Below are 42,609 nucleotides of genomic sequence, written 5' to 3'. Positions count from 1 at the left end.
GGCTGCACCGCGGGCCGCTGATCAGCAGGCTCGCCGGACTCGCCCTGGTCGGGCTCGTGGTCGGCGCGATGTCGGCGAGCCTTGGGACGCTGATGGACAACGGTGGCGCCGCGGCCCGAGAGGCGCTGGCCCGGCTCGGCGGTCCCGGCACGCTCGTCGACCAGTTCCTCGCCCCCATGATGACCATGCTCGGCCTGGTCAGCGCCGGCTTCGCCATCCAGGCCGCGCTGCTGCTCAGGAACGAGGAGCGCGACGGGCGGGCCGAGCCCCTGCTGGCCACCCCGGTGCGCCGGCTGCGCTGGGCGGGCAGCCACTTCGCGTTCATACTGCTCGGCCCGGCGCTCGGGTTGATCGCCTTCGGGACGGCCGCCGGTCTGACGCACGGCCTCAACACCGATGACGTCGCCCGTGAGCTGTCCCGCCTCCTGGCCGCCGCTCTCGTGCAGCTCCCTGTGGTGTGGGTGTTCACCGGGGTCGCGTTCGCCCTGTTCGGTCTGCTGCCCCGGTTGGTCGCCGGCACGTTCGCGGTGGCCATGGTGAGCATGTTGTTCGGCTGGGTCGGCCTGGAGTTGCAGCTCGACCAGTGGGTCATCAACCTGTCGGTCTTCGAGCACGTACCGAAACTCCCCGGCGGGGTCATGACGGCCACGCCACTGATCGTCATGACCGTCGTCGCGGCGGCCCTCGTCGCGGCCGGCCTGGCCGGATTCACCCGACGCGACATGCCCACCACCTGAGCCTGGAGGACATCATGGGAGTGACCCTTCCCACCCTGACCCCGCTGCAGGAAACCCTGTGGGTGACGCTGTGCGGCCGGGCGCTCGACAGCCGCCTGCCACGCCCCATACTCGGCGACCGCATGGCCTACGAGATCATCCACAAGACCGGCTACGACCACCGCAAACTCCGCTGGAGCGCGGCCTCGGCCATCGACGTCGCCCAGCGCGCCAAGAAGCTGGACGAGGTGGCCCAGCAGTTCATGGCCCGCCACCCCGACGCGATCGGCATCGATCTGGGAGCCGGCCTCGACACCCGGGCCCTCCGCATCGACCCTCCACCCACAGCGGACTGGTACGACCTCGACTTCCCCGAAGTCGTGGACGCCCGGCACCGGGTCATCCCCGATCGGCCGCACACGCACACGATCGGCGCGGACCTGACCGAGCCCGGCTGGCTGGAGGCGCTCCCCGCCGACCGCCCCGCCGTGATCGTCGCCGACGGCGTGCTGCCCTTCCTCTCCCAGGAAGAGATGATCACGCTGCTGGACCGTCTCACCAGCCACTTTCCCAGCGGGGAGATCGCGTTCAACGTCTACACCAGATTCACCGTCTGGGCAGCGAAACACTACTCCGGCAGCCGGTTCCTGGTCCCGCTCTTCAAGTCCCCCGGCTTCGACCGCCTCGACCCCGTACGGTGGAACCCGCGACTGACCCTGATCCGGCACATCCTGCTCACTCGGGAGCCCGAGGTCGACCAGTTCCCTCCGGCCCTGCGCCTGTGGACCCGACTGTCGGCGCTCAGCGCGGCCTTCTCCAGGCTGGGCACCACGGTCGCGCACTACCGTTTCTGACGATTCCGGTCGGCGACTCACGCCGGGTCGGGTCCGGGCAGATGAGGAGCCGCAGCCGGCGCAGGAGCTCGCGCGGCAGCGACGTCAGGAGCGCGGCAAGGAAGGCTCGGTCCTCGGGCGCCGTCCGCAAGGGCGAGCGACTGTTCGACGAGGGGGACACCACCCTCCCGCTGGAGCTGATCAAGTCCGAGGGGCGTGCTGTGCCTGATCTGCCGGCCTGCCAAGGCCGGCGCACGACCTCCACTTGTGCTCCCTCCGGTAAGGCAAGTCCAAGCGCCGCTGAGGCGACGATGGGTATGGTGGGCCGGTAGGGGCCGTCGTGCTCGGTGCGTGCTCGTACGCCCCGTCACGCGCCGTCAGGACCCGGCACTGCCGGACACACAAAACGCGCTGAGGTGGCACGAACCATCACCCAGCGGCACTGCGCGACACTTAAAGATCTTGCTTCTAATCCGATGGCCGCAGTGCTCGCAACTCCGATGTCTCCGCTTTCGAGACGAGTCGAGACGAAGCTTGATCTAGTCTTTACGTTCGATCGTTTTGGCGGCCAACACTTGGTTTATCGAAAGCAGTGCGTTGCCAATCATTTGCTGAACATGTACAGAATGCCTTGTCCCCAACCTCGGTAGGGCTGGCGCACGAGTTCTGTGGACTTCGACTGCCTAATCCGATGGCTGCCGCGTTCGAATTCTGCACGTCATGCCCTTAAATCATGATGCTGACCTGCGGTAATGCGTTGATGGGCCATCTGTGTGGGACGGATTACCAGGTCACCGTGCTCGGAGTGTGCTCGCGTGCACCAGCCCTGCACAGCGTGATCGACACCGCGCTGTGGGAGGTGGGGTTGTCCTGCTCGCTGCCGGCGGCCGTCCGCCCCGGCGGTCCAGATCACGAGATGCGGTCGTCGGAGGTGAGGCAGTTCGGCTCCGTTGGCGGGGTTGACCGGTTCAGCCGGGTGCGCGGTGCTGCGTTCAGTGCGGTCCGCACGGGGGCGTGGATTCGCACCGCGGCGGCGACAACCGATGGTCGGTCGGCGGGGGATGGGCCGCCACTGCCGCGAAGAGTCCATTGACGGAGAGAGGTGACCTGGTATAGCCGACTTCGTCCGTCCCAGGCAGGGACGAGGACCAGAGTCTCCACCGATCCCGGAGCGGTTCAGATGGCGCAGGACAAGGACCTCCACGTCCTTCGACCTCTGTGAGCGGCCCAGTAGCACCAGTCAATCCGTAAGGCGGACGAAGATCAGGTAGAGCAACCGTAACGCCATGAACAGCGATCATGCCCAATCGGAACACACGCAGCAAACCGCAGGTCAACCTCATCGCCGAGTTTCTGGCACACAGGGATCTCTGCTCCTCGGTGGCTCAACCGAGGCCCGCTGCTACGGGCCCAAACCGCCTCAGCCCGCCAGTTGGTCCGCGGCGGCCTGACGACGACGTCTGCGCATCGCTCAGCACTGGCCCCTGAGTGTCAACGATCACCAATCACCTGTGCTCGAGGCATGTACGCGCCGTGTAGACGCTCTGATCAGGCACGTTCACTTACCAATGTGATCTTAGTCACTGTAACGCCTGTATGCCTGTTCTGCGAGCTGCATTGATATCGCATCACGTTCGTCCGGTTTCGAGTCGCATGGAAGGACGCCTGGGCGAGATCTAGGCCCCAATGGGCAGTTCGGCTATACAAGGAGAGATCGTCTTTATGTCGATCTTACGGCGGGCATCAGGGCACCCTCGCCTCACGATTCGCGAGCGCCCTTTCATGGCAGGAGTGGTGACGCATGACGCTTCGGCGTGCGCGAATTCGACCGACTGGCGTGATGGGGCGCAGTAGGTTCGGGTTGAAGGGCAAGGGCCGTCTGAGAGCTCGCATCACCTTAGTCGTTGCAGCTGCCTTGATCCCGAGCCTCGTTCAGATGCAGATAGAGCCGGCGGCAGCTGATCCGGTGCGCACGCGATTAGAGGTGCCGCAGTCGCCGTCGAGAGGTGCCACAAGCAGTATCCCTGTCCAGCAAACCGGCACCGCTAAGAACCTTCCGCACCTGGTCGGGCCCGAAGACACGCAGGCCAAGGTCGACACCCGCCCTGTGAAGGTCGGCAAGCGTCCCAAGGACGCGCTACCACTGGACGAGCCTCACGAGTTGGTCGATTCGTCCATCGTCGGCTTGAAATCCCCACCTTCGTTGCCCAAGAAATCAACGTCCGAGCCGGAACCTGTCGTCCGTCCCGCGGGGAGGGTGCCCGCAGTAGCTCCGGTGCTCCATCGAGCGGAAGCCCGTAATACCGTTCAGGCGGCCGCTGGAGAGCCCGTCGTGTCTTTGCTGGCCGCGGGCCCAGGTACGCCTGCCTCGGGAAGCATGATCCTTTCATCGCCGAAGCCGTGGTTCGAAGCCAAGGTGACCGATCCCAACGGGCGCACCGTGGGATTGAACGTCGAGGTCGAGCATGACCCGTCCGTTCCTGCTCAGGGCACCGGCCAGATCTGGTCGTACACCGGAGGTGCGGGCGACCCGAACGGCTCCACGGTGCGCTTCACCGCCCCATATGGCGTCCTGCATGACGGCTGGCTGATCCGCTGGCGGGCACGTGGCCACACCCCGGCAGGCACGCAGAGCCTGTACGGTCCGTGGTCGGACTGGCAGTTGGCCAAGCTGGACATCAGCAAGCCGGCCGCGTCGGAGTTGGCGGCCGGACCCGGTGGTTCCGCGGACGGCCAGTGGATCCTGTCGTCATTGACCCCGTGGTTCGAGGCCAGGGTCACTGACCCCGATGGGCGCAAGGTCGGGATCAGTGTAGAGGTCGAGCATGACCCGTCGGCCGCAGGCCAGGGCACCGGTCAGATCTGGTCGTACACCGGCGGCTCCGCCGATCCGTCGGGGTCCTACGTCTCCTCCAGCATGCCCTCTGGTCTGCTGAAGGACGGCTGGCTGATCCGCTGGCGCATCCGAGGCCTCACTCCGACAGAGACGAGCGACATTCTGTATGGCCCGTGGTCGGGCTGGCAGGCTGGCCGGGTGGACCTCAGCAAGCCCGTAGCCTCCAACCTTGCCGCCAGTCCGGGTACGACGGGTTCGGGACTGACGACGCTGAGTTCGTTGACGCCGTCGTTGGAGGCGAAGGTCTCTGATCCTGATGGGCGTACTGTCGGGATGAGTGTGGAGATTGAGCATGATCCGTCGGTTCCGTCGCAGGGGAGTGGTCGGATCTGGTCGTACACGGGGGGTGCGGGTGACCCGAATGGGTCGACGGTGCGTTTGACGGTGGGTTCGGGTGTGTTGAGGGATGGTTGGCTGGTCCGTTGGCGGGCGCGTGGCATCACCCCGTCCGGTACGCAGAACCTGTACGGCCGTTGGTCGGGCTGGCAGACGGCGCGTATCGACCTCAGCAAGCCCACAGCGTCCAACCTTGCCGCCAGTCCGGGTACGACGGGTTCGGGACTGACGACGCTGAGTTCGTTGACGCCGTCGTTGGAGGCGAAGGTCTCTGATCCTGATGGGCGTACTGTCGGGATGAGTGTGGAGATTGAGCATGATCCGTCGGTTCCGTCGCAGGGGAGTGGTCGGATCTGGTCGTACACGGGGGGTGCGGGTGACCCGAATGGGTCGACGGTGCGTTTGACGGTGGGTTCGGGTGTGTTGAGGGATGGTTGGCTGGTCCGTTGGCGGGCGCGTGGCATCACCCCGTCCGGTACGCAGAATCTGTACGGTCCGTGGTCGACGTGGCAGAGCGCTAGAGTGGACATCACCAAGCCCGCCGTGTCCGCGTTGTCGGCCGCGCCCGGCGTGTCCGGAACCACCCTTTCCACCCTGACCTCGCTGACTCCGTCCTTCGGCGCCACGGTGAGCGATGCCGAGGGACGCAACGTCGGCCTGGAAGTGGATGTCGAGCACGACCCGTCTGCTCCATCGCAGGGCAGCGGCAAGATCTGGGGCTACACCGGCGGCGCCGGCAACCCGTCAGGATCGGCCCTCCGATTCGCCATCGACTCGGGCAAATTACGTGACGGCTGGCTGATCCGCTGGCGGGCGCGCGGTCACACCCCGACCCAGAGCTCTCAGACCTTGTACGGTCCATGGTCGGTCTGGCAGACCGCTAGGGTCGAGGTCGGCAACCCGGTCGGCACGGGGCTCGGCGCCGTTCCCGCCACGCAGGGAAGTGGCCTTTGGACACTGTCCTCGCTCACCCCCTGGCTCTACTCGAAGATCACCAGCCCGAACGGCACCGCCGCGTTTCTGGGCGCTGAGATCGAGCACGACCCCTCTGAGCCCGGGCAGGGGACGGGCCTGATCTGGTCCGGTCAGGGCACCACTTCGTACGCGTCGGGCTCGAATGCCTGGGTGCAGGTGCCGTCGGGCAAGCTGACCGACGGTTGGCGGATCCGATGGCGAGTCCGAGGTGTCCCCGTGTCCGGCACAGCCGGCGCCTGGTCGGACTGGCAGTCGGCCGTGGTGACACTCACCCAGCCCGGCGTGGCCGGGGTCGGCATGACACCAGGCACGTCGGGCACCGACGGCTGGACGCTTCCGTCGCTCACTCCCTGGGTGTTCGGCAAGGTCACCTCGTCCGAGGGTCGTGCTTCCTACCTCGGGGTGGAGATCGAGCACGACCCATCCGTACCCGCACAGGGCGCGGGTCTGATCTGGTCCGGTCAGGGCACCACTTCGTACGCGTCGGGCTCGAATGCCTGGGCGCAGGTACCTGTGGCCAAGCTGACCGACGGCTGGATGATCCGCTGGCGTGCCCGAGGCGTGACCACCAACGGGATCAAGGGCCCCTGGTCGGACTGGCAGCCGGCACGGGTGAACCTGAGTGTCCCGGCCGTGGAAGCACTTGGCATGGCCCCCGCCCGGCGCAGCACAGCGTCCTGGTCCGCAACCACGCTGACACCGTCCCTATACGCCAAGGTGACCGACCCTGACAACCGCGCTTCACAGCTCAGCATTGAGGTGGAGCACGACCCGGCCGTCCCTACACAGGGCACCGGCCTGATCTACGCAGGCAAGTCCACGACTTCCTACCCCTCCGGTACGAACGCCTGGATGGCCGTCCCTACCGGCAAACTGCAGGACGGCTGGCTCTTCCGCTGGCGCGTGCGCGCCGTCACCACGACCGGTGTGAGCGGTCCCTGGTCGGAGTGGCAGTCGGGCGTCGTCACAGCTCTGCCGTTCCTCAGCTTCTCACCCGGCGCCAACAGCCAAGTGGGGACGCTGGAGCCGACGCTGTCAGCGTTCGCGCAATCGGCGAACGAGGACCCCGTCACCTACTGGTTCCAACTGTGCGCGGGTACCTCGCCGAACTGGACCTGGTGCGACAGCAGCCTCACATGGGAGAAGTCGGGCACCTGGAAGGTCTCCAACACCCGCAGCGGTGGAGCACACAAGCTGGCCTGGGGACAGACGTACTGGTGGCAGGCCAAAGCGACCTCCGGCACCACGACGGTGACCTCCTCGTGGCGGGCCTTCACCCCCACACCCGAGCAGGGCACCATCAACGCGTCCCTGGCCGCGGGCACCGACGGGCGCGCGTTCAACCACTCCTCCGGCAACTTTACGAACGCCGAGACCGACGCGTCGGTCGCCGTCGTGGGGCCGCCGTTGAACGTCACGCGCACGTACAACAGCCTCGACCCGCGCACCGGCGGGGTGTTCGGCTCGGGCTGGTCGACCCGCTGGGACATGCGCATCGAGCCGGAACCACAGACGTCGACACTGCTGGTGACCTATCCGGGAGGCGAACAGTCGCGCTTCGCCGCCAAGGGCGAGGGCACGTACGCGCCACCGTCAGGCACATTCGCCACCTTGAGCACGCTGCCCGAGGGTGGCTGGCGGCTGATGGACAAGTCCGCCACTTCGTACTGGTTCGACGCCAACGGCCGCCTCATCAAGGTGACCGACCACCGCAACCGCACCCAGGAACTGACCTACGGCAGCGATGGCAAGCTGGCCAAGGCCACCTCCCCAGGTGGCAGATCGCTCACCTTCACCTGGACGGGCAACCACGTGACCAGCGTGTCCACCGACCCGGTCGACGGAAACGCGATCACCTGGACGTACCACTATGACGGTGACAACCTCGTCAAGATCTGCCCGCCCACCTCGACCACCGCCTGTACCGTCTACACCTACGCCGGCGCCTCCCGCTACCGCAGCGCGGTCCTCGACTCCGGGCCGACTGGATATTGGCGGCTGAACGAGACCTCCACCGCCCTCGGCACGAAGATCGACAACTCGGCGCCATGGATCCCCGAACCCGGAGACGAGGCCAAGATCAGCGGCACCGCAGCAGACGCCACCCCCGCGGTCCCTGGCGCGCTGAGTGGCTCGGCGGACACCGCGATGCGCTTCAAAGGCACATCGGACTCCGCGTACATCACCCTGCCCCAGGCCGCCATCAGCGGACAGGGCGGCAACGTCGCAGTAGAAGCATGGTTCAAGACCACCAGCGCCGGCACCATCCTCGGCTACCAGAACTCCGCCTCCCGATCCCCATCGGCCTTTACCCCTGTGCTGTATGTCGGCACGGACGGCAAACTGCGCGGCCAGTTCTACACCGGCGCCCCGGCCCCGATCACCACAGCCGCCCCGGTGAACGACGGCGGCTGGCACCACGTAGTCCTGTCAGCCGCCGAGAACACTCAGACCCTTTTCCTGGATGGCCAGGTCGTGGGCACCCTGGGCGGGGAGATCACGCACGTGGGCCAGTGGGAGACACGGATCGGCTCCGGCTTCGGCTCATCCGCCTGGCCCGCGACGACCACCTCGACGGGGACCTTCTCGTTCGCGGGCGACATCGACGAGGTCGCCGTGTACGGCAAGCCGATCGGGCTCCAGCTCGTGAAGACCCACTACGCTGCCCGGTCACCGCAGTCTCAGCTGATCAAGGCCGTCGCACCATCGGGCCGCACCGAGGCGGAGAACGTCTACGCGGCCGACGGTGGACGCCTGGCCCAGCACACCGACGGCAACGGCGGCGTGTGGAAGCTGTCCGCCCCGGTGTACACGAAGGAGACCACTGTCTACATCGCCGCCACGACGACGGTGGCAGACCCGCACGGCGGGATGCTCACGTATGTGGACGACGCTCTGCACGGCAACCGGCAGGTCTCCAAGAGTGACCAACTCGGCAAGACCACCCGCTACACCTACGACACCGGCGGTTACCCCGCGAAAGTCTACGACCCCAACGGCAATGTCGTGGAGCTGGCGTACAACACTCGCGGCAACCTGCTGTCCAGGAAGACGTGTCGGACGGTGGATAGCTGCTCCAGCGAGTTCTTCAGCTATTACCTGAACATCGACAATCTGTTTGACCCGCGTAACGATCTGAGGACCGGGCATCGGGACGCCCGCTCTACGTCGGTAACCGATGAGACCTACCTGACCTCGTGGTCCTTCAACGTCTTCGGCGAGGAGACCAAGCAGACGACGCCGGCCACTCCGGACTTCCCGCAGGGCCGCTCGAAGACGGCGACGCACACCGACGGCACCGAGCCCGCCGTCGGTGGTGGGCTCACCCCAGCCGGCCTGGTGAAGTCCAGCAAGGACTTCAAAGGCAACGAGACCACTTACGCCTACACCGCCGCGGGCGACCTGGCCACGCAGACTAGCCCGACCGGCCTGGTCAAGAAGTTCGAGTACGACGCGCTCGGACGTCCGGTTACGCAGGCCGAGATCTCCGCGGCGTTCCCCGAGGGAGTCAAGACGACGATCGCCTATGACGGACTGAGCAGGATCGTCTCTCGTACAGATTCCGGGGTCAAGAACGAGGTCACTGGTGTGACGCACACCTCCCAATGGTCCGCCACCTATGACGCCGACGGCAACAAACTGACCGAGTCGCGGGCGGACCTGACCGGCGGCGACACGACGCGTACCACGACCTACACCTACGACGCCTACGGCAGACTCGAGACCAGTACCGGCCCGGAAGGCGGAGTGCAGCGCTTCGCCCACGACCACAAGGGCCAGAAGACCAGCTTCACCGACGAGCGCGGCACGACGTACCACTATGCCTACACCTCCCGCGGTGAGCTGGCCACGACCACGCTGAAGGGGTGGACCGGCAGCCCGGTGGACCCGCAACCGGCCACAGACGTGATCATGACCTCCAATGCCTACGACCCCGGTGGCAGGCTGGCCTCGCAGACGGACGTCATGGGGCGCACCACTGTCTTCACCTACTACAACGACAACCTGCCCGCCGAGCAGAGTGCCAAGGGCGCTCGGCTGAACGGCTTGGCGACGCCTCGCGATGTCGTGCTGGATTCGAGGAAGTACGACGCGGCTGGCCACATCGTCCGCCAGACGGCCGACGGCGGCACCCTCGCGGTGGCGGCAAGCTACGATGCGGCGGGTCGCATAACCAACCAGACGGTGGACCCCGATGGGCTAAAGCGCGCCACCACGTTCTCCTATGACGCAAACGGCAACGTGATCAAGACTACCCTGACCGCGCCCGGCACTGACCGCAGCGAGGTCACCGAGTACGCCTACGACAGCGGCGACCAGCTTGTCCGCAAGAGCGTGCACAACGAAGGGGCGGACCTGGTCACCACGCTGACCGTGGACGACCGCGGCCTGGTCACGGCGATCACTGACCCGCGTGGGAACCTGCCGGGCGCGGCCCCTTCCGCCTTCACCACCTCCATGACGTACGACGCGCTGGACCTGGCGGTCGAAGTGCGGTTGCCGGCGGTGAGCGTGGAGCGGGCAGGCAGCGCGCCGGTCATTCAGCGGCCGACCGCCAAAATGGGCTACAACACCTTCGGGGAGCAGACACACCAGGTGGACGCCGAAGGCAGGGTGCTGACCAGCACCCTGGATCGGGCTGGCCGCGTCGTCGCCCAGGCCACGCCGACCTACAAGCCACCGGGCGGACAGCCGATCACCCCGGTTGCCACGGCCGGTTACGACGCCGCCGGGCAACTGGTCAGCGCCACCAGTTCGCGTGGCCAGACGACCACGGCCGTCTATGACGGGCTCGGGAACAAAGTCCAGGTCACCGACCCCAAGGTGGGTCAGTCCGCGGCGGGTACCTGGACCTACACCTATGACCTGCTGGGCGAGATCCTGTCGCAGACCGCCCCGACCGCGGCCCGCTCGGAGGCCACCTACGACGACCTGGGCCGCCAGATCACCCTGAGCACCATCGAGCGTAAGCCCGCCCAGGCCGTGTACGTCACGAGAATGGAGTACGACGACGGCGACCGGGTGACCAAGACGATCCGGCCAACCGGCGATTCGACCAGCCGCGCGTACGACCCGACCGGCGCGCTGATCTCGCAGACCGACGCGTTGGGCAACGCCACGAAATTCGCTTATGACCTGGCTGGCCGCGTCGTCAAGACCACCAACCCGCTGGGCCTGGCGAATATCGCGAGCTACGACCTGGCAGGCCGCCAGATCCAGAGCCAGGACCTGGACGTCGACGGTTCGGTTCTGCGCACCAAGAAGACTGGCTACGACGCGGCAGGAAACGAGACCAGCCGGACGTCCGCGGAAGGCCACACCATCACCCGCGTCTTCGACGCAGCCAACCGGCAGGTCGAGCAGCGTGAGCCGGTCTCGCCCACCGAGCAGATCACCACGTCGTTCGGCTACGACGCGGCCGGTGCCCAGACCCGTTCCACCAGCGGCCGCGGCCACAGCACCTACACCACCTACAATAGTCTCGGCCTGCCGGAATCGGTGATCGAACCCGCCACCGCTGCCCACCCGAACCCTGCCGACCGGACTTGGACCCTCGGCTACGACGCAGTCGGCAACCCCGTGACCACCGTCGCTCCGGGAGGGGTCCGCGTCGAGCGCGTCTTCGACGAGCTGAACCGGCTGATCAAGCAGTCCGGCAGCGGCGCCGAGGCCACCACGGAGGACCTCACGTTCGGCTACGACCTGGCGGGCCGGCTGACCGCGGCGGGCGACCTGGGCTTCACCCTCAACGATCGCGGTCTGCTTCTGAAGACCACCGGTGCTGGCGGCGACCTCAACGCCTACGCCTACGACGCCAACAACCGGCTGGTCCAGCGCGTGGACACCACCGGGACATCCATATTCACCTGGGACGACGCCGACCGGCTGACCCAGTCGATGGATCCGGTCAGCGCCACTACGATCGGCTACGGCTACGATACGGCGTCCAGGCTGATCAACATGTCCTACGGCCAGTCGGGAGCGCGCCGCGCCTACACCTACGACGCCCTGAACCGGCTGACCAAGGATCAGCTCACCACCTCCGCGGGCGGTGCCATCGCGTCCGTAGAGTACGACTACGACCTGGACGACAACTTAATCACCAAGACAACGGCCGGCACGGCCAGCGCGGGGAAAAACACCTATTCCTACGACTGGTCCAACCGGCTCACCTCGTGGACCGCACCCGATGGCAACAAGACCGCTTACGAGTGGGACGCCGCGGGCAACCGCACCCGAGCCGGGAGCAAGACCTACACCTACGACGAACGCAACCGTCTCACCTCCGGAGACGGTCACACCTACACCTACACCGCACGCGGCACCCTGGCGGAAGACTCCAGCGGCATTGTCCGAATCACCAGATTCGACGCCTTCGACCGCCTCACCCAAGACAACGCCGTCACCTACGACTACGACTCGCTCGGGCGCGTCGAGACCCGCACCGAGAGCGGCCAGACCACCCGATTCGCCTACGACGGCCAATCCAACAACCTGGTCGCCATCACGGATGGCAACAACGTCAAGACCGCGTCCTACGGCCGCGACGCCCTCGGGCGCACACTGGGAATCAGCGACGGCGTCGGAGCCCAGCTCGCCTTCTGCGACCTGCGGGGCGACCTGATCGGTTCCTTCACCGCCGACGGGACGGCACTGGCCGACTCGGTGACCTACGACCCGTTCGGCGAGGTGGTGACCCGTACCGGCAACGCTCACGCGCTCGGCTACCAGGGCGCCTACACCGACCCCAGCACCGGGAAGACCAACATGGCCGCCCGCTGGTACCAGGCGGGTACGGGAAGCTTCGTCTCACGCGACACACTCACCCAGAACGCCGACCCCTCGGTCCAACTGAACCGGTACGCCTACGCCAACGCCAACCCGCTGACCAACATCGACCCCGATGGTCACAAGTCGGTGTCGAAGGTCATGAAGGCGGCGAAGGCGACCACCAAGAAGACGACCCCGCTCACGTTGAGCTCCTGCAAGAGCAAATTCGGTGCCAAGCCCTGTGCAGAGGTGAAGCAGGACCATCCCGAGTGCGTGGAGTACTACGGAACCAAGGGCTGTAAGAAGGTTGAGAACGTTTACCTCCAATGCCGTCAGAAGCAGACGCAAACGAAGTGCGAGCAGCAGGAGATCCGCGCCGAATGCGCCAGCGGCGCACGCCACCAGCCGTACGAGAGCACGACGTGCAAGTACACCGTCGCGGACTATACGGCCTGCCGCAAGAATAATCTGCGGGGTGAGTGCCGTGACGGGGCCTTCGTCTACGCCGGCTGCCTGGCGGGTGGTTATGGCAGGGACAAATGCGGTGAAGGCAGCGACATATACCAGAGTTGCCGGGCGGCGAATCGCTCCAACCGCTCCTGGTCCCGGGAGATGTGCAGCAACGAGGAGTTGATCCATCGAGACTGTCGAGTACGCAACGATAGCAAGACGTGCGAATACGTGGCGGGATCGTACGAGGACTGCCGGATGCGTAGCAAGCGCGGACACGATGGCTGCAAATTCCTCGCCGACAACTACTTCTCCTGCAGGTCCTCCAAGTCCTATGGCAAGCACGACGACTGGTTCTGCAGAGGTGTCCAGGAATCGCTGAGCTTCTGCGTGAAGGACACCAGTAACAGCATGAGCCGGTGCGCGGACGTGCCGAAGATATACATGGAGTGCGCCAAGAAGAATGGGCAGGCGGGATGCGTCTCCGAAGACGACAGGGGGGCCAGGGGCAGCACCTGTGACCCGGCCAAGGACATCACCGACGCGCTCACCTATTCCTGCGACATCTACCTCTCGACTCAGCAAGTCAATCTGCTCAACGTAGTGTTGGCCGGCGTGGGCACCGTCGCGGGACTCTGTGCGATGTCTGTCGCGCTCGCCCCGGTGTGCGGCTACGTCACCGCAGTCGTCGCCATCGCCGCCACCGCGATCAACGTCGCCAACAGCAAGGGGCGCGGAGTCGTCATCACCTATCAGTCGATCATGGGAAACGAATCGGTCACTGTGAAGTCGCAATGATGGAGAAGTCATGATGTCGGTCTGGCGCACGATCCTCCTGATCGGCTGCGTCCTGATGGCGCTGTCCGCGGTCATATCTTGGGCGGCGCTGCCCCAAGGAGCGCCGGGTGCTTTTCCGATCTTCCTGATCGGCGCGGTCTTGGCGGTCGTAGGCGCGTTCAGTCGGCTCATCGCCAGGAAGGACGGAGAGGGCGATCACGAGGGCGACGCGGACTGATCGATGCCTCGTGAAGCCCTGCATCATAAAACTGAGAAGCGCACAAGCTGGCAGCGGCGCTTGGTAGTCGCCTTGCTCTACTTATTATGGCGGCGGGATTGGAATGATGCGGTGACCCGTCCGCTTTTGGCAGGCTTGTTGGATCCTGGGCGCCACAATTTGAGTGATTGCTCAAATTGTGGAACCGGAGTTTTGGTGCGCCCTGCGAAGCCTGAGATCAGACGTGGTGACTGAATTGTGAGACCTGCAGCCGCCGTGCTCCGTGCGTGCTCGTACGCTCCGTCACGTGGCGTCAGGGCCGGGCACCGCCTGACACGCGATGTATGTAGAGTCGGCACGAACTACTATCAAACGGCACTGTGCGACACTAAAAGATCTTGCTTCTAATCCGATGGTCGCAGTGCGCGCAACTCCGATGTCTGTGCTTTCGAGACGAGTCGAGACGAAGCTTGATCTAGTCTTTACGTCCGATTGCGTTGGCAGCCAATACTTGATTTATCGAAAGCAGCGCGTTGCCAATGGTTTGCTGAACATGTACAGAATGCCTTGTCTCAAACTTCGGTAGGGCTCGCGCACTAATTCTGTGGACTTCGACTGCCTAATCCGACGGTCGCAGGTTCGAATCCTGCAGGGCGCGCTTTGATCATGTCCTGACCTGCAGTTATGCGGGATCGGATGCGTTCTAGAATTTTCGTCTAGCGGTTGCGTGCTCCGTGCGTGCTCGCGCGCACCAAACCCGCAAACACCATGATCAACATCAGCGCTCTGGAACTTGTAGCGCGTCAAACTCGCGCGTAGGGCTTGGCCTGGGGTTTCTCCAACGTAGCTATGCGGCTCGGCGGTACTCGTTGATCGCTCCTCCGAGTACTTCGTGGCGTTCGATCTGGCCCTCCATGGACACCACCGCCTGTTCGTTTTGATCGGGTGGTCGACTCTGCTGGTTAACTCGTTTCAGGCGGTCAGGGCTGGTTCGAGTCGGGCCAGGTGGCTGATGCGCTTCCGGTCCACGGGGGCCATTCCACCAGGCGTTCAGCCGGATGAGGTTGACGGCGATGGCGGAGACGACGTGTTGGAGGTGGACTTTCTTGATGCCGCGGTAGCGGGCGCGGCGCAGGCCGGTGACCGTGGCGGCTTGATGGATGGTGGCTTCGATGCCGCATCGGAGGGCGTATTGGTCGTGCCAGGCGGGGGTGGTCTGTTCGGCGCGGGCGGTGTCGAGGGTTTCCTGGATCGCGCGGGGGTGCAGGGTGAGGTGGCGGCCGCTGCGCTGGGCGCTGGTGCATAAGGCCCGGACGGGGCAGGGGCGGCAGGTGCTGAGCGGGAAGGCGGCCACGATCATCGGCTGTTCCTTTTGCCGGCAGGGTGTCCAGGAGGTGCTGGTCTGTCCTTGCGGGCAGGTGACCTGTCGATGCTCCCAGTCGATGGTGAAGGCGGTGCGGTCGTAGCCGTTGCGGGTGCGGGCCTGCACGGAGTTGTCGCTCCGCAATGGGGTGATCAGCGCCATCTGATGCAGCTCACGGGCTTGGACGATCAGTTCGGCGGAGGAGTAGCCGGCATCCAGGTAGTGCTCGGCGGGCAGGAGACCGCGCCGGGCCAGGTGCTGGTGAATGACCTCGGTCATCGCCGTGTCGGGCACGGTGGCGTCGGTGGTCGCGACGTTCGTGATCAGATTCGGCAGCCTCGTGTCGGAGCCGGTGACGAGGTCGGTGCCGCCGGCCTCGGCGACGATGTCGTGGGTGTCGGCGCTGCGGTGACAGGTTTCGCTGATGTGCACCTTGTAGCCGTTCCACATCAGCTCGCTGCCGTTGGCCGCCCAGCGGGTGTCGAGGTCGTATGGGGAGGCCAGCCGGTATCTGCCCGGCGGCAGGCCCTCGCCACCCTGGTTGAGGTCCTGCCGCCGTTTGATCACCTGCCGTCCCCGCCGGTCGGTGCTGCGGACATAGTGCTGGATCAGCATGATGCGCAGCGTGTCGACGGCCGGTAGGTGGCGCAGCCAGGCCGGGGAGAACGGCGCATACACGGCTTCGAGCAGGGCATATCCGTCAGCCCCGTAGACCCGCGCGAGTTCTTCCTGTTTGGACTTGGAGGTGGGCATCCGCCAGGAATCAGCCCGCAGTTCATAGCGGTCGGCCCAGCCGGGCACTTCCAGCACCTGCCGCACCCAGCCGGGTGCGGCCACCGCCAGCGCTTCCAATGCCGCCCGCACGCATTCCCCGGCCAACTCCACCCGGTTCACATCCCGCACCGCGGAGATCACGTGTGTGGAGTCGGTGCGCTGCTTGCCGCCCGCCGCCAGCAACCCTCGCTCCTGTAACGCCGACAAAAGCAGATCCAGCGGCTTGTCCTCCAGCTCGTGAGCGATCACCCGCGAGCGGAATTCACTCAGCACGCTGGCGTCGAAGCCCGGGTCGTCCAGGCTCAGGCCGAGCGCGTACTTCCAGGTCAGGTCAGTGGCAACGGCCTCGGCGGCCTGCCGGTCAGTGAGGTTGTCCACCCGCTGAAACACCGTGATCAACGCCAGCCGACCCGGTGACCAGCCCGGCCTGCCCTCCTTGCCGAAGGCGCCCGCGAACGCCGCATCGGCGAACACCTCGCCGAGCTCATCACGCACCCGCACCGGTAACGGCACCTGCCGCTTGCCCCGGTAGATGGCCCGGATCGCCGCGGCGACCTCGGGCGCTGGCTCCGGCCACGGCATCGGCTGCATCGACACGGCCACCTCTATCCATCCCGCAGCCAGGACAAATGCGACGGCTGCTCCCACGGGCGTGATCAAGGGCAGAAGCCATCAGATCACGAACCAGCCGACACCGCGGGAGTTAACCAGCAGAGTCCAGCAGGACGGGCGTGTCGTCACCAGCGGTGGTCCTGGTGATAGATTACCTTGCCGTTCGCACGGTGACGCGCGGACGCTGCAGCACTTGTACACCTTGCTACCTGATGCGAACGAAGGAGTAGTACGCCAGGGACAGCACCGCGAAGGCGACGAAGAAGGACAGCATCTCCCACACCGCCGGCCAGTTGAACTCCATGACCTTTTCGGACTCCTCGCCGTACACGATGTGGACGAAGGCGAGCAGCGCCGCTAGGACGGTCGCCCCCCACAGCGGCCAGCTCCACCGGCTGAGCTTGTACCCGTCGAGGAACGGCAGCGGGATCAGCCCGAACAGCACGCTCTGCACGCCCATCACGAAGACCGTGGCGAAGACGGCGTCAGCCAGGAGCGTCGTCGGATCGGCACTCGCTCGCAGTGCCTCGTCGTGCGACGGGATCCAGGCGAGCCAGGCCACCAGGCTAAGCAGCAGCGTGGCGACCGCGGCCACAAGGACGGCGCGTGCGCGGACCTTGTCATCACCCCGCTCAACCGCCGTCTTGCCGTCCGGCAGAAAGACGAAGACCGTGATCAGCCCGTATACGTAGCCGGGGTGGAGATCCAGCCACCGCGACGCGAGCGCGCACACGGCGGCGACGGCCAGGCCACCCGGAAGCACCCGGAACGAACCGGGCTCGCCGGTCAGCCAGCGCGTACACACCTCGTTCACGACGGTGAACGTCAGCGTGGTCGCCGCGAACGCGATGAGGAACGCCAGAGCGGTCCGGCCGGTCCGGTCATCCGGCGGCGCGACCAGTGTGAGGAGCCCGGCCCCGGCGGCGCAGGAGGCGGCGAACTGCACGACGACCGGAATCTTGCCCAGGGAGTCCCGCAGGCGGCGGAGCTTCCGGGAGCGGGTGCCGACGCCCCTGCTGTTCTCGTAGGCCTTGTTGAAGATCTCCGCGGGGAAGCCGAGCAGGAGCATGATGATCGCGCCGATCACCAAGGATCCGACGATGTGGTCGATCCGTGTCGAGACCTCGCCCGGGCCCCTGATCGAGGCCGCGAGTTCGGACCTGACCCAGACCTCGGGGATGGTGTAGGCGGCGGAGGCCGTGGCCAGGCCGGCGCAGACCAGTTCGACCGTGTAGGTGCCGTGACCCCTATCGGGAACAGTGAACTCGCCTCCCGCGGGCACGGTCCCGAGAGCCTTCAAGGGTCGGGTCTCCTTGTCGAAGTGCAGGCTCGGGGAGATGCACGGGGCCGGGAACCCGTGGCCGATCGCGGTCACCCGGGAACCCGGCGGGCCCTTGCCGCGGACCAGTTCCAGGGTGGCCTCGGTGGTCGGCAGGATGTCGAACTGTTCGTGACTGATCAGTTCTGGGTTGTCCGGGCAGCGGGCCACCACGTCATGGCGGCCGTCGGCCAGGTCTGATGGGACCGTCGTCTCGATGGTGAAGGCGCCGTCGACCGGCATCACCTTCGTGGGGGTGCGGTCCGACCAGGCGAGGTCCACCTGGGGGCAGGCGAAGTCGGTGCCTTCTACGCGCACCCGGTCGCCGCGCTCACCATGGCCGACGTGGAGCCGGAGCGTGGGGATCTCCGGGCGAGGGGACCAGGTTGGCTCGGGTGAGTGGCCCGAGTCAGGCGGGGGGCTCGGATCAGGTGAGGGGGTCGGGCGGGGCGAGTGGGCTGTCGGCCTGTCAGCGACCTCGACGCTGAGCTGGGTCCGTCCGGTACGCAGCCCGTCCGCCGAACAGGCCACCTCAATCGTGCGTACCCCCGGCTTCGCATCCCACGCCACCACGAGCCGCGCCGAGAACCTCCCATCACCCCCGACCGCCCGGGTGAGAACCTCCGCTCCCCACATGAACACCACGTCGCCACCCGCCCCTGCCCGGTCACCGCAGTCGTAGCCGGTGCCGGTCAGATCAACCTGCGCACCGGCCATGGCCCGGCCCGGGTGTACGGCAAGCCGAGGCTCGCGGGGCACGACGTCGAAGTCCGCGGTCAGCCGCTCCCGCCCGCAGTCCATGACGATCTGGCGCCGGCCGAAACGGGAATCGGCAGGCACCGCCACACTGGTAGAGAAGATCCCGCCGGCCACGGTGACCGGCTGTTTCGCCTGCTCGCCGTCCCAGGAGAGGCTGCCTGCCGTACAGTTGAGGCCGGTTCCGTTCACGGTCACCCGGCTGCCTGCCGTACCGGTCGAGGGGGTCCGGGCCAGGGCCGGACGGCTCGGGATCGTGAAGGTGGTGGTCACCACCTCCTTTTTTCTGGCGTCGCAGAACGCCTCGATCCGGTGCTCCCCAGGCTTCAGGTCGGCGGGCAGCGGCAGCGTGTCGGTGAAGGCGCCGTCGGAGGCCACCGATGTGGAGCGCACGACGGTTCCGTCGACGGCGAAGCGCAGCGGCCCGGCGCGCTGTCCGGCCTCGGAGCCGCAGGAGAAGCCCTTTCCCGCGATCCGGAGCTCCGAGCCCGCGGCGATCTGGGAGACGAGGTCGAGGCCAGGGACGTTGATCGGAATCCGCGCGACCGACCCTTTCAGCTCGGGGCAGCCGACGAACACCTCGATCTCGCCGGGACCGGCCTGGACCTTCGGCACCTGGATCGTGACGGTCACCCGGCCGTCCTCACCCGCCTTGTCCTGGGCCTTCTGGCCCGCCCATGAGAGGGTCACCATGGGCGGCGGGGTCAAGGAGTCCATGCAGACGAACCCGGATCCGCTGACGGTGACGGAGGAGCCGGGAGCCGCCATGACCGCGTCCGTGCCGACGTCGATCAGGGTGAAGATACGCTCACCGCTAATGGCTCGCTTCTCGCACCTGATCGTGACCCGGTGCTTGCCCGGGCTGCCCTGCGGCGCGGCAAAGGTCACGGAGGACCTCGACTCGGCTGAGAACGACAGGTATGTCACCGAGCTGTTCTCCTGCCACGTCGCCGTGTAGGTGGTGTCGCAGGCGCCCGCCACCGTGGCGGTCACCTGGGTGCCCGCCACACCCCAGCTCGGACTGAGGTTGACCTCCGTCGCCGGGAAGGCGACCGCTGACATCGCGGCGAGAACGATCCCTATCCAGCCTCGCATGCCGACTCCTCCCCAAACGGCGCTTCGCAGGAGAGGAGGGTGGGAGGAGCCGCCAAATACCGATGTATCGGGAGACCTGCCCGCTGCTCCTCCTCAGTAGCCACAAACAGGAGGAGGGGACGGAGATGGATGTCGCGGACGTGGTTCTGGAAGGCGGCGGGGTCAAGGGGCTCGCGCTGGTCGGAGCGCTCCAGGCGCTGCACGACCACGGCTACCGTTTCGGCTCGGAGGGACGGGTCGCCGGCACCTCGGCCGGCGCGATCGTGGGGTCGCTGCTGGCCGCCGGGATGCCCGTGCCGGAGGCGGTCGATTTGATGCGGAAGACCGATCTGCGGCGCTTCCAGGACGACCCGCCGTTCGGCCCGATCGGGAAGGGCGCAGGGCTGCTGTTCCGGCTCAGCCTGCACTCCGGGGACGAGCTGCACAGGTGGATCGAGGGGAGCCTCGCCGAGAGGAACGTGCGGACATTCCGCGACCTGCGGCTCAACGACCCCAAGAGCGACCTGGCTGACGATCATGCCTACAAGCTCGTGGTCATCGTGTCGGACGTGACGAGCGGGCGCATGATCCGGCTGCCCTGGGACTACCGGCGCTATGGGCTGGCCCCGGACGAGCAGCCGGTCGCCGACGCGGTGCGCGCCTCGGCGGCGATCCCCTTCTTCTTCCGCCCAGTCGAGGTGCCCATCGAGGGGCAACCGCCCGTGGTGTTCACCGACGGCGGAATGTTGTCCAACTACCCGATCACCATTTTCGACCGGAAGGACGGCAAGAAGCCGCGCTGGCCCACCTTCGGGATCCGGCTGTCCTCGCCGCCCAACGGCACCAGCCTGATCACCGGACGCAAGTCCATCGCCGGGCCGATCAGCCTGCTCAAGGCCCTCGTCGACACCACGGTCAGCGCGCATGACCGGATGATCGTCGACGAACCCGCGATCCAGGCGCGGACGATCTTCGCCGATCCCGGCGATATTAGAGCCACCGATTTCGACCTGCCGCGCGACGCCCAGGACCGGCTCTTCGAGAGCGGCCGCCGGGCCGGCAACGCGTTCCTGAACGAGTGGGACTTCGAGGAGTACCTCGCAAGCTACCGCCAGCCGGTCTCAGCCTGACCCGAGCGCAAGGAAGGACCAGCCCGTGGCCAGGGCGACCGGATCCGAACCCGCGGCGAGCCGCGCGTCACGCAGGGCGGCGGGCAGGCTCGAACCGGCACGCAGCCGACGGTGCAAAGCGACCATCAAGGGCACCGCGGCCAGGTCGTTGACCGGGACCACACTGGCGACGATCCCGGCGGTGCCGAGCTGGATCAGGGAGGCGGCCAGGCCCAGCAGTTCGTCGGAGCCGATCGCGGCGACCTGGCCGGAGTCGCAGCTCGACAGGATGACCTGGCGGGGTGCCCGGTGCAGCCGTTCCAGGTCGTAGACCATCAGCGGGCCGTCGTCGAGGCGTAACGCGGAGAACTGTGGGCTGTCGTCGCGGAAGGTCCCGTGCGCCGCGATGTGCACCAGGTCCGCCCCGTCCATGGCCGCGAGCACACGGGCCGCGGTCGCGGTTCCGTCGCCGAGCACGACCGCAGGCGACACGCTCGCGTAGTCGGCGGCGATCCGCAGCACCTCCTCCCCGTGGGAGGCCAGGCCCGGGCCGTGGACCAGGACGACGCCCTGTCCATGGGGCACCAGGCCCAGGTCGCTCGCCGGCATGACGCCCTCTCCGCCCTCGGTGGAGTCCCGCGCACGCAGCCAGGACGCCGCCGAGGGCGCCACGCTCATGACCCGGTCCCGCAGGGCGGGCAGCAGTGCCCAGGGCGCGGCGTGCAACCGTCCGGGCGGGACGACGATCACATCACGGTCGCCGAGGTGGGCGAGCGCCTCCCCGAGCAGCGTGCGTTCCAGCACCAGAGAGCCGGTCTCCACCTGCTTGAGGATCTCCTCGGGAGCCAGCCTGGAGCGCCCGTGCGCCAGCCGGGAGAGCCCGAACCGGACGCTGTGGATCTGCGTCACCGCCCGGTCGAGCCGGCCGGCGGGAAAGCGCCGCACCAGGCCGGAGCCGCAGAGCAGCACGTGCAGCTCACCGTCCACGTCGGCCAGTTCGAGGAGGATGTCGTCGCCCAGTCTGGCCAGCAGGGCGGGTACGTCGAAGTCGGCAGGGGCCGGCGTGCCGGAGGCTCGGGTGCGCAGCGCTCTGGCCCTGGCCGCCCGCTCCAGCCGGAGCTGCTCGGCCTGGAGCGCCCCGGTCGGCAGCCCCTGGGCACGCACGTCGACAAGCCTGCTGGAGATCATCCGCACTGCGGCCAGGTCCGCCTGGAGCTCTTCGTCGTCGGGCGGCCGCGCCGAATGGATCGACAGGGCGCCAGCGCGCCATCGCTCGCACCAGGTCAGCAGCAGGCGTGGCCGATCGAGCCGCAACGCGTGCCGCTGGCCCAGCCCGGCGAGCTGGGCGCCGAGGGTGGTGGCCTGCGCCCGCAGTTCCGACGAGCCGAGTGTCTCCCGGTGCTCGTCGATCACCTCCAGGCCGCGCCTGCACGCCCGCATGAGGCGCCGTGTGTTGCCGGCCGCCTCCGCCAGCAGCGCCTCCGCCAGCCAGCCCACCGTACGGGTCTGAGCCGGACCGCTCCACCGCGCCCGGGCGGCCGCGCTCAGGTACTGCTCCGCCACTGCCGCCCGGCCGAGAGCCAGCGCCAGGCGGCCCGCCACCAGGCGGCCGAGGGGCAGATCGGAAGACGACAGGTCGGCCAGCTCGGCGGCGCATTGGACCGCGGTCGCCAGGAGAGCGGCGGTGGGTGGCCCCGCAGCGAGCTCCGCTCGCACCAGGACGAGCCGGGCATGGCTCTGCCACCAGCGCCTGCGCTGGTTCCCGAAGAGCCCGATCGCCGTGGCGGCGCGGTCGAGGGCCACCTGTGGACGTCCCGCCGCCAGCGCGCAGTCGGCGGCCAGCAGCGTCAGCTCGGCCAGCTTCGAGGGCTGCCCATGGACCCGTTCCAGCCGTTCGATCGCGGAGTCCGCCTCGATGAACGCCTCCTGCGCCAGGCCCGCCGCCAGCAGCGCGCGGCACCTGTGCGCGCTCAGGCTCGGATCCGACACCCCGAGCCGCTCGAAGCGTTCCGCCGCGGCGTCGAAGCAGGCCAGGGCGGTGGGCAGGTCGCCGATGTGCAGGGCCAGAACGCCCCGGTGCGCTACGGCGTCCGCCGATTCGAGCTCCTGCCCGGTGGCGCGAAACATCTCCTCCGTCTGTCCAAGGTCGGCCGCTGCCTGCCGTACCGACCCCAGGGCGAGATGGCAGAAGGCGCGCTCGGTGAGGGCCCTGGCCTCCCACATCCGGTCACCGGCCAGCCGCAGCACGGCGATGGCGCCGTTGAGGTCGGCCAGCGCCTCCCGATAGTGGCCCAGCACCACGAGAACGCCGCCGCGTCGCAACTGGATCCGGCCCCGCAGCCGACCAGCGGAGTTCAGGACGGCCAGGTCGAGCGCCTTTCTTCCCGCTGTCGTACGGCCGGCGAAAACGAGTGCGACCCCGAGGGTGGCCAGGACGTCGGCCTCGCGGTCGGCCGAGCGTGACAGCCGGGCCAGCCGCCGGGCCGTGCGCAGCTCGTCCACGGCCGCGTCGATGTCACCGAACTCGCGCAGAACGATCCCGATGGCCTGCCGGGCCACCGACGCCTCGAACGGGGGCGGATCCCGGCCGAGGAGCTGTCGCGCCTGTTCGAGGGCCTGGTGGGGGCGGGACAACGCCAAAGGGAGGAGGTCGGCTGTTCCGTTCCACACCGGGTCGGCCATATCCCGACATTCCATGATCGGCGTAGCGTTCGCAAGCCCCGCGCCGATGTAGATGACACCGGCCCACGAAGGGGGAGCATCGATGGATTCGGTGTTCGAGGCGCAGTTCCGTCGGATCCAGGGCTCCTTCGGCCGGGACGGCGTCGAGCTCGAGGTGGCTCACAGACCCAACGGTGACGTGGACTACGTCTACCAGGCCCGCCGACTGCTGACCCTCGACCGGGGGAACAACGTCCGCACGATCCTGCGGGCACTGCCCGGAGCCCGGGTGGCGGATGACGAGCCGTCCCCCGGCGACCTGGTCGTCATCGCGCTCGACGACTACGAGCGCGACTCCCTGACCGTGCCCGAGGTGCTCGCCATCCTCAAAGAGAAGCACGGCCGCCGACGTGACGGCTTACCCCTTGCCTCGCCCAACCACCTGACGCACATCACCCGCCTCTGTCCGGGCACCGAGCCGGAGCGTCCGGGCGGGACTCCGCATACGCCGTGGCCGCCGCAACGCGCGCAGGCGGCCGGCACGAACAGCGTTCTGCTCGGCATCGTGGACACCGGGCTCCTGGACGGCCCACTGCCACCCTGGCTGAGCGGGGTCAACGGTGACCTCGACGCCCTCGGTCCGATCCTGCCCAACGGCCGGCCGCGGATCCTGAAGTACAAGGGACACGGGACCTTCGCCGCCGGGGTGGCTCGGTGTACGGCGCCCGGCGCGGACATCTACGTCACCGATCACTACTCGGCCTCCGGCGCGAAACTGGAGAACGTGATCGTCGACAACCTCACGCAGTTGGTCCAGCAGCGGTCGCCTGCGGTGATCAATCTCTCGGCGGGGTTCAACACCGCCGACGACGAACCCTCGATCGGCTTCGAGGGCTTCCACCGGGACCATCCGCTCCAGCTCGTGGTCGCGGCGGCCGGAAACGACAGTCTGAGCCGCAAGTTCTATCCCGCGGCCTCCCCGTGGACCATCAGCGTCGGCGCGCTCGGGCCCGATCAGCAGCACCGGGCCTGGTTCAGCAACTACGGCCCCTGGGTGGACGTCTACGCCCTGGGCGAGGGCATGATCAACGCCTTCGCGACCGGCGACTACTACTATGACGAGCCGCCGAAGACGCCCGCCATCCAGACCTTCGACGGAATGGCCAGATGGGACGGGACGTCCTTCGCCGCGCCCCTGGTCGCCGGCATGATCGCCGACTTCCTGTCCGCGAACGACGTCACCCCCGCCGACGCCGCCCAGGCCGTCCTCGACCAGGCGACGATCCTGGCGGGAGAGAGGATGCTCCTGGTCTAGCGGTCGGTGACGAGGGTCGCCTCGCCGTTCTCGTCGATCAGCCGCTGCAGCGTCGTGTACGGCATCCACACCAGCGGGTAGTCGAGCCCCCAGGAGTTGACCAGCCGCACGGCTTGGAGCCGGTCCGAGGCCCGGTAGACGCAGATCGCGTGCCCGCCGCGGACCCGGCCCAGGTCGCCGCGGCCGATCCAGGGCCCCTCCTTGCCCTGCTCCCGAGGCGTGTCGAAGTCGGCGTACCAGTTGCAGCCCAGCACGACCGGCGTGCCGTATGCGATGGACGTGCGGATCTCGTCGACCGTGGAAGCCCAGCGGTTGGCCGCGATGCCGTCGGTGAGCGCGGCCTCCTTGCGCCGCCCGCGGAAGAGGCGGCAGTGCCCCTGCTCGCGCAGGACGTCCATGGCCGCCCGCACCGACGTGCCCTGGTTGTCGCCGGGATTGGTGTCCGGCCACTCGTCGATCTCCTTGGCCCGGTCCCAGAGCCAGCGGGCGTCGTAGAGCGGGCGGTTGAGTATCGACATGGCCCACGAGGAGGAGAACCCGACGCAGGCGCCCTCCCTCTGCTGGTCGTACTGCCGGCGGAAGTCGGGCAGCGGCAGGGCGCGCTCCACGTCCGGCACGGTCTGCGGCGCCACGGAGGCGTAGGGGTAGCGCTCGACGTGCCGCCAGTCCTGGGGGACACGCCTGCCGAGCGGGCGCTCACCGTTGTTCATCGTCGGTCCTTTCGGTGGTGGGGAGGGGGATGGTCAGGTGTTCGCGGGCCAGGCGCTGCCAGGAGCACACCGCCTCGGCGGTGATCTCCTGACCCAGTCGCAGACTCAGCGCGGCGGCGAGCGCCGCGGTCTCGGGGTGGTAGGCGAACGCGCGCACGCTGGTGACGCCGAGCGCGACCAGCGCCTCACGCACGGGCCTGAGCAGCACGCTCAGCGCGAGCAGCGCAACCTTGTCGAGGAGCGCGGCCAGGTCCACTCGCAGATCGAGCGCGGAGAGCGCTGCGGCTCCCGCCGGTGTGGCGGCCAGCCGGGCCAGGTCCTCGACCGAGTAGACGCGCAACGCGTTCAACCTGGTGATCGCGTCGGCGCTCAGCTCGGTGAGCGTGGTGAGCGGCTGGTCCAGCTGGTCGGCCGGTGGCAGGTGAGCGCCGAGGACCGGGCGCACCCGCATCCTGATGCGGCCGAGCTGCTCGTCCGCCGGCGCGCGGTCGACCACCTTGGCCCGCACCTGCCCGAGCCGGTCGAGCTGCACCGCGACCGGGACGCTGAGGTCGAGCTCGTCCACGACGTAGGCGCCCATGGTGCTCGGGTAACGGGCGAGCTCGCCCTGCATCCGGTTGACGGCGGTGGCGATGGTCTCACCGAGCTCGTGCAGCACGACCTCGCCGTCGGCACTGGGGACGCCGGCGATCTGCAGCAGGACCGAACCCGTGCCGGCCTCGTCCCAGGACACCTTCTCGGTGATCGTGGCGATGAGGGCGTCGGCGGCGTAGACCCGGAAGAACAGCTCAGGGCGGATGACGGCGGGCAGTGCCAGGTCGAAGGCGCCGTCCAGCGCGGTGTAGGCGGCGGCGCCGAGCAGGCCGCCGTGCCGGGGAACCTGGTCCCATGCCTCGACCCGCAGCCCGGCCACCCCCGACCAGGTGACCTGGTCGACCAGGCGGCCCAGGACACGGTAGAGGAGCGGGGCGGACGCCGGCAGGTCCACCTCGCAGAAGACCGACGCCAGATCCGCCCGCCAGGCCGACTGCGGGATCCGCTGCTCGGCGACACGGACCCGGTCGTGGTAGAGCCGCAGCCCGAGCTCCGGAGGCCCGCCCGAGCTCGCGGGCGGCACGGCGACGGACAGCCGCCCGTCGCCGTCGGTGGTGGCCTGCTTGAGCATCGTGTCGAAGGCGGCGTTCCACACCTCGGCTCGCAGCCCCGGCACTGGAGCGCGGCTGCTCCGGTCGAAGACCTGCACGTCGAGCCGGTAGGTGAGCGGGCGGTCGGGAGGCACGTCCAGCACCAGGTCGACCCCGCGCAGCAACCGCCCGACCCAGGCGGCCTTCCAGTCCACGGCCGCGATCCGCTCGTCCCGTGACCAGACGGCGAACGTCGGCTCAGGCAGCAGGTCGACCAGATGCGGGAAGGCGAGTGTGAAGTCGCCCGTGTCACCTGTGGTGGCGCTGCCGACCGGGTTGGCCCAGCGGCCCGACCGGTCGAGGAGTTCGACCCGCAGCCGGGGCAGGCCGGAGCCGTCTGCTTGCCTGGACACCCGGCCGGTGACCTGGCAGGTCGCGGCCTCGGCGAAGGTCGCGTCGGACTCCGGGTCGTCGGCGGTGATCTGCCATCCGCCCACCCGGTGACCCCCGTTGTCCAGCCAGAGCCGCAGCTCGGTGGCCGCGTTGGCCGCCACGGTCAGGGTGAACCAGCCGCCGCGGGCCGTCGTGGTCCGCTGCCTGTCGGAGGCGGTCAGGGTGAGTCCCGCCTCGGCCGGGTGGCCGTCGATCAGCGCCCGTCCGAAAGCCGGCCGGGTGTCACCGTTCGGCGGGTCGAGCCAGACGACCGTCCGACTGCGCCGGATCGGCTCGGACGGGACCGCGAGCTGGACCACCGAGGCCAGGGCGCGCTGGTCTAGGTCCTCGGCGCCCTTGCCCCGGTAGGTCCTGAGCACGACGTCGCCCCGGTCCACCGGCAGGTCGAGTTCGAAGCGGCCGCCGTCGCCTGAGCGGGTGACCGCCAGCGGCTCACCCCTGCCGGGCCGCTCGCCGACCTTCCAGACGCTGACGACCGCCTCGACCACCCCGGACCGGTCAGCGCGGTTGAGCACGGTGCCGTTCACTCGTGATCCTCCTGTTCGGCACGGTCCTGCACAGTGCCGTCAAGGTCGTCCTCCTGTTCGGCCGGCAGGTAGGTCAGCCGGACGGTGAGCAGCGCGTCGCCGTTGGGCGATGAGGCCTCCAGGGAGGAGCCACGCATCCGCATGGCCAACGGCAGGCGGATCCCCACCGAGGACCAGGCGAACACGGTCGGCGGCATCCCCGTCTCGCTGAAGGCGTCCAGGCTGTCGCGCCCCCGCTCGTCCAGTTCCAGTTGGGCGTCGACGATCCCACCGCCCCACGTGGCCAGCAGTTTGGTCAGTGCCACGCTCATGACCTCACCCCGGCTTCGGGATCTCGAGGTGGTAGGCGGGATCGTCGGGTGGCAGGAGGAAGCGCCTGACCCGGGCATCGGCCTTCACCGCCCGCTCGAAGGCCGCCCGGTCCTTGACCGAACTCGGGGCGACATCGAGTACGGCCAGCGTCCGCGGATCGGCCGTGTGCAATGACACGTTCCTGGGGCCGACGTCGACGACCTTCCGCATCATGTCGGCCTTGATCCGCTCGGGATCGTTCCCGGCCGTCTTCGAAGCGATGTAGACGTCGATGATCTGGTCGCCGTACTTGCCGTAAAGGTTCTTCTGGGCCGCGGCGCCGTACCGCTCGCAGTTGTCGTACATCACCCTGGCCTGGTCGGCGGGGGTGCGTTGAGTGCTGGTGACCAGAGCCTCCTGCAAGGCGGCCGATCGCAGCACGTCGGTGAGCACGGCGATCGCGTAGTCGGGCACCACCTCGCGGTTGGCCCGCTCGGCCCAGCGGATGACGGGCTCCTTGGCGGGGCTCCGCTTGACCGGTGGAGCACTTCCGCCGAGCAGCGTGTCGAAGCAGACCGATGGCCGGGTGGAGTGCCCCGCGAGCACGTCGACCGCGTCGTTGAAGAAGCGGACGAAGCGGTCGACGTGGGCGCCCGTCCCGATCGGATACTGCCGCAGTCTCCAGCGGTTGCCCTCGCTCCCTTGGTATCGCAGCCGCCCCGCGTTGTAGGCGGCGGCGACCAGCGGCGGGTCCAGCGAGGTCTCCCTGGCCTGCTTGGCCATGTAGGCGGTGCCCGCCGTGATCGAATTGCCCGGGACGAGCAGCCAGGCCCGGTCGAGGCTGAGCTGGAGCGTCTCCCGGGCCGTGGAGATCAGCGTCTGGGTCAGTCCGGCGCTCACCCGGTGCGGCGTCGCATCGTCGGAGGTGAAACCGGGCTCCTCCCTGACCGCGTCGGGGTTGCCGGCCGACTCGGTGCAGATGCAGGCCACGATCAGCTCGGCCGGGACCCCGTACGCCTTCGCGGCGAGATTGATCTGCCGGGCGTAGGCCTCCCAGACACGGGTGACCGTGACCGGCCGGCCCTTCGTCCGTTCGACGCCGGTGCCGCTGATCTCCACGCCGGAGCGGGTCAGGCGCCAGGTGACGCTGTCCTGGTAGCCGTGGAATTCGGTGAGCGCGGACATCGGCTCCTCCTAGACCGTGATCCCGGCCGACTGGGTGACCAGCCCGAAACTGACCCGGAGCACGGCCTGCATCGGCTGGTCCTGGCCGGGTGTGACGACCTTCCTGGTGATCTCGATGCTCATCTCGCCCTGGGCGTTGGTCTTGCCGGTGCTGGTGTAGTTGAGCGTCGGTTCGCTCAGGTTGACCGACAGGTTCCGCTCGCCGTGCGGGTTGCCGTCGGTCTTCCTGAGCAGGGCGGTGACCGTGGCCTTGTGGGCGATGACCGGCTTGGTCTCGTCGCCGTCCTGGTGAACGTCGACGCGCGCGCCGACCTGGAGTTCGAGCCGCGGGCCCTTCTGCAGCACGAACGGCCTGGGCAGTTGCACGTCGCCGCGCGGTTCGAGGGTGGCCTCCATGTGCAGCTTGCCCGCGGCGACATCCTGGCTGTAGGAGGCGTCCACGCCACTGCTGGTGTTGCTGTAGGAGGTGCTCGCGGAGGCGTTCATCCCGCCGCCGAAGATGCCGAAGCCGCCGCTGACCGAGCCGCCAGCGCGGAACGCACGCTGCTGGACGTTGATGCCGCTGCGGGAATTGAACTCCTGCACGTTGGCGTCGGCCTCCAGGTAGACGCGCGACCACTGGTAGGCCGTCGGCATCAGGTAGTTGATCAGGGGAAGCTTCTGCATGTGGATCTCGCCCACGTCCATCAGGCCGTCGTCGTCCTTGATCTGCTGCTCAAAGACGGCGATGACGTCGATCTGGGTCTCCGAGAGGGCTTTGGCCGTCTCCCGGAGGTTCTTGTCCAGTTCCGACTGCGCGGCGGCGACGGCGAGCCCGACGCTCTTCACGAACTCGCCGAAGGCGACGCCGTTTCCGGCCAGTTCGTCCGCCACGTTGGAATCGGCAGCGGACTCGCCCACGGACAGGGGTCGCTCCGCGGCGGCCTCCGCGACACCGAGGTCGCGGATCGTCTCCATCGTGGCGGCGACCTCGGCGGGTGTCGCCCCCTGGTCGGGCAGGGTCAGGCCGGCTTCGGCTGCAGCAGGCTCAGCCGCGGTGGTCTGCTTCTTCCGGGGCGACGGCTTGTCTGTCATGGTTCTTCAACCTCCTGGTGACCTGTCGCTTTCGACTGGGAGGAGCACGAGGTGAGAGCGCTGATACCTGGCGTCCGGAACTTTCCTGACCTGTCCGGTTGCGGTCGCTCTGCTTCCATCCAGTGGCGGTGCCGTACCAGAATGTGGGAGTGAGCGAGGATCTCTCGGTCGTGGCCTTGGTTCATCGGGTGTGCTCTGGCGACCAGGACGCCTGGGACACGCTCGTCGAGCGCTACTCGCCGCTGGTATGGGCCATCTGCCTGCGGCACGGGCTGGCCCAGCCGGAGGCCGAGGACGTGGTGCAGACGGTGTGGCTGGCTCTGGTCGAGCAGGTTCACCTGCTCCGCGAGCCCGCCGCGCTTCCCGGTTGGCTGGTCACCGCGACCAGGCGCGAATGCGCCAGGAGTCTCGAGCTGGCCAGGCCGTACGCCTTCCGCGTCCCCGTGACGCAGCCGTCGGCCGTCGCCGCGCTGGAACTGGCCGAGCGCAACGCCGCCCTGCTCGCCGGGTTCCGCGGGCTCGACTCGCGCTGCCGGCAGTTGCTGTCGCTGCTCGTTCAGGATCCGCCGATGCCGTACTCCGAAATCAGCGAGAAACTTGACATGCCGGTCGGCGCGATCGGGCCGACCCGCGCCCGGTGCCTGGCCAAGCTGCGCCGGTGTCCCGAGATCGTCGCCCTGGTGGAGAAGGGGGATTGACGGTGTCCGCTGATTGGTGGGAGGACGACGACCACCTGCTGGCCGCGCTCCGTGAGGCGGAGCAGGCGGTGAGCGCGGTGCCCGCCGAGGCCGTCGAGGCCGCGAAGGCCGTGTTCTCCTGGCACGACGCCGACGCCGAGCTCGCCCTGCTGGTCTATGACTCGGCCTTGGACGACCAGCTCCTGGCGACGGTGAGGGGAGGGCGCCGAGTGCTGATCTTCGAGCTGCGGGATCAGACGCTGGAGGTCGAGGTGGGTCCCGACGCGCTCCTCGGCCAGTTCCAGCCGCCACGATACGGGACGGTCGTGAAGCGGCAGCGCGACGGCGAGCAGGTCAGCTCTACCGTCGACAGCACCGGATGCTTCGTCATCCAGCCCGCCCCTTCGGGCGGCTTCTGTCTGAGCTGGTCCTACGAAGGCCGCTCCGTGCGCACCGGCTGGCTGCGCTAGATCGACACCCAGCTGGTGCATACCTTGAGCCCGCTCACGGTGTACACGAGCAGGTGAAAGGCGCCGCGCGGCGTCGGACGGACGGTGAACCCGCCCACCTCGTCGGCCGTCACCTCCCGCACGGCGCCCGTGAGCGTGCGCACTTCGATCCGCGCCGCCTGCTCGGGCACGAGCTGGCCGATGAGCGCGTCGTCGACCGATTCGAGTTCGATGAGCAGCTGGGCCGATTGGAAGGTCAAGGTGGACAATGACGCCGGCTCCGCCCTGGACAAAGCGGAGCCGATCAGCTCATCGGACTCGAGCACGAGCCGCGCGACCTCGGCGTCGAACGCCCGCCAGCCGAAGACGGCCTTGCCCGCCTCGACGACGTCGGGCGGAACCTGCCGCTTCGCGCTGAGCGCTGCCGTTAGCTCGGCCAGCAGTTGCTCATCGGCCCTCCCCTCAGAACTGTCCCGCATCGCCGTTTCCCTCCAAGATGCGGCGGAGCTTGACCAAGCAGCGGGCACGTGTCGGCCCGATTCCGCCGATGGGCATGCCGAGCCGCTCGCTGATCTCCGTGTACGGCAGAGCCTCCTCTCGTAGGCTCAGCTCAAGTAGACATCGGCAACGCTGCGACAGTTGCGCGAGGGCACGAAGTAGCGCGGCGTGGCGCTCGGCCCGTTCGAGTTCCTGATCGATCACGGCGGACTCCATTTCCGGATCGAATGCCAGGGGCAGCTCAGCTCCCTGAAGCTTGCGCCGTGCCCTGGATACGCGCAGACATTCACGTTGTGCGGTTGTCGCCAGCCATCCCGGCAGCGCCGCGGGTTCGCGCAGCGTATCGAGATTCTCCACCAGGCGCAGCCATACCATCTGCGCCACATCGTCGGAGTCCGGGCGGGTGAGGCGGTAGCGGAGGCAGATGGCCCACACCAGCGGCGAGAACCGATCGACGATCTCATCCCATGCCGCCCGATCACCCTTGCGGGCTCGGACGACTAACGCGATGACTTCCGGGTCATCCCGCATCCAGACTCCTTGCGCTGGGGTTCACCCGAGTTTGGGTGGCCTGACGTCTTGATGGTGTTCTGGGCCGAGCTGCGCGGCGCTCCGCCGTAGGAGCAGATCGCGCGCCTTGCCCACGGGGACCTTGAGGCTGCGCGCCAGGTCCGCGATGGCGCCGCTCACCGCGGCGGCCGCGAACGAGGTGCCACTCCAGGTGGCGTAGCCGGTGAAGGTCTCGACGGTGCCGTCGCCGAGGGCGACGCGGCCAGTGAGGTAAAGGCAGTCGATGTCCTCGCCCGGCGCGACGAGCGAGACCCAGGGCACGTCGGGACTGAACACCGACCGCACGCCCTGCGTAGCCGCTCCGACCCCGAGCACACCAACACAGCCGGCGGGGAACGCCTTCGAGCGCCGTGAGACCGCGGGAGGCTTCCCTTCCGCCGGAATGGGCGCCTCGCCGAAGTTGCCCACGGCGGCGACCAAGACGATCTTGTTCATCAGCCGCTCGACCGCCCTGTCGATCACCAGGGGCGGCTCGTCGTCGGCGGTGTATCCGGCGAAGGACAGGTTGACCACCTCGGCGCCCTCGTCCAGGAAGCGCATCATCCTGGTCGCGACGTCCCAGGAGGAGGCATTGATTCCGGTCTCGTCCAGAGCCGCGTGGACGATCAGCTCGGCCTCCGGTGCGCGGCTCGCGACGATCCCCGCCACTGCCATGGCATGTCCGGCGAGCATGGGCTGAGGATTCTGGTCGGCCAGCAGATCCTCTTCGTCCGCGAGATAGCGGCCGGCGAGCCCCGCGTGGTTCCCGATCGGGGTGTCGAGGATCCCGATGCGCAGCCTCCGGCCCACGACCGGCTTGCGGGCCGGGATCTCCACCGTGGCGCCCTTGTCGACGGGGACTGTGCCGGTGCCGCCGGTGTATGGCTGGCCGCCGACGCTGCTCAGCAGGCGGTGTTTACCGACGATGAAATCGGGCCACTCCTCGCGTAGCGCATGCAGCAGCAGGTCCAGATCCTTCACCTGCTCGCCCGGGTAGATCCGCTCGCTGGCCTGCTGGGCCTTGGCCACCAGTTCAGGGCGCTCACGCAACCTGATGGCGATGCGGGGTAGTTCGCCTATCACGATCAACGTCAGGCCCAGCGTCTCATTTTCGCCGAGGAACGCCCACGCGCCCTGCCCTGTGCCCGCCCAGCGCTCGATCAGGTCGACGAGGGCGCCGGTCTGGGCCGAGTCGACGATGAGCTCGTTGTCGTAGTACGCCTCGATGTCGGTGCTGAGAACGCGCCCGTTCCTCGCCTGCATGGGTCATCCCTCCGAGGAGATTCCACAGTCCTGCTCCTGCGGAGGGCACTGTCGCCCGTCTGATACGTGCAATCCGCCGCGGTTTCGAGACACTTCGAGGGTGGGCCCCGACGAGTTGCTCCGCCTGGCCGAGGACGACCCGGCCCGGCTGATGATGGCGGCGACACGGATCTCCGAACTCGCCAGGGCCGACGGGCGGCTGGAGCTCGCCTCGGTTGCCGAACGGGCGCTCGGCGTGGCCGCCGTCCACGTGCTTGACCTGTCCACGGCCGCCGCCCACCTGCGCACCGCGATGGGCCTGGCCCGGCGGGCGCGTTCGCCGGAGCTGGCGGCCGAGGCACGGATCCGGCTGGCGTTCGTCCTCAGCTCGCGCGGTCGCTCCCTGCACGCGCTCGACGAGATCGACCAGGCGCAGGCCCACCTGCACGGCGTCGGCCGAGCGCGGGCCGAGGCCCAGCGAGCGGCGGTCTTCAACCACCTCGGGCGGTACGGCGAAGCGCTCGCGAGCTACCGCCTCGCCGTGCCCGCGCTCCGGCGGGCGGGTGACCAGCTGTGGCTGCAGCGGGTGCTGTCGAACCGGGCCATCGTGCGCGGGTACCAGCGCGAGTTCGCGGCGGCGGAAGCGGATCTGCTCAAGGCCGAGGAGCTGTGCCGGCTGCTGCGCCTGGATCTGTCACTGGCGATCGTGTGGCTGAACCTGGGCTGGCTGACCTCAATCAGAGGGGATGTGCCGACGGCGCTGGCGCGCTTCGAGGCGGCCGAGGAGCGGTTCCGGGCGCTCGGGACGCATCAACTGGCCTGGCTGCTCAGCGATCGCAGCGAGCTGCTGCTGTCGGTAGGGCTCGTGGACGAGGCCAGGGAGGTCGCACAGGAGGCGGTGACCGAGCTCGTGCGCAGGAAGCGGGCCATTGGGCTGCCCGAGGTACGGTTGCGCCTGGCCAGGGTGGCGGCGCTGCAAGACGACCACGAAGTCGCCATCTACGAGGCCTGGCTGGCGGCGGCGCAGTTCGCCCGGCAGCGGCGTCCGGGGTGGGCGGAGCTGGCCCGGTTCGTGGTGCTGCGCTCGCGAGCGGCCCGGAGCTGGGCCAGCGATCCCGGACAGGCGACGGTCCGTGCCGGTGTAAGTGGTTCGGTCGCGGCGGCGCTCGGCCGGGCCGGGCCAGTGCTGGCCGCCAGCGGCTGGCCCGCCGAAGCGGTCGAAGCCCGCCTGCTCGCCGCGCACGCCGCAATCGCCCGCGGCCACCAGGAGGACGGCCACCGTCACCTGGCCGAGGCCGCCCGCACGCGCCTGCGCGGCCCCGCCCTCCCACGCGCCAGAGGCTGGTATGCCGAGGCCCTCCTCCGCCTGGCGAAGAGCAACCGCTCCGGCGCCCTGAGCGCGATCCGCACCGGGCTGCGCATCCTCGACGATCACCGCGCCACCCTGGGCGCCACCGACCTGCGCGCCCACAGTGCCCGCTTCCGGGTAGACCTGGCCGGGCTCGGCCTGCGGCTGGCCCTGGAACAGGGCACGGCACGCGCCGTCCTCGGCTGGGCGGAGCAGGGCAGGGCCAGCCATCTCCTGCTGCCGCGAGCCCGCCCGCCCGAGGACCCTGTCCTGCTGAAGTGGCTGATCGAGCTGCGGGCCACCGTGCGCGACATCGAGGAACGCCGCGGCCCCGGCTCGGCCCGACGCCGCCAGATCGCCTTGGAAAGGACGATCCGTGACTACACGCGCAAGCTGCCCGCCGGGAGCCGGGAGCCCGGGCACGAGGCGGTCCGCCGCGCCGTACTGGCGGAAGCTCTGGGCGACCACGCGCTGATCGAGTACATCCAGCAGGACGAGTTGTTGTACGCGATCACCCTGGCGGGCGGCCGGTTGTCCCTGCGGCCGCTCGGTCCGACCGGTCCCGTGCGCGACCTCATCGACCGGATCCCCTTCGCCCTGCGCCGCATGCACGCCGCCGCCCGCGGCAGCCGCGAGGCGGCTCGCGCGATGCTCGCCAACGCCGGCGCCCGGCTGGACGAGATCCTGCTGCGGCCCATGGCCCGGGAGCTGGCCGACCGCCCGCTCGTGGTGGTGCCGACCGGTGCGTTGCAGACGCTCGCCTGGTCCGTCCTGCCCTCGTGCGCGGGGCGCGCGGTGACCGTGTCCCCGTCGGCGACCCTGTGGCATACCGCCCGATCAACCCCGGGCGCCGACGGCCCCATCTTCGTCGCCTCCGGTCCCGACCTGCCGTACGCCGATGGGGAGGCACGCGTCGTGGCCGAGATCTACGGCACCACGGCCCTGACCGGCCACAGCTCCGGCGTCGACGAAGTCCTCCGCCGGATGGACGGGGCCCGACTCGCGCATCTGGCCGCCCATGGCCGCCTGCGCCGCGGCAATCCGCTCTTCTCGTCCTTACGCCTGGCGGACGGCTGGCTCACCATCTACGACCTGGAGCGCCTGCATCGCGCGCCTAGCATGGTCGTCCTGGCGGCCTGCGACAGCGGCCGGCCGGTGGTGCGAGCGGGTGACGAGCTCCTCGGCCTCAGCACGACCTTCCTGGCGCTCGGAACCCGGACGATCGTCGCCGCAGTCGTCTCCGTTCCCGACACCGAAACCGCGGCATTGATGATCGAGATGCACAAGCTCCTGGCCAAGGGCCGTTCGGCCGCGGAGTCGCTGGCCATCGCCCACCAGCACGCGCCCTCGGGATTCATCTGCCTGGGCGCCGATTCGACCCTGCGATAGGTAGGCAGCGGTGGTGAACACGTATCCCGAGTCCTGCCAGCGGGTGCCCGCCCTCGCGCTCAGCTCCTCTTGCCGTTCGCGGTGCCGTCTCAGCATCCGCACGGTCTCCGCGTCCAGGGCCACCTCCCGGCAGTTGGCGGCCCTTTTCGGCGGGCCGACCACGACCTGGCCGTCGGCGTGCACTCGCTGCTGCGTCAGTGTCAGCTCCGCGGCCTGCAGGTCGACGTCCGTCCAGCGTAGCCCGGCCAGTTCACCGCGGCGCTGGCCGCGTAGCGCGGCCGGCCACCAGGCGGCGTACAGGCGGTCCTGCGCGACGCCGGTCAGGAAGGCCGCGAGTTGTTCGGTCCAGACCGCTACCGCTGGACGTTCTCCCGTTTGCTGCCAGCGGGCCGTCCGCCCGGCGGTCCAGATCACTGGATGCGGTCGGTGGGGATGGGGGAGTTCGGCTCCGTTGGCCGGGTTGACCGGGATCAGCCGGGCGCGCACCGCCGCGTTCAGCGCGGTCCGCAAGGTGGCGTGGATCCGCACCACGGTGGCCGGCGACAACCGGCGACCGGTCGGCGAGGGACGGGACGCCAGCGTCGCGAGCAGTCCGTTGACGTCGCGTGAGGTGAGTTGTTCGATCAGATCGATCACGCCGTGCTGATGGAGCGGATCCGCTTGAGGATCTCCGATAAACGCGTGCTGGCGCTGGTGAAGGCGTTCTTGAAGGCCGGGGTGATGCATCACGGCTTGTTCAAGGACAGCTTCACGGGCGCTCCCCAGGGCGCGATCTTGTCCCCGTTGCTGACCAACATCGCCCTGACGGCGCTGGATGAGCACTTTCACACCCAGTGGCACACCTTGATGGGCACCGACTACCAGCGCACCAAGCGCAGGCGAGCCGGGCAAGGCAACTGGCGGTTGGTCCGTTACTGCGACGACTTCGTCGTCATGGTGTTCGGGACAGCCGAGCAGGCTGGGATGCTGCGCGAGCAGATCGCAGAAGTCCTTGCCCGGCTTGGCCTGCGCCTTCAGCGGACAAGACCCGTGTGGTCCACATTGACGATGGGTTCGACTTCCTCGGCCAGCACATCCGCCGCCAGCGGAAACGCGGCACGAACAAGCTCGTCGTCTACACCAGACCGGCCCGCAAAGCCGTCCAGGCGATCAAGGACCGGATCTCGGAGCGGACCTACAGGCACACCCTCAACCAGAGTCTGGGCACGCTCCTGGCGAGCTTGAACCGGATGCTGGCTGGATGGGCGAACTACTTCCGCCATGGCGTGTCCAAGAAAACCTTCGCCGCGATCGACCACCATGCGTGGCAGCGGATCGCGCGATGGCTCCTTCGCAAACACCGGATACCCCGCAGTCAGCTGCGGAGATTCTGCGACCAGGGCTGGCGATTCGCCGAAGGATCGGTGGCCTTCCGCGGCGCATCCAGCGTCACGATCGTCCGCTACCGATACCGCGGAGCGGCCATCCCCACTCCGTGGACCATCGAAGCGGCAGCCGCCAGCTGACCACTGGGCAAGACACGTGGAGAGCCCGTTGCGTCGAGAGACGCACGGCGGGTTCGGGACGGCGGCTCGGGGAAACGGACCGGTGGCAACACCGACACCGCGCCCTGGGCCGACCGCACAAGCGCAGTTCCTGTTGTCGTAGAGATGTGACTGCGCGGTCGTGTGCGTGACAGGGGCATGTTGGGTGGTGGGCCGGGGTATGCCAGCCGGCCGAATGTTGCCGCACATGTTGCGGGGGTCACTCGAAAGAGTGGTGATGTGACATAAGTCACAAGGGCTATCGGGTCTGGTAAGGGTCGTTTCTACAAGTCGATTGACATGCAGTCCGCCGCTCTGTGAATCGCGAAAGCGACATTCCGTGATGTTCGTGGCGAATCAGTAGGTATTGACCATGTGATGATCGTCGATCAAGATCCAGGCTGATTGTCTTTATCAAGTCCTTATGGCGCGAGCGGGCCCGGTCGCAGGGGTCTGCGTCAGCGTGCCTTGAAGAGGTGGCGACATGCGGCTCTGGCGGCGGTTACGAACCATGGCGCTGGCCATCGCGGTGGCGATGGCCATGTTGATCTCAGGGTTGGGGGTGCCTGACAACCTCGTCGGCCCGGCCGCGGCGTCGGTGTCCGGGCCGGAGCCCGAGACGTCGGTGGAGGGCCGCCCGGTCCCGAAGGCGAAGGTGGCCGAGGGGGTGGAGGCCTCCCAGCCGAAGGTTGAGCGGCAGCAGCCGGTATGGCCGAAGCCGGGAGCGGAGGTGGTCGACCCGCCCGCCGACCACAAGCTGGTCGCGGCAGGTGATCTGCCGGTCCGCATCGCCACGGTCAAGGGCGCTGCCGATGCCGGCAAGGTGAAGGTGGAGACGCTGCCTACCGAGACCGTGCGGAGGCTGGGCGGGATCGGCGTCGCCGCCCGGCTCACGGGCGACACTCCCGGCAAGGTACGGGCGGAGTTCTTGTACGCGGGCTTCCGGGATGCCTACGGCGGTAACTTCGCCGCCCGGCTGCAGGTGCTGCGGCTGCCCGCCTGTGCGTTGACGGTGCCCAGGCCGCGGGACTGCGTGGTGCGACCGCAGCAGGTCAAGGCGCACAACAACATCAAGACGGGTACGCTGACGGCGGAGATCGACACCGACCCGGCCACCGGCAAGGCGGCCCCCCTCTCGTTGCCCAAGAGCGCCGACGGCAAGGGCGGCAAATCCGATGAGCGGGCGGCGCGGGCGTTCGAGTCCGGGTCGGTGTATGTGCTGGCGTCGGGGATGACCGGTCCGGACGGCAACTTCGGTGCCACTGACCTCAAGCCGTCGGGCACCTGGCAAGCGGGCACCTCGGGCGGCGGCTTCTCCTACGACTACCCCCTGCCGGAGGCGCCGTCGCCGGTGGGCAACGGGCCGAACCTGTCGCTGCAGTACGACGCCTCCTCTGTGGACGGACAGGGCAACTGGACGAATAACCAGTCCGGCGTGGTCGGGATCGGCTGGAACCTGTCGAGCGGGTTCATTGAGCGTAAGTACCGCCGGTGTACGGCCCGGAACGAGTACGACCCCGACACCGCTGAGCTGATCTGGTACGCCGACGAGAACGGCCCCTACGCTTCGGCGGTGTGCTGGGAGTCGCCGGATGAGCTGGCGACCGACGTCACCAAGGATTACACGCAGTCGGAACTGGTGCTGAACCTGGCCGGCCGGTCCGCTTCGATCGTCAAGGATCGCACGTCCGGGTCGTGGAAGACGGTGCCGGACCTTGGGTGGAAGGTCGAGCAGCTGACCGGCGGCGCGGACGGGCTGGAGTACTGGAAGGTCACCTCCTCCGACGGGCAGGTGCACCGCTTCGGCTACACCAAGGACGCCCAGTGGCAGCTGCAGTACATCGGCAACCAGCGGGGCGAGCCGTGCTCTGACCGGTACTTCAACGACATGATCCCGCCCACCTGCGCGGGTGTGTGGCGGTGGAACCTGGACCAGTCGGTCGACGCCAACGAAAACGTCATCGACTACACCTACGAGCGGGAGACCAACTACTTCTGCATGCCCGGCTGCGATTATGAGGTCTACCGGGTGCTGCCGTACGACCGGGGCGGTTTCCTGAAGCAGATCAGTTACGGCCACAACACGCAGGTGAGCGGGAGCACCCCGACCGCCCGGATGACGTTCACCACCTCTGATCGCGGCGGCCTGGACGTGCCGACCGACCTAAATTGTGGCCCCACCTGCACCACCAATGACGCGATCGCGTTCTACTCCACGCGCAAGCTGGACTCGGTGCTGACCGAGTCCCGCAACCCCACTTCCGGTGCATGGGAGCCGAGCGCCCGGCTCGACTTCCGCTACCGGTGGATCTACACCCGCACCGACTTCGGCCCCGCCTACGACCCCGTGCTGTGGCTGGACAGCGTGCAGCAGACGGGCCTGGTTGGAAATACACAGACCACTGTGCCGCCGATCGCCTTCGACGCGGCCATGGTGGCCGGGCGGATGGACTACGACAATATGTCGGACTGGACCGACTTCCTGTCCTGGCGCATGGTGCCCCGAGTGGTCGGGATCGGCAACGGCATGGGCGGCCGGATCGAGGTCACGTACGGCCAGGCCGACCCATGCGGCGGCGGCAAGGGCCGCGACGGTACCAACTACCTGTCCGACGCCACCGGAGACTGCTACAAGGTCCTCTACGACGAGAACCCGGAGAGCGGCTACGAGAGCTGGGGTCGCTTCTTCAAACAACTGGCCACGAAGGTGGTCGAGCGTGACCTGGTCGGCGGCTCGCCGGACATGGTCACCAGCTACGACTACCTGGGCAGCCCGCGCTGGACCGACCGCGTCGCCTACGCTCAGCCTGACCTGGCCCCGGCCAGCAGCGACTGGCGCGGCTACGAGACGGTGCGCACCATCCGAGGAGCCGGCTCCGCCCCGAGCGACTACAGCGTCACCTCTGAAACCTTCTATCGCGGCATCAACGGTGCCACTATCACCAACTTCGAAGGCAACACCGTCGCCGACTCGGGCGCCCTGCAAGGTCAGCTGCTACAGAAGCAGACCTGGAAGTTGACCAGCACAAACCCGCGTACTTACGCCGAGACCGAGTCCACCCGCTATGAGTACGAGGTCAAGTCCACCGGCACCGGCCCCGGCGTGCTCGATCCCGCCTTCGTTTTGCAGACTCGTGAACGGTCGCGCGAACAGGTCACAGGCGGCAGTTGGCGATATGCGGACAAGAAGATCGCCTACAACGCCGACGGATTGCCGGTAAGAGTGAATGACCTAGGCCAGGACGGGGTCTCGACCGACAACTCCTGTACTGCCACGACATACGCACGCAATGTCGCGGGAGGCCAGTACTTCACCAAACTTCCATCCGTAGTCGAGCGCAGAGCAGGTGACGACTGTGTCGCCGGTGCGCTGTACGGCAAGTCGGTCTTCCTTTATGACGGCGGATCAGATCCGGCGACCAACGCGCCCAGCGATGGGAACGTCACGGAGACTCGCCTGCACTTCAACGCCACCGGCAGTTCCGTTACGAAGGGCACTTTTGACGAGTACGGGCGCACGCTGACAACTACCGATCCCTTGAACAAGGTCACCACCACTTCCTATGACCCGCCTGTCGGATGGCCGCTCAATGGGGTTACCACAACGAACCCTCTCGGGCAGAAGACGACAACAAAGTATTCCTACGGTACCGGGTTGGTGATCTCGGTACTCGACGCCAATAGAAGACTGACGGAGATCGACCACGACGGCCTCGGCCGATCGGTCAGGTTGTGGGGCACGGGCGAGCCGAGAAGCGGCGGGACACCCACTGCCACTGTTGCTTACGACATCCCCGTCGCGGGGAGCGCCAGCCAACCGAACGGTCCCATAAAGACCGTCATGCGACAGCTACTGTCTGGTACCGGGGGCGCGGCGAAGTACACCGAGTCGCACACCTACGAGGACGGATTCGGCCGGATCCGTGAAGTGCAGACGCCGTCACCTCAAGGAGGCCGCACCATCGCGGTCACGGCCTATGACGCCCGAGGCCTGACGTATGTCAAGGCTCTGCCAGCGTACAACGGTGGCGCCCCCGGGAGCGGCTTGCTCAACCCGGCTTTCGAAAGCCTGCCGCAGTGGACGAAAACGCTCTACGACGCGCTCAAGCGTCCGATCGCCAACATCGACATGAACCTTGCAGTCGAATTCCGGCGGACCACCACCAGCTATCCCGGCATGGACCGCGCCGAGGTGCAGCCATCGGTGGGCGGAAAGGTGGCAACCGTCCTGGACACAGCAGGACGCACGATCAAGAAGGAAGAATGGCTCGACACCTCCACACATCACGACACGACCTATGCGTACAATCTGGCCGGAAAACTGACCAGGCTCACCGACGCCAACGGCAATGTTCGCACCTTCTCCTACGACTGGCTCGACCGGCGCATCGCCACCACAGCTCCGGACAGTGGTAGTGCCTCCACCGGATATGACGCCGCTGGACGAATCCTGTGGAACATTGACGGGAACAACACTAAGACCTCCTACACCTACGACGACATAGGTCGCAGAAAGACTCAGTGACGTGATCTCAGCGAATTCCCGGCAGGTAATTGTGCTCGAAGTGGGTGAGGACAAGTGCTGCGCGGGCGATGTCGCCGATTCGGCTGGGGCTG

At 68.0% G+C, this 42,609-nt stretch carries 22 protein-coding genes and 1 pseudogene; 12 read left to right on the top strand and 11 right to left on the bottom strand.

Going from position 1 to position 42,609, the window contains the following annotated elements; translation table 11 throughout:
• From ACWDX9_RS24600 to ACWDX9_RS24585, 4 genes and pseudogenes are all read left to right on the top strand, one after another.
• A pseudogene (locus ACWDX9_RS24600) lies at positions 1–737 on the top strand (ABC transporter permease); the annotation flags it as partial.
• 14 nt (positions 738–751) lie between these two features.
• On the top strand, positions 752–1,570 hold the full coding sequence (locus ACWDX9_RS24595; RefSeq protein WP_449957669.1) for a class I SAM-dependent methyltransferase: 819 nt from the start codon (positions 752–754) through the stop codon (positions 1,568–1,570).
• 1,915 nt (positions 1,571–3,485) lie between these two features.
• Positions 3,486–13,775: an RHS repeat-associated core domain-containing protein gene (locus tag ACWDX9_RS24590; RefSeq protein ID WP_449957667.1), complete on the top strand. Its 10,290-nt coding sequence runs from the start codon at positions 3,486–3,488 to the stop codon at positions 13,773–13,775.
• A gap of 10 nt (positions 13,776–13,785) precedes the next feature.
• The gene (locus ACWDX9_RS24585; RefSeq protein WP_449957666.1) at positions 13,786–13,992 is read left to right on the top strand and encodes a hypothetical protein; all 207 of its coding nucleotides are present in this window, start codon (positions 13,786–13,788) and stop codon (positions 13,990–13,992) included.
• Positions 13,993–14,818: 826 nt separating this feature from the next.
• Here ACWDX9_RS24585 and ACWDX9_RS24580 read toward each other — a convergent pair.
• Positions 14,819–16,768 (bottom strand): IS1182 family transposase, encoded by a 1,950-nt coding sequence (locus ACWDX9_RS24580; RefSeq protein WP_449957665.1) that lies wholly within the window; start codon positions 16,766–16,768, stop codon positions 14,819–14,821.
• A 157-nt stretch (positions 16,769–16,925) separates the two neighbouring features.
• Positions 16,926–19,889 (bottom strand): FGLLP motif-containing membrane protein, encoded by a 2,964-nt coding sequence (locus ACWDX9_RS24575; RefSeq protein ID WP_449957663.1) that lies wholly within the window; start codon positions 19,887–19,889, stop codon positions 16,926–16,928.
• Between the two features lie 125 nt (positions 19,890–20,014).
• On the opposite strand from ACWDX9_RS24575, the gene ACWDX9_RS24570 reads away from it, so the two are divergent.
• Positions 20,015–20,998: a patatin-like phospholipase family protein gene (locus ACWDX9_RS24570; protein WP_449957661.1), complete on the top strand. Its 984-nt coding sequence runs from the start codon at positions 20,015–20,017 to the stop codon at positions 20,996–20,998.
• On the opposite strand, the gene ACWDX9_RS24565 is transcribed toward ACWDX9_RS24570, so the two are convergent.
• Positions 20,990–23,659 (bottom strand): CHAT domain-containing protein, encoded by a 2,670-nt coding sequence (locus ACWDX9_RS24565; protein ID WP_449957659.1) that lies wholly within the window; start codon positions 23,657–23,659, stop codon positions 20,990–20,992. The genes ACWDX9_RS24570 and ACWDX9_RS24565 overlap by 9 nt on opposite strands.
• An 82-nt stretch (positions 23,660–23,741) precedes the next feature.
• Between ACWDX9_RS24565 and ACWDX9_RS24560 the strand changes: the two genes are divergently transcribed.
• On the top strand, positions 23,742–24,953 hold the full coding sequence (locus ACWDX9_RS24560) for a S8/S53 family peptidase (RefSeq protein WP_449957657.1): 1,212 nt from the start codon (positions 23,742–23,744) through the stop codon (positions 24,951–24,953).
• Here the strand turns inward: ACWDX9_RS24560 and ACWDX9_RS24555 are convergent.
• From ACWDX9_RS24555 to ACWDX9_RS24535, 5 genes are read right to left on the bottom strand one after another with little or no spacing between them, the layout of a single operon-like run.
• The gene (locus ACWDX9_RS24555; protein ID WP_449957655.1) at positions 24,950–25,663 is read right to left on the bottom strand and encodes a hypothetical protein; all 714 of its coding nucleotides are present in this window, start codon (positions 25,661–25,663) and stop codon (positions 24,950–24,952) included. The two genes, ACWDX9_RS24560 and ACWDX9_RS24555, sit on opposite strands and share 4 nt — an antisense overlap.
• Positions 25,650–27,767 (bottom strand): hypothetical protein, encoded by a 2,118-nt coding sequence (locus ACWDX9_RS24550; RefSeq protein ID WP_449957653.1) that lies wholly within the window; start codon positions 27,765–27,767, stop codon positions 25,650–25,652. The genes ACWDX9_RS24555 and ACWDX9_RS24550 overlap by 14 nt, the downstream gene beginning before the upstream one ends.
• Positions 27,764–28,078: a hypothetical protein gene (locus ACWDX9_RS24545; protein WP_449957651.1), complete on the bottom strand. Its 315-nt coding sequence runs from the start codon at positions 28,076–28,078 to the stop codon at positions 27,764–27,766. Before ACWDX9_RS24545 ends, ACWDX9_RS24550 begins: the two co-directional genes overlap by 4 nt.
• 4 nt (positions 28,079–28,082) lie before the next feature.
• A complete protein-coding gene (locus ACWDX9_RS24540; RefSeq protein ID WP_449957649.1) occupies positions 28,083–29,243 on the bottom strand; it encodes a transglycosylase SLT domain-containing protein in 1,161 nt (386 codons plus the stop codon).
• 9 nt (positions 29,244–29,252) lie between these two features.
• Positions 29,253–30,317: a hypothetical protein gene (locus tag ACWDX9_RS24535; RefSeq protein WP_449957647.1), complete on the bottom strand. Its 1,065-nt coding sequence runs from the start codon at positions 30,315–30,317 to the stop codon at positions 29,253–29,255.
• Between the two features lie 149 nt (positions 30,318–30,466).
• Between ACWDX9_RS24535 and ACWDX9_RS24530 the strand changes: the two genes are divergently transcribed.
• Both ACWDX9_RS24530 and ACWDX9_RS24525 read left to right on the top strand, forming a co-directional pair.
• On the top strand, positions 30,467–31,015 hold the full coding sequence (locus ACWDX9_RS24530; protein ID WP_449957645.1) for an RNA polymerase sigma factor: 549 nt from the start codon (positions 30,467–30,469) through the stop codon (positions 31,013–31,015).
• Between the two features lie 2 nt (positions 31,016–31,017).
• The gene (locus ACWDX9_RS24525) at positions 31,018–31,464 is read left to right on the top strand and encodes a hypothetical protein (protein ID WP_449957643.1); all 447 of its coding nucleotides are present in this window, start codon (positions 31,018–31,020) and stop codon (positions 31,462–31,464) included.
• Here ACWDX9_RS24525 and ACWDX9_RS24520 read toward each other — a convergent pair.
• From ACWDX9_RS24520 to ACWDX9_RS24510, 3 genes are read right to left on the bottom strand one after another with little or no spacing between them, the layout of a single operon-like run.
• Positions 31,461–31,922 (bottom strand): hypothetical protein, encoded by a 462-nt coding sequence (locus ACWDX9_RS24520; protein ID WP_449957642.1) that lies wholly within the window; start codon positions 31,920–31,922, stop codon positions 31,461–31,463. The two genes, ACWDX9_RS24525 and ACWDX9_RS24520, sit on opposite strands and share 4 nt — an antisense overlap.
• Positions 31,906–32,472, bottom strand: coding sequence for an RNA polymerase sigma factor (locus ACWDX9_RS24515; protein WP_449957641.1), 567 nt, complete (start codon positions 32,470–32,472; stop codon positions 31,906–31,908). Before ACWDX9_RS24515 ends, ACWDX9_RS24520 begins: the two co-directional genes overlap by 17 nt.
• Positions 32,473–32,493: 21 nt before the next feature.
• Positions 32,494–33,753, bottom strand: coding sequence for a S8 family peptidase (locus ACWDX9_RS24510; RefSeq protein WP_449957639.1), 1,260 nt, complete (start codon positions 33,751–33,753; stop codon positions 32,494–32,496).
• 100 nt (positions 33,754–33,853) lie between these two features.
• On the opposite strand from ACWDX9_RS24510, the gene ACWDX9_RS24505 reads away from it, so the two are divergent.
• The 4 genes from ACWDX9_RS24505 to ACWDX9_RS24490 all read left to right on the top strand — a co-directional run bounded on the left by ACWDX9_RS24505 (position 33,854) and on the right by ACWDX9_RS24490 (position 42,517).
• Positions 33,854–36,469: a CHAT domain-containing protein gene (locus tag ACWDX9_RS24505; protein ID WP_449957637.1), complete on the top strand. Its 2,616-nt coding sequence runs from the start codon at positions 33,854–33,856 to the stop codon at positions 36,467–36,469.
• 615 nt (positions 36,470–37,084) lie between these two features.
• Complete coding sequence (locus ACWDX9_RS24500) at positions 37,085–37,693, top strand: reverse transcriptase/maturase family protein (RefSeq protein WP_449957636.1); 609 nt, start codon at positions 37,085–37,087, stop codon at positions 37,691–37,693.
• Entirely contained in the window at positions 37,618–37,974 is a 357-nt protein-coding gene (locus tag ACWDX9_RS24495) for a group II intron maturase-specific domain-containing protein (RefSeq protein WP_449957671.1), read from the top strand. Before ACWDX9_RS24500 ends, ACWDX9_RS24495 begins: the two co-directional genes overlap by 76 nt.
• A gap of 502 nt (positions 37,975–38,476) precedes the next feature.
• Positions 38,477–42,517 carry a SpvB/TcaC N-terminal domain-containing protein gene (locus ACWDX9_RS24490; RefSeq protein ID WP_449957635.1) on the top strand — a complete coding sequence of 1,347 codons (4,041 nt, stop codon included), beginning with the start codon at positions 38,477–38,479 and terminating at the stop codon, positions 42,515–42,517.
• The last annotated feature ends 92 nt before the right edge of the window (positions 42,518–42,609 follow it).

The sequence above is a fragment of the Nonomuraea sp. NPDC003201 genome, from assembly GCF_053590415.1.
The sequence above is the reverse complement of the archived record's forward strand: the minus strand, read 5'-3'. Positions and strand labels throughout refer to the sequence as shown.

Bases quoted from the DNA above. Each gene is read 5' to 3' on its own strand.
- ACWDX9_RS24540 (WP_449957649.1), bottom strand. From the start codon at position 29,243: ATGTCCGCGCTCACCGAATTCCACGGCTACCAGGACAGCGTCACCTGG.
- ACWDX9_RS24510 (WP_449957639.1), bottom strand. From the start codon at position 33,753: ATGCAGGCGAGGAACGGGCGCGTTCTCAGCACCGACATCGAGGCGTAC.
- ACWDX9_RS24575 (WP_449957663.1), bottom strand. From the start codon at position 19,889: ATGCGAGGCTGGATAGGGATCGTTCTCGCCGCGATGTCAGCGGTCGCC.
- ACWDX9_RS24565 (WP_449957659.1), bottom strand. From the start codon at position 23,659: ATGGCCGACCCGGTGTGGAACGGAACAGCCGACCTCCTCCCTTTGGCG.
- ACWDX9_RS24520 (WP_449957642.1), bottom strand. From the start codon at position 31,922: ATGCGGGACAGTTCTGAGGGGAGGGCCGATGAGCAACTGCTGGCCGAG.
- ACWDX9_RS24595 (WP_449957669.1), top strand. From the start codon at position 752: ATGGGAGTGACCCTTCCCACCCTGACCCCGCTGCAGGAAACCCTGTGG.
- ACWDX9_RS24545 (WP_449957651.1), bottom strand. From the start codon at position 28,078: ATGAGCGTGGCACTGACCAAACTGCTGGCCACGTGGGGCGGTGGGATC.
- ACWDX9_RS24590 (WP_449957667.1), top strand. From the start codon at position 3,486: ATGCAGATAGAGCCGGCGGCAGCTGATCCGGTGCGCACGCGATTAGAG.
- ACWDX9_RS24570 (WP_449957661.1), top strand. From the start codon at position 20,015: ATGGATGTCGCGGACGTGGTTCTGGAAGGCGGCGGGGTCAAGGGGCTC.
- ACWDX9_RS24585 (WP_449957666.1), top strand. From the start codon at position 13,786: ATGATGTCGGTCTGGCGCACGATCCTCCTGATCGGCTGCGTCCTGATG.
- ACWDX9_RS24555 (WP_449957655.1), bottom strand. From the start codon at position 25,663: ATGAACAACGGTGAGCGCCCGCTCGGCAGGCGTGTCCCCCAGGACTGG.
- ACWDX9_RS24535 (WP_449957647.1), bottom strand. From the start codon at position 30,317: ATGACAGACAAGCCGTCGCCCCGGAAGAAGCAGACCACCGCGGCTGAG.
- ACWDX9_RS24490 (WP_449957635.1), top strand. From the start codon at position 38,477: ATGCGGCTCTGGCGGCGGTTACGAACCATGGCGCTGGCCATCGCGGTG.
- ACWDX9_RS24560 (WP_449957657.1), top strand. From the start codon at position 23,742: ATGGATTCGGTGTTCGAGGCGCAGTTCCGTCGGATCCAGGGCTCCTTC.
- ACWDX9_RS24515 (WP_449957641.1), bottom strand. From the start codon at position 32,472: ATGCGGGATGACCCGGAAGTCATCGCGTTAGTCGTCCGAGCCCGCAAG.